The following is a 57,671-nucleotide window of genomic DNA, read 5'->3' on the forward strand; positions in this document are numbered from 1 at the left end:
AAATACCTGCTCCCACGGACCAAGCTCCAGTGCTCCTCCCGTTATGGCGATGACCACCTCTCTTCCCATGATGGAACGCTTCAGGTGTGCATCGGCATTGTCTTCGAAGCCATTGTGCCGGTATTGCGAGTGCGGGTGCTCCGGTGCCAGCCGTTCAAGCCATACCTCAAAGTCGTGATGAAGGCCGGACTCGTCGTCGTTGATGAACACACTGGCAGTGATATGCATGGCGTTGCAGAGGAGCAGCCCTTCGTGGATGCCGCTTTCCTTCAGGCACTCCTGCACATGCGAGGTTATGTTGATATATTCGCGACGATGGGTGGTCTCGAACCAGAGTTCTTTGCGGAAGTGTTTCATGCTGTTACCGCTCCGGTGGGTTATCAATCGCAGTAGGAAACATCGTACAGGGTCATTGTCCCGAGTTCGAGGGCGACAAGTTTTCCCCAGGCGGGGTTCTGTGAGTAGACGCAGCCGCCGTCCAGGGTGATGCAATCAGTGTCGAGGCTGTCCCTGATTTCGGCAAGGGGTAATGACGTATGGCCGCAGATAACCCGTCTCCTGTCGGTTCGCTTGTCATATGCCGGCTGACCTCGGCTCCAGAGCATTGCTTCGTGGTCGGCATAGGGATCTGCTGCGTTCCAGTTGATTCCGGCGTGGACCAGGACGAACCGGTCATGCTCCAGGTAGTAGGGGAGGTCGGCAATGAAGTTTCGGTAGAGGAACGGGATCTCGCAGGCATCCTCCACATTGAAGCTTGCAAGCGTCTGCGCCCCGCCGTTCAGCATCCAGAGCCGGAATGAATCCCGGTCCCGGCAGGCATTAAGCAACATCTCCTCGTGGTTGCCCCGCACTGACCTGATGAAATAGCCGGCAGAACGGAGCCGCATGAGGGTGTCCAGTACCTCCTTACTGCGCGGGCCGCGATCGATCAGGTCGCCGAGGAGATATACCCTGTCGGGCCGCCGTACCTGCAGGACCTTAAAGAGGAGATGGTGCAGAGTATGGGCGCAGCCATGTACATCCCCGATGACGAACGATCTTGTGGACATGGTTTCATTCTATCCCAGAGGGGTATCCAAGTAAACAGAGCTGTGCTAGAGTTTGTCGCAACAGGTGACCATGCTCCGCTTTCTCATTTCATTTTTCTCGCTCTACGGCCTGATGCATCTCTACCTCTATCTGCGGGTGCGGCCCCTGCTTGCTCCGGGAATGCGGCGGATTCTGGTGGGCTTGCTGTTTACCGCGATGGTGCTGGCGCCGCTACTCGTCCGGAGGCTGGATCGACTGGACCTGGAGGCATTGGCCATTGGCATTGCCTGGTGCGGCTATTGCTGGATGGGATTTGCCTTTCTCCTGGTTGTCATCCTGGGGTGCATCGACCTCCTGCGGCTCTTGGCCTGGATCTCTGCTTGTTGCGGGTTCGTGGTGCCTTCCCTGCCGGTGTTCTCGGATCGCAACAGGGCCTTGGGAGCGGTGCTGCTTGCTGCTTGCTGTACCCTGTACGGTGGCTACGAGGCGACACATATCCGCTCTGAGCATCTCACGCTCTATAGTGCGAAGCTGCCGGCCGGCAGCACAGGGATCAGGATTGTCCAGCTGTCTGATGTCCATCTCGGCCTGATGGTCGGTGAAAAGCGGCTGCGCAGCATGCTGGCGGTAGTTGCAGCGGCCCGTCCCGATATCCTGGTGGCAACCGGAGATATTGTGGATGGGCAGGTACAGAGACTGAACGGCCTGTCGCAGCAGTTTCTGGCGATTACACCTCGATACGGCAGTTTTGCGGTGATCGGTAACCACGAATACTATGCCGGCCTGCCCCAGTCCCTGGATTTCCTCCGTCGGTGCGGATTCAGGACCTTGCGTAGGGAGACGGTGAACGTGGCAGGCATGCTCACCATCGCCGGGGTGGATGATCCGGCAGGAGCCCGTTGGGCTGAGTCTGCACGGAGCGACGAGCAGGGCTTCCTTGCTGCCGACCCGGACAGACCGTATACCATCCTGCTCAAGCATCGCCCTGTCGTGGCACCGGAAAGTCGTGGCCGATTTGATCTGCAGCTGTCCGGTCATGTGCACAAGGGGCAGATATTTCCCTTCAATGCCCTCACCTATCTCTTCTTCCCGGTGCGCGCCGGGCTGAACCGGCTCTCTGACGGCTCGTCACTTTACGTCAGTCGCGGGACCGGAACCTGGGGGCCGCCGATCCGTTTTCTCGCGCCTCCCGAGGTAACGATTATCGATCTCCTCCCTGCACCCGATCTGAATCCTCCCGCTGATGTCATGTAAACTTCTTTGCTGGCACTGGTTGACCAGACAGCCCTTCTATGTTAGAACAACTCGAAACCTGGAGCGAAACGAGGGATGAGCTTGTGCTAGAGGAAATACGACAGGAACTGGATGAACTGAAGCGGGTGGGGCTCTACCGCTCCATGCGGCAGGTGCAGGGAGCGCAGGGGTGCCGGGTGGTTCTGGATGGCAAAGAGGTGGTCCTGTTCTGTTCCAACAACTACCTGGGGCTGGCCGACCATTCACTGCTCAAGGAAGCGGCCATCAGGGCGGTGGAGCGCTTCGGGACCGGCAGTGGGGCAGCCCGGCTCGTATCCGGCACCATGGAGCTGCACGGAGAACTCGAACGACGCATTGCCGCATTCAAGGGGACGGAGGCGGCACTGGTCTTCAACGCGGGGTATGCGGCCAATGTCGGGATCATTGGCGCCCTGGTCGGCAAGGGTGATGTCATCTTTTCCGATCGGCTCAACCATGCAAGTATCGTCGATGGCGCCATCCTCTCCAGGGCCAGGCTGGTGCGCTACCCCCACAACGATCTTGCTGCCCTGCGCCGCCTGCTGCAGAACACCGACTGCCAGGGGCGCCGTCTCATCGTGACCGACGGCGTCTTCAGCATGGACGGGGATCTGGCACCACTGGCCGGGATCGTGGCGCTGAAAGAGGAGTTCGGCTGCCTGCTCATGGTGGACGATGCCCATGGTTGCGGTGTCCTGGGGGAGCATGGCCGGGGAAGCGCCGAATGGTGCGGTGTCGCAGACGGCGTGGATATCCAGATGGGCACGCTGGGCAAGGCCCTGGGGAGTTTCGGTGCCTATGCCGCGGCAAAGCGGGAGATCATCGAGTATCTGGTCAACCGGGCGAGGAGCTTCATATTCTCCACATCGCTCCCCCCGGCTGTCCTGGCCGCATCCATTGCGGCCCTGGAGATCATCGAATCGGCAGAAGGCGCCCTACTGCGCACACGGCTCGGGCAGAACAGCGACCTGTTGCGCAGCACCCTGCAGGGCGCCGGCTTCGATACCATGGGGAGTGTGACCCAGATCGTGCCGGTGCGCGTCGGCGGCGCAGAGGAGACCATGGCGTTTTCCCGCATGCTCCTGGAGGAAGGGTTTTTCGTCCAGGGGATCCGCCCACCCACGGTGCCTGCTGGCAGCTGCCGGCTCCGCTGCACCCTCATGGCGACCCACAGCGCTGACGAGATCAGCCGTGCCTGTACAGCCATTGTCAGGGTCGGCAGGACGCTCGGGATCATCTGAGGTCCGATCATGCCATTCATCGAAACCGTTGACAGCGCGAGGATTTTCTACGAGGATCAGGGGGGCGGGCCGCCTCTGGTCTTTATCCATGGCTGGAGCATGTCAGGGCGTGCCTGGCGGTTTCAGGCCGAACCATTCGCCGCTGCCGGCTATCGGGTCATTGTTCCCGACCTGCGCGGACATGGGCAGTCGACAGCGCCAGGGGGGCAGGTGACGCTGCAGGGCTGCGGAGATGACCTTGCGACACTGTTCTCGGAGCTGGGTCTGTCCGGGGTGGTGCTGATCGGCTGGTCGCTGGGGGCGCTCGTGTCACTTGCCGCTTTTCCCCGGCTTCGCTCAAGCCTCGAAGGGATGGCCCTTGTTGGTGGTACTCCTCGCTTCACCGCTACTGAAGGGTATCCGCACGGGGTGGCTCCCACAGAGCCCAAGGGGATGGGGATACGTCTCAGGAGGGATTTCCAGAAAACCATGGGGGAGTTTTTCCGGGGGATGTTCGCGAGTGGTGAGCTCTCGCGGCAGCAGGAAAACCGGATAGCGCGGGAGATTGTCATGAGGGGGCGGCAGCCCGATCCGGACGTTGCCCTGTCGACCCTTGCCATTCTTGCCTCGGCAGACCTTCGCGCCGGGCTTGGCGCCATCGACCTGCCGGTAATGCTGCTGCACGGGAGTCTCGATACGGTTTGCCCTGTTGCGGCCGCCCGCTACATGGCGGAACAGATCCCCGGTGCTGGTCTGGAACTGATGGACGGCTGCGGACATGCGCCGTTCATGTCCCATCCCGAAGAGTTCAATCGCCGCCTCGGCGGTTTCCTGGAGCGGGTGCATGGCCGGCATTGACCGACAGCGGGTCCGCAGCTCTTTTCATGCCCATGCCCACGATTACGACCGTCATGCCATGGTCCAGAAGCGGGTGCTCGCGCGTTTCATCAGCCTGCTGCCGGGGAGCGACGAAGCAATCTCCAGGGTCCTGGACATCGGATCAGGTACAGGCGCCCTGCTGCAGGAGTTGTCGCACCGCTACCCGAGCGCCTCTCTGTATGGCCTCGATCTGGCTTACGGCATGGGGCTTGCGGCCCGGGAACGGATGGCCGGAAACAGCCGGGTCGACTTCCTCACTGCAGATGCCGAAGAGCTCCCCTATGCTGCGGCTTCCCTCGACCTGGTCGTTTCAACCTCCACCTTCCAGTGGTTGGAAACCTTTGAACAGGCCTTTGGCGAGATCCGACGGGTTCTCAGGCCGGGTGGCCAGTTCTGCTTTGCCCTGTTCGGGGAGAAAACGCTGCATGAGCTGCGCACCGCCTACAAGACCGCTGCCAGAGGGGTATCAGACGGTGCCGATGACAGGACCCACCGTTTCAAGGCCGTGGACGACGTGGCCGTGGCGCTGCGCGTCGTCGGGCTGGAGCCGGCCTATCTCGTCTCCGAGTTCGAAGTGGAGCTGCACCCCGATGTGGCGCATCTGCTCCGCTCCATCCGGCGGATCGGGGCCGGGAACGCGGTGAAGGCCTCGGGACGGGGGTTGGCCGAGCGACGGATCATGCTGGAGATGATGGAGATCTATCAACGGGAGTATGGGAGCGGGGAAACGATCCCGGCGACCTACGAAGTGATCTACGGCGTGGTGCGGAAGTCTTCAGGGTGATCTGCCCCGGAGCTGGCTGTCGGCACGGCCCTCGTTCGCTCAGACGGCCTGCAGGACACAGCATTTGAGGTATTCTGTCTCGGGAACCGCCAGGAGTACAGGGTGATCCGGTGCCTGGGAGTGTACCGAACGGAGCCGGAATTCCCTGCGGGCCTGGATGGCGGCGTTTCTCAGCAAGTCGGTGAAAAGCTCGCGCCCCATGTGGAACGAGCAGGAACAGGTGATGAGGAAGCCCCCCGGTCGCAACAGCTCCATGGCCCGTCGGTTGATGGTGAGATACCCCTTTTCCGCTTCCTTGAGCGCCTTCTTGCTTTTGACGAATGCAGGGGGATCAAGGACGATCACGTCGAAGAGCCTCCCTTCGCCATGCAGGCTGCGTAACCGCTCGAAGACATCCACGGCCTGAAACTCCATCCGCCCGGCAACGTTGTTGCGAGCCCCGTTTTCCCTGGCCAGGCCGATGGCCCGCTCCGAGATATCCAGGCAGGTGACGCCGGCGGCGCCGAACGCTGCCGCATGCACCCCCCAACTCCCCGAATAGCAGAAACAGTCCAGCACCTCTTTTCCCGCAACGATCCCTTTCAGCAGCAGGTGGTTTTCCTTCTGGTCGAGAAAGTGGCCGGTCTTCTGTCCGCTCAGGAGGGATACCTGAAAGGTAAGTCCATGTTCCTCGATCTCGATCCGGTCGGGGATGTCGCCCCGGAGGACCTCCACCCGGTCGTCGAGCCCCTCCAGGCTGCGGACCGCCACGTCGTTCCTGGCTACGATGCCGGCCGGCGACAGGAGTTCCCCGAGTGCGGCAACGATCAGATCGCGCCGTGCATCCATGCCGTAGGAGAGGAGTTGCAGGGAAAGATAGTCGCCGTACTTGTCGACCACCAGTCCGGGGAGGAAGTCTCCTTCGCCGTGCACCAGCCTGAAGGTGGCCATATCCGGATAGAGGGACCGGCGCAGGGCAAGGGCCTGGCGCAGCCGTTCCAGATAAAAGGTGACGGAATCGATGTCGATGCGGCTGCGGGAGAGAAGGCGGGCGGCAATCAGGGAGTGGGGGTTGTAGTAACCGGTGCCGAGAAATTTCCCCGAGGCGGCAAAAATCTCTGCCGCTGCTCCGGGCGCTCGTTCACCGCGGATATTGGCGATCTCGTTGCTGAAAATCCAGGGATGGCCGGAAAGGACGCGCCTCTCCCGTCCCGGCGAGAGTTCAATGCTCACCATGGCTGATGCGCCTCGTACAGGGTAGGCCCACTGTTCACCGTGGCCAGTGGCTGGTAAACTGAAGCCCCCTCTTCAAGAGAGGGCGAGGGATGAGCTGGAATGGTTGATCAGGTGAGGAGGATATCAACTATTTTTTTTGCGAGAGGGTTGGTTACGGCATAGAAGACCTCGACGCCGTCCCGTTTCCCCTCGATGATTCCCTTGTTCTTCAGCAGCGCAAGATGCTGGGAAACCGTTGCCTGTGGCAGGCCCAGGCATTCCCAGATATGCTTTACGTTGCATTCCTTGGAGCAGAGTCCAGCAACGATCTTCAGGCGGACCGGGTGCCCCAGTACCTTCAGGATGTCGGCCTCGGCATCAAAATTCATCTGTTTATCGAAATCCATGGGAGCTCTCCCTCCTGCTGCATCTAACCTGGACAATTGACATGTTTGTATAGTGTCTCTTTGTGCAAATGTCAATAAAAAGTCTTAACGAAAAAGATCGTTGCTGAAATGACAGGCTGCCCAGTGGCCGGGCTCCTTCTCGTCGAGCTGCGGCGTCTCGGCCCGGCAGATCTCGCGCGCGTAGCGGCAGCGGCTGCTGAAGGGGCATCCGGCGGGGATTGCCAGGGGGCTCGGAACGTCGCCGGCAAGGACGATCCGCTGTCGTTCTTTGTCGGCACCAACTCGGGGGATGGCCGATACCAGCGCCTCGGTGTAGGGGTGGAGGAAGGAGTCGAAGATGGCATCCCGCGTCCCGGCCTCAACGATCCTGCCCAGGTACATGATGGCGATCCGGTCGCTGATGTGCCGCACCACGGACAGGTCGTGGGCAATGAAGAGAAAGGCCAGCCCGTACATTTGTTTCAGGCTCATGAGAAGATTGATGATCTGGGCCTGGATGGAGAGGTCGAGGGCTGAGACCGGTTCATCGGCGATGACTACCTGCGGGCCGGCAGCCAGAGCCCTGGCAATGCCGATCCGCTGACGTTGGCCACCGGAAAACTCGTGCGGGAACCGTTGGGCGTGATCAGGGCTGAGCCCGACCTGCTGCATCAGGTCGGCGATCCGTTCCTGCAGGGCCTTGCCCCTTGCCAGGCCGTGGATCTGCAGTGGTTCGCCAATGGTCTCGCCGATCCGCATACGGGGGTTGAGGGACGAGAACGGGTCCTGGAACACGATCTGCACCCCTTTGCGAAAGGTGCGCCGATCCGCGGACGTCATGACAGAGAGGGGAGTGCCGCGATAGAGGACCTCGCCGCCGGAAGGGGGAGTGAGCCCCATAATCAGCTTGGCAAGGGTTGACTTGCCGCACCCCGATTCCCCGGCGATGCCCAGGGTTTCGCCGGCTTCCAGGCGGATACTGACGCCGGCGACAGCCGTCAGCACCTGGCGTGGTCCGAAGGAGGGGGTTGTGGTAAATCGCTTCGTGATTTCCCTGGTTTCCAGGAGTGGCATGGTCATGGAAATCTCCAGCACCTGACCAGGTGCCCCGGCTGCGGCTCGCGCAACGGCGGCGTTTCCGTGCGGCACTGCCAGTCGTGTGCCGGGCAGCGGTCACAGAAGCCGCAGCCGGCCAGATCGCCGCCCAGATCGGGGACCTGGCCGGCAATGGTTGCCAGCTCTGTTCCCGGAGGGGTGTTTTGCGGCAGCGCCCTGAGGAGCCCCTCGGTGTACGGGTGGAGCGGAGATGTAAAGAGTTCGCCCGTGGGTGCGGTTTCCACGATCTGCCCCGCATACATGATGGCTGTCCGCTGGGCGTTTTCGGCAACGACCCCCAGGTCGTGGGATATGAGGATCATGCCCATCCGGTGTGCGGAGCGAACCTCGTTGAGCAGGTCAAGGATCTGGGCCTGGATGGTGACGTCAAGAGCAGTGGTCGGTTCATCGGCAATGAGGAGCTCTGGACGACAGGCCAGGGCCATGGCGATCATGGCGCGTTGACGCATGCCTCCGGAGAGCTGGTGCGGGTACTCGCGGCAGCGCGATTCCGGAGCGGGGATGCCCACCTGGCGCAGGAGATTGATGCTTTCAGCAAGCGCATCCCGACGGGACAGGCCCCGATGGAGTTGCAACCCTTCGACAACCTGCGAACCGACGGTCAATACCGGATTCAGGGAGGTCATCGGCTCCTGAAAGATCATGGCGATCCTGGCCCCCCGGATACGCCGCATCTCCGCGTCGTCCAGCTGCAGCAGGTCGGTCCCGCCCAGCTTGATGGAGCCGCTGACAATTCTCCCCCCCGGGGGAACCAGGCGTAGCAGGGAGAGAGCCGTCATACTCTTGCCGCAGCCCGATTCGCCGACGATCGCCAGGGTTTCTCCTGCCTCGACGGTGAAGCTCACGTTGCGTACCGCCTTGACATGGCGGCCGGAGAGTTCGAAGTGGGTAGCAAGTCCTTGGACGTCGAGCAACGGGGTCACGGGGTAGTCCTGACGGTAGAATGATGCCGGCTGCAGGCATTGTCCGCATATATATCATGAGGGTGTGGGAGGTGCAAACGGTTTGCCGTCACGGAAAGTTTGACCGGCTATACGCTGCAGCAGCTGATACCGGCGGGGACAGTTTCGGCAGGCGTCTGCAGGGAATCTGCCGGCTCTTCCTCTGCCAGCGCCGAGATGAACTGTTCCACCAGCTCCGGATCGAACTGGGTTCCGGCATGATCGCGGAGCTCAGCGATGGCAATGGCAACCGGCAGGGCCTTGCGATAGGGACGGTCCGAGGTCATGGCATCGAAGGCGTCGGCGATGGCCAGGATGCGGGCCTCCAGCAAGAGCGATTCCGAGCCGTGGCACTGCGGGTAACCCTGTCCGTCGAAGCGCTCATGGTGCTGGCCGATGCAGATCCGGACATCCTGGAGAAACCCGATCGGTTCCAGGATTTTCATCCCGATGGCCGGATGTTCGCGCATCTGGATGATCTCATTGCTGGAGAGCCCCCCTTTTTTGTGGAGCAGGGTGAGGTCGATGCCGATCTTGCCGATATCGTGCAGGATCGCGGCCCGCTCGATGATGTTGAGGCGCTCGGGAGGGAGGTCGAGCTTTTTCGCCAGGAGCAGGCTGTAGTGGGTCACGCGTTCCGAGTGGCCGCGCGTGTAGCTGTCGCTGGCCTCGATGGCAGAAACAAGGGACTGGATGGTGCTGAGATAGGTTTTCTGCTGTTCGTCATAGAGCTTGGCGTTGTTAATGGCAATGCTCGCCTGCCCGGCTATGGTGGTCAGGAGTTCCAGGTCCTCGTTGGAAAAGGAGGTATTGTCCCAGCGGTTGATGACATTGATGGTGCCGATGACCTCTTCCTTGACCCGCAGCGGCACGCTGATCACAGTCTTCTTCTCGAAGCCGAGCGGGCTCTGGGCGATGAAGTGCGGATAATCGGCCATGTTGGAGATCAAAAGCGGTCTCCGGTGGGCAACCACCCATGACGAGACTTCGCAGGCATCTGCCGGCACGGTGAACTCTTCCATGGGGAGCTTCTGCTCACCCAGGAGGGTGGAAATGGAGATGGTTTGGGTCTCGGTGTCGTGGAGGGCAATGAAGCCGATCCGGGCCTGCAGCGTCTCCATGGTGGATCTGACCACCAGGTGAAAGAGGGGACCCAGCTCCATGGTCGATCCGATGGCAAGGCCCACCTTGTGGAGGGTGGAGAGCCTTGCCACGGCACGTTCCAGGGTCGAGTTCTTGTCTTCCAGTTCTCCGGCCAGATCCGCAATCTTGTAATTCGCCTCTTCGATCTCCTCGATCCGTTCCACCAATGAGCGGTTCAGCGCTTCGATCTCCCTGAGCTGCTGTTCCAGCTGCTCGTTCATGATCTGGGTTTCGTGGTGGTGCTCCAGCTTATCCTGCGCCCGCACCAGTTCCCCCTCGTTCTTCACCGCATTTTCCATGAGCAGGTGCAGCCGTTTTACCATACGGTTGTAGTGCCGCGACAGGAGGTTCATCTCTTTGCTGCTGGTAAAGGTCGGCGTATGGGCGAATTCACCCTGTTCCAGGCGCTGCATGGCGTTGATCAGGATGCTGACCGGTTTGTCCAGGTAGACTACCATCAGCAGCGAGATGGAGATTACCAGGAGCAGAATGATGATGGCAGTGGCTATGACGGTCTGCTTTCTGTTCTCCGAGACGATGCCGTGCACGTAATCCAGCGATGTCTCGATCTCCAGCAGGCCGAGGACCTTTTGGGACGATTCGTGACAACGAATGCAGGCCGGGGCATTGAGGATAGGGGAAATGCTGACGAAGACCCTGTTGTCCAGGAGGCTGGCTGATGACTGCACCCCTCGCCGGTAGGCGATCAGGGCATTGCTGAAGGCGGTGGTCCCGATTTCCGAATGGTTTGCCGAGTTGAGTACCTTGCCGGATTCGTCGATGATCCGGAGGGTCTTGATCATGTTCTTGGAGGTGATGTGGGAGAAGATCTTCCTGATCTCGTCCGAGTGGCCGGCAAGCATGGCATCGGTGATAGAGCCCTTGATGGTCTCGGTGAGCAGGGCGGTGTTCCGTTCAGCGATGCTGAAGATGATCTGGTTCTGATAATTGAGATTCAGCAGAGCTGAAATCGAAACGATCGTTGCGACGACAAGGGCGGCAATGCCGAGAATTTTGGTTTTGAGCGAAATCATGGGCTGTAGGGCAATCCTGTTTGTCAGCTGAGCGACGGGCCGGTGTCTCGAAAGCGCGGATAGATCGGGTTATTTGGCGCACCGGAATCGTGCAACGCATGGGAATCATGCGGTCATGAACGGCTGACCTCGGGCAATACTGCTGCAGACCTCTCTTCCGGCTCTCCCTGTCAGTGCCCGCAGGGGCCAGTCGGGGCTGCATGTGACACTCTTGACAATGTGAGCGCCACCCCCTATCATGACCGCCACAACATCTATAGCACATCTCGCGACATTTCTCATTAAGCAATTCGCCAGCCAATGTGTCAGGTCCCGCCGACGGCGAAAAAACATTGACTTTGCGTACGATTTTGTGATTTTATCTTAAAGTTTTGCAAAGGTTAGATGCGTGCGCCTTTTCCTGATTTTACTGCTCATGCTGCTCATTCCGGCAGTGACGACAGGGTCCTTCCCCTCGCAGCAGGAGATGATCCGGGTCGCGTTGCTCAAGGGGGGCGAAAGCGTCAGGATAGACGGTAACGGCATCCTGGCCACTGACGACGCCGGCGAGCCTCTCCGCCTCGGATTCCCCGTTGAGATCCGCAGGGGCAAGGGAGGAGTGGTGATCAACGGCCGGACGCTTCGGGGGCTCAAGATCTCCGCTCCGGTCTTTGTACAGGTGAACGGCAAGGGGTACCGCGGGGTTATCGAGGTTTCTTCTGCCGACAAAGGCCTGCTGGTCGTCAACGAGCTACCCCTGGAAGAGTACCTGGTCGGTCTGATCAACTGCGAGATATCGTCCCAGTGGCCGATGGAGGCGGTGAAGGCCCAGGCGGTCATTGCCCGTTCCTACGCGATCTTCCAGAAAGAGGCGCGCAAGAATGCCCCCTATCAGCTCGAATCGTCCGTTCTGGATCAGGTCTATGAAGGGTGCGACATCGAGGACAGCCGGGCGGCCCGCGGTGTCAAGGAGACTGCCGGCGAGGTGTTGACCAGTAATGGCGCGGTGATCCAGGCCTTCTATCATTCGAACTGCGGCGGCCATACCGAGGCCGCGGAAAATGTCTGGGGGTACGGGCTCCCCTACCTCCAGGGGGTGAGCTGCAGCTACTGCCAGACCGCCAATCCGTATCGTTGGGAGCAGCGCATTTCACTCAAAAAGATCGAGACGCAACTGAAAGGTGCCGGCTATGCCGTTGCCGGACTTCGGGACATCCGTCCGGGCGTGCGCAACAAGAGCGGGCGGCTGAACGAGGTGATCCTGTCGACGGCGCGGGGGCGCGTTGCGGTTCCTGGCGCGGGATTCCGCAAGGCGCTCGGCTATAGCGTCATCAAGAGCACCAACTTCGAGGTGCGGGTCGTTGACGATGACGCCTTGATCAGCGGCACCGGATACGGCCACGGCGTCGGTCTCTGCCAGTGGGGCGCCAAGCAGCGCGCCGCAGACGGGTTCACCTACCGGGAGATCCTGTCGTACTATTATCCGGGCACCAGGCTTGTGAACATATACGGCGAGTGAGTCCATGCACCTTGCCGAGTTCGACTATAACCTGCCGCCTGAGCTGATAGCGCAGGTGCCGGCAGAGCGCCGCGACGCTGCCCGCCTGATGACGCTGCGCAGGGCGGATGGCCTGATCGGGGAGACCGTTTTTCAGGAAATCCCCGCCCTTTTCAGGCCGGGAGACCTCCTGGTGCTGAACGATACCCGGGTGATTCCTGCCCGGCTCTTGGGGCAGAAGGAGAGCGGCGGCAAGGTCGAGGCCTTTCTGGTGCGGCGCGTAACGGGAAGCGATGAGCATTGGCACTGTCTGGTCAAGTCCTCCAAGTCTCCCCGGCCCGGCACCCGCTTCCTGTTTCCTGGAGGGGTTTCCGCCCAGGTTGAAGGGCGGGGTGAGGGGGAGTGCTGGCTTCTTTCCTTCAGCCCGGTTGCCGGGTTCGGCGCCTGGCTCGAAACGTACGGCAGGGTTCCGCTGCCCCCCTATATCAAGCGCCAACCCGGTGCTGCCGACCGTGAGCGGTACCAGACGGTCTTTGCCGCGGCAGATGGTGCGGTTGCCGCACCGACGGCCGGGCTGCATTTCACCCCGGAGCTTCTGGCCGCCGTGAAATCCCGCGGTGTGACGGTTGCGCCGCTGACTCTCCATGTCGGGCTCGGCACCTTCATGCCGATCCGCAGCGAGGATCTCCAGGAGCACCGGATGCACCGGGAGCGGTACCTGATTCCCGAGGCAACAGCTGCCCTGATTCGGGAAACGCGCCGCAGCGGCGGCCGGGTGGTTGCGCTGGGCACCACGACGACACGGGCGCTGGAACAGGCTGCGACAGAGGATGGCGAGATCGTTGCCGGTGAGGGGGAGGCTGATATATTCATCCGTCCCGGCTATCGGTTCAGGGTGGTGGATGCCCTGATCACCAATTTCCACCTCCCCTGTTCAACCTTGCTGATGCTGGTTGCCGCCTTTGCCGGCAAGGATTTTCTCTTTAACGCGTATGCCGAAGCGGTTGAGCGGAGGTTCCGTTTTTACAGTTACGGCGATGCCATGATCATCTATTGAGGCCGTGACAGGCAATGGGCGGTGCAGGGGATGAGACTGCGCCGGATGTCACGCATTGCGAGTCAACGAATTTGTCTGCAATCGATTTCAAGTTGCTGAAACAGGACGGGAAGGCCCGGCTCGGTTCTTTGACAACCCCCCACGGGATCATCGACACGCCCATCTTCATGCCGGTCGGTACCCAGGCCACGGTCAAGGCGATGACCCCCGAGGAGCTGAAGCAGGTCGACGCCCGGATCATCCTGGCCAATACCTACCATCTCTACATCCGGCCCGGCCACGAGCTGATAGCCCGGATGGGAGGGCTGCACAAGTTCATGGGGTGGGACAGGCCGCTCTTAACCGACAGCGGTGGTTTCCAGGTCTTCAGCCTGAGCGAGCTGCGCAAGATTACGGAAGACGGGGTCAGGTTCCAGTCCCATCTGGACGGTTCCTATCACACCATCTCGCCGGAAGGGGCCATTGCCATTCAGGAGGCGCTCGGGGCCGACATCATCATGTGCTTCGACGAGTGCCCCCCGTATCCTGCCGAATATCAGTATGTCAGCACCTCCATGGAGCTCACCTCCCGCTGGGCAAAACGGTGCAAGGAGGCGAAAAAGCGGCAGGACCAGGCGCTGTTCGGAATCGTGCAGGGGGGGATGTACCCGGAGCTGCGGGCACAAAGTGCCGCCGACCTCAGGGAGATCGGATTTGACGGGTATGCCTTGGGGGGGCTGTCGGTCGGCGAGGCGCCGAATCTGCGCTATGAACTGATGGAATGCTGTTCCGGCCTGCTGCCGACGGAACAGCCGCGCTACGTGATGGGTATCGGCACCCCGGAGGACCTGGTCGAAGGGGTCTACTCGGGTTATGACATGTTCGACTGCGTCATGCCGACCCGCAATGCCAGAAACGGCATGCTCTTTACCAGTTCGGGCCGGATCAACATCAAGGGTGCCGCCTATACCGAGGATAGCGGGCCCATTGATCCCGAATGCAGCTGTTATGTCTGCCGGAATTACAGTCGCGCCTATCTCCGCCATCTCTTCCGCTCCGGGGAGATCCTGGCGGCGCGACTCAATACCTGGCATAACCTGCACTACTATCTGGCGCTGATGACTGACATGCGTGCGGCCATAGCAGCCGATCGTTTCGAGGATTTCCGGCGGGAGTTTTACGCCAAGAGGCAATAAACCGGGAACAGGGGGCGGAGACAGGGGGCGGCACGGAGTCGTGCTGTCTCCTGTCCCCGGTTCCTGCTCCTTCATCCCTGATTACTTGGAGGTTACACTATGTTGGGTTTGGCTTTTGCAATGGGACAACCGCCCGGTGGCGCTTCGGCTGGGGGGGCGCAGAGCGCTTTGATGAACATGATTCCCCTTATCTTCATGTTCGCCATTTTCTACTTTCTCCTGATCCGGCCGCAGCAGAAAAAGGCAAAAGAGCATCGTGCGCTGCTGGACTCCCTGAAAAAAGGGGATCTGGTCATCACGGCCTGCGGCATGCACGGCAAGGTGACGGCCATGGAGGAGACGGTGATCCAGTTGGAAATCGCAAACGGGGTGAATGTGAAGTTCAACAAGGGCCACATCGCCAGCGTTGTCAAAAAGGATTGATGCGAAGATGATCTGCCGGATGCACGCCCTGTGGTGAGCATCCGGCAGGTCATCCCGCATGACTGAAAGGAGCACCAAACGTATGTCAAAGGGCTTCGGCTGGCGTGTCAGCCTGATCGTGCTGTTTCTGCTGCTGTCGTTTCTCTACATGGTCCCGACACTGGTCGGCACGCTGCCGTCATGGTGGAAGGGGTGGCTACCCGCTGACAAGATCCATCTCGGTCTTGACCTGCAGGGGGGGTCTCATCTGGTGATGGAGGTGGATACGGTGAAGGCGGTCGAAGGTTCACTCGACCTGATTGCCACCGATCTGGAGGATACCCTCACCGCTCAGAACCTTCGTTACAAGCGGATAGCCCGGGTGGCACCCGACAAGGTGCAGCTTACCCTGTACGACAAGGGTACTGCCGACACTGTCCAGGCCCAGGTGAAGAAGAAGTATCCGGAGATGGAACTGCTTCCCCCGTTTGACGAGGGTGGTTTTGTCAATATCCAGCTCCGGATGAACGAGAAGGTCGCCAAGGACCGCCAGGACAAGGCAGTGGCACAGGCGCTGGAGACCATCCGCAACCGGATTGACCAGTTCGGCGTTTCCGAGCCGGTAATTGCTCGCGAAGGCCTCAGCAACATCGTCGTGCAACTCCCCGGCATCAAGGACCCGAAGCGGGCCATCGAGCTGATCGGCAAGACCGCCCGGCTGGAGTTCAAGCTGGTGGACGAAAATATCAATGCTGCTGCGGCAACTCCCGGAACGGTCCCTGAGGATGAGGAGATCCTGGTGGAGAAGCGGGTCGACCAGACCACGGGTGCCGTCTCCGAGATTCCGCTGGTGGTGAAACGGAAGGCGATGATCACCGGTGATCTGCTCACCGATGCACAGGTGCGGATCGATTCCCAGTTCAACCAGCCGTATGTGGCCATCGAGTTCAATTCCACCGGAGCCAGGCTGTTCGACCAGGTCACGGCCGCCAACGTGGGCAAGCGGTTCGCCATTGTCCTCGACAACACGGTCTATTCTGCACCGGTTATCCGCGAGCGGATCTCCGGCGGCAGCGCCCAGATATCCGGTTCATTCACCGAAAAAGAGGCAGCCGACCTGGCCATTGTCCTGCGGGCCGGATCGCTCCCCGCACCGGTCAAGATCATCCAGAACGTGACGGTCGGCCCGTCCCTCGGACAGGATTCCATCAACAAAGGGCTCATGGCCGGTATGGTCGGTGTTCTTCTGGTGGTGATCTTCATGGCGATCTACTACAAGATGTCGGGCCTGGTGGCCAACATGGGGATGGTACTGAACATCATCTTCCTGATGGGAGCCCTGGCTGCGCTGGGCGCGACCCTGACCCTCCCCGGCATTGCCGCTATCGTCCTGCTCGTCGGTATGTCGGTCGACTCCAACGTACTGATCTTCGAGCGTATCCGGGAGGAGCTGCGGCTGGGCAAGACACCGTCGGCCAGCATCGATGCCGGCTATGACAAGGCCTTCCTCACCATCATGGACTCGCACGTGACCACGCTCATCACCGCGGCAGTGCTGTTCCAGTTCGGCACCGGGCCGGTAAAGGGATTTGCCGTCTCCCTGAGCCTCGGTATCATCATCAACCTTTTCACCTCCCTGGTGGCCACCAAGGTGGTCTTCGACTTCGTCCTCACCCGTTTCAGGGTCAGGAAACTGAGCCTTTAACGGAGGAATGTCATGGAAATTATCGGAAAAACAAATATAGATTTCATCGGAAAACGGAACATCGCCTTCGTGATTTCGGGTATCATGGCCCTGGTGGGGATAGTCGCCATGATTCAGATCGCCCGCGGTGCCGCCAACATGGGGATCGACTTTTCGGGCGGGACCGCGATCCAGCTCAAGTTCGCCCAGCCGCTGCATATCGATCAGGCCCGCGCTGCCCTGGCCAAGCACAACCTGAAAGAAGCAAACCTCCAGGATATCAAGGAGGGGAACAAGCTGCTGGTCAAGGTGGGCAGAACATCCCTTGAGACCGGCAAGGCAGCCGACACCATCGAGGATGTCTTCAAGAAGGAGTTCCCCACCAATACCTTTGTCGTGGAGAGTTCCACCGAGATCGGCCCGTCCATCGGCGACAAACTGCGCAAGGACACCCTCGTTGCCATTGCCATCTCCTTGCTGGGGATCATCATCTACATTGCCTGGCGCTTCGATCTCAAATTCGGCGTCGGTGCCACCCTTGCCACGCTGCATGACGTCCTAGCCATGTTTGCGGTCTTCTTCGTGCTGGGGAAAGAGTTCAACCTGCTCTTCATCACTGCCGCGCTGACCATCGCCGGGTATTCGCTCACCGACACGGTGGTGGTTTTCGACCGTATCCGTGAGAACCTGCACAAGGATCTCAAGGGATCGATGCTCAACATCTTCAACAAGAGCATCAACGAAGTGCTGTCGCGGACCATCGTCACCTCACTGACGACCTTTCTCGCTTCGGTGGCGCTGTTCCTGTTCGGAGGCGAAGTGATCCACGATTTCGCCTTCGCGCTCGTTGTCGGCGTGGTTGTCGCTACCTATTCATCCATCTTTGTTGCCAGCCCCATTGTCGCACTCTGGGAAGAAAAGGCTGCCAAAGCGAAAGCATAAAGGAGGTACGAGCATTGAGCAAAGAACAGTTGCTTGTCGCAGTTGTCGCCCTGATCGCAGGTCTCTTGATCGGTTACATGTTTTTCACCAGCAAGGCCGAACGGACGCAGATCAATGCGCCATTACCCATGGGGTCCGGTTCTCCCACCGATTACCAGGCGAGGATCGCCGAGGCGGAAAAGCTGGTCAAGCAGGACCCGCGCAACCTGCAGGCCTGGGTACAGCTGGGGAATGACTATTTCGATACCGATCAGGCCCAGAAGGCGATCACCGCCTATGGAAAGGCCCTGGAACTCGATCCCAACAATGCGAACATCCTGACCGACCAGGGCATCATGTACCGCAAGATGGGATGGTTCGACAAGGCGGTCGCCAACTTTGAAAAGGCCCAGCAGATCGATCCAAAACACCTGCAGAGCCTGTTTAACCTCGGGGTTGTCTACGCCAACGACCTGAAGCAGCCCGACAAGGCTATCGTCGCCTGGAACCGGTACCTCGCCATGGATTCCACCAGTCCGACGGCACAGCAGATCAAACAGATGGTGGAACAGTTAAAAGCCAGCCCGCACGGGATGAAGTAGACTCCAAGCCCCCGCTTCCGCGGGGGCTTTTTTCATGGCATATCATGCAGCCAATACACGAAAAACGATGGCGCCTGCGCGCGGCTGATCCTGGGGTAGTGCGGGGCCTGGTCGCACAGCACTCCCTGGATCCGCTCATTGCCAGGGTGCTGGTCAACCGGGGCATGGAGACTGCCGAGGCAGCGGGGCGTTTCCTGTCTCCCTCGCTTGCCGATCTTCCCGATCCCTTCCTGCTGCCGGATATGGACCGGGCAGTGGCGCGCCTTGCCCGTGCGCGGCAAGCGGGCGAAACCGTCTGCGTCTACGGCGATTACGACGTGGACGGCATCACGGCAGTGGCCCTCTTGATCGGGTTCTTCCGCACCGCGGGCATCTCCTGCCTGTACCATATCCCCCGCCGGCTGGAGGACGGTTACGGCCTCTCCGCTGATGGGTTGCAGGCGGTGGCAGCTCAGGGGGCCAGCGTGGTGGTGACCGTCGACTGCGGCATTTCGGCAGTGGCCGAGGCGGGACTTGCCGCCGACCTGGGGTTGGATCTGATCGTCACCGACCACCACACCCCAGGCCCGGCCCTCCCGGCAGCTTATGCGGTGATCAACCCGCTGCGTAGCGGATCAGCGTTTCCCTGCACCGTCCTGGCCGGCGTCGGTGTCGCCTTCAACCTGCTCCTGGCCCTTCGCAGCAGGCTCCGAGAGGAGGGTGCCTTTGCCGCCGGGGAAGAGCCGGACCTGCGGCACTATCTCGATCTGGTGGCGCTTGGGACGATTGCGGACATCGTGCCGCTTCTCGACGCTAACAGAGCATTGGTTCGAACGGGGCTGAAAGTCCTGACTGCGGCCGGCCGTCCGGGGATCGCCGCGCTGAAGGCGGTTGCCGGGGTCGACGGCGAAGTCTCCTGCGGAGCGGTCGGGTTCCGTCTTGCCCCGAGACTCAATGCAGCCGGCAGGCTTGAGGATGCCGCTGCCGGCGTGGAGCTGTTGCTCACCCAGGATCGTGCCGAGGCTGCCCGGCTGGCAGCCGAGCTCGATGCCAGCAATGCCGAGCGACAGGCCCTGGAGCGGGAGATCCTGCAGGATGCCCTGCACAGGATCGGGGAGAGTCCGGATCTGAAGGGGAGAAAGAGTATTGTCCTTGCTTCTGCCGATTGGCATCCCGGTGTGATCGGCATCGTTGCGTCGCGGGTGGTCGATCTCTACCATCGCCCCACCATCCTGATAGCGCTGCAGGAGGGGAGCGGACGCGGTTCCGGTCGGAGCATCCCCGGTTTTCACCTCTATCAGGCACTGCATGCTTGTGCCGATCATCTCCTCAAGTTCGGCGGGCATCGCCAGGCAGCCGGGCTCTCGATTGTCGAAGAGACCCTGGCCGGCTTTGTCGAGCGTTTCGATGCCGTGGTGAGTGGGGAACTGGCGAACGATGAACTGGTCCCGGATCTCTGGCTGGATGGGGAACTTTTGCCATCCGATCTCGAACTTGCGCTTGCAGAGCGGATCGCGGCACTTTCTCCCTTTGGCGCAGGGAATCCGGAGCCGCTCTTCCTCGTGCGCAATGCCCGGATCGTGGAGCGGCGCGTCCTCAAGGATGCTCATCTCAAACTGCGCCTTGCCGTGGGGGAGCGCATCTGCGAGGCGATCGGTTTTTCCCTTGCTGCCCGCGAACTGCCGGACCTGATCGACTGCGCGGTGGCGATGCAGGTAAACATCTGGAACGGCAGGCGCAGTCTGCAGTTGCGTATCAAGGATCTGCGCCCCGCAGAAGCGGCGTCCGCCGGGATCAGGGAAACGATGGTACACTCAGGTAATGGAGACGCAGATGGAGCGCTATGAACGTTTTGGCCAGGCTGACCGGGTCATTGCAGTCGGATTTTGGGTCAATGCCGTCCTGATGGTCATGAAGCTGTCTGCCGGGCATTATGGGCATTCCGAGGCGGTCTTTGCCGACGGTGTGGAAAGCGCCTGTGATTTCATCGCCATCCTTTTTACCATGATCGCCCTGCGTATAGGACGCCGTCCCTTTGACAGCAAACATCCTTATGGACATGGCAAGGCAGAGAGCATCGCCGCGATCTTCGTCGCTCTGGTGATCTTTGGCACCGGTGCCGGAATCCTTTTCAAGGCTGGCAAGACGATAATCGACGGGAACCTGCCGGAACCGCAACTGGTTGCGGTTCTTGCCGCATTTGCCACCATTGTCATCAAGGAATGCCTCTACCGGTTCTCGCGTACGGTTTCCCTGAAGCTGCAAAGCCCGGCAGTAGAAGCCATCGCAAAGGACCACCGCAAGGATGCCCTTACCTCGGTGGCTACACTGGTGGGTGTTGGCGGCGCCTACCTGGGCATGGGGATGCTTGACCCCCTGGCAGCTGCCCTGACGGCCTTCTTCATCTTCCATATCGGATTCGAGACCTTCAAAAGCGCGGCCCACGATCTTATGGACGGTCAGCCTTCCGAGGAGCTGATCCTGGCGATAACCCGTCTTGCCGAGGAGGTCGCCGGGGTGGAGCACGTCCATGAAATTCGCGGCAGACGCTCCGGCCAGTACCTGATCGTCGATCTGAAGCTGGACATGGACCCGGAAATGACGGTCAAACGGTCACACGACATCGCTACCGAGGTGAAGCGGCGGATTTTCGAGAGATTCACCAACGTGGGTGATGTGATGATCCATATCAACCCCCATGACGAGGAGCATGAAGACCTGATCCGGTTATGATGTCTGCCACGTTGCTGCTTGCGGATCCCTGCCAGAGCGGTACACTGATCCTGACTGCGCGGTCATTTCATGCCAAGGAGGTAACCTTTGATGCAACCGAGAAGCGAGCAAAACCTGAAAGACGCCTTTGCCGGAGAATCCCAGGCCAACCGAAAATACCTCGCCTTTGCCAAGCAGGCCGAGAAAGACGGGCTGCCTCAGGTTGCCAGGCTGTTCCGGGCTGCTGCCGAGGCGGAAACCATCCATGCCCATAATCACTTGCGGGCGCTCGGGGGCATCAGGTCGACCAAGGACAATCTGCTTGAGGCCATAGCCGGGGAGACCCATGAATTCAAGAGCATGTACCCGGCAATGATCGAAGCTGCCGAGGCGGAAGGGGAGAGTCAGGCGCTCCGTTCCTTTACCTATGCCAATGCCGTGGAAAAGGTCCATGCCGCGCTTTACCAGAAGGCTTTCGATGCTCTGGGGGCTCCAGCGGAGCATTTCGACTATTTTGTCTGTCCTGTCTGCGGACATACCGTGGGGCACGCAGCGCCTGAAACCTGTGAGATCTGCGGCGCCAAAGGCACCGTCTTCATCCGCATCAGTTGACCCTTCCCGGCCCCCCGACGGGTAGTGCCCGCCCGGGGGCCGGACTCTGTCCCGCCTTTTAGTCCTCGCCGCAACCGTCCCCTGCAGGCTTTTGTCCGGTCCTCTCTCGATCTCCTGCCTAAGGTTATTCGTAAAAGTGCATGCCTGGCGCCTTGACGTCAATTAGGGAAAAAAAATGCAGCCGTGTGCTTGCGCATGAAAGCTCTTGTGAAATAATGACTTGAAGTAGAATGAAAAATTTATTCAGACGTATAAAAACTACTAAATTATTTTCCTACGGGGGCGATAAAGAATAAAGGCGCCGGCCCAGAAAAAATGCCGTAGATCGAACATCTACGGTTTTTTTTGGATGTCGTGTGTTAGTAAGTGCTTACATTAGCCGGTCTGAATCATTCGTGAATTGTCGGTTCAAGGGGGAATGCATCATGGTGCCGGTCAACACCGCGACAACCCGCGATAAAATCCTGACTACAGGACTGAATCTCTTTTCCCGCAAGGGGTTTATCGCCACGACCACCCGCGAGATCGCCCGTGAAGCCGGTATTGCCGAAGTCACCCTGTTCAGGCACTTTCCTTCCAAAGAACAACTCCTCGAAGAAGTCATTACCCAGTTTTCCTTCATACCCGCCCTGAAAGCCCAGCTTGCCGAACTCAAGGACCAACCGTGCGAGGATGCGCTCGTCACCATAGCGGATACCCTTCTGGACACCTTGACCCTGCGCAAGGAATGGGTGTTATTGATGCAAGCGGAACTACGGAGAAATCCCGACAAGCTCCTGAAGGCCTATCACACCTTCCTTGATCGAATCTTTGCCAGCATTGCTGAATATTTTTGTTCTCAGCAGGACAAGGGAACCATGGGCAGTTTCAACCCCGAGATAGCCGCACGTGCCTTTTACGGCATGATTTTCAACTGTTTCTATACTGAAGAAGTGCTCCTCCGCAAACTCTACCGGAAAACTGACCGCCGGGTTGCTGTCCGGGAATTTGCCAGGCTGTTCGTGAGAGGGACGGCTTCCTGTTGAGACAGATTGGCTGTGGTGTGCTGAACGAAAAACGACAAGGAGGTGGTACGGTAAAGCGGCTGTCAAATTGCTTGGAATCATTGCCTGTAGGGCTTTTGCCCGGCGGTCATAGGGAAATGCCTGATGCAAAGGGGCGCGTTATCTCCGAAACGGGTGTATATGCAACTTTTGTTGACTATAAAACACGGATACCTTTTGTGTACTGTTTCGTGAGCCCGGTGGCGAAAAAGGTGATAAACCGGCCCGCTTCCTACTTTGGCATGGTTCGAAGCTACTGCAGATCGGTCTGTAATCGACTGATTAAATTTCGGAAAGGAGGTTAGTTTGATGGGGGTATACCTAAAGCGCATGCTTCTGCTTATGTCCTTCTTCTGCTGCTCCACGTCGGTGTGGGGTGCAGAGATACACGGCAGAAGCTCCACTCAGTTCATGTTTTTCCAGAATGAATTACTGGAACGTCGACAGGCAGAAGTGGCAGAGTACCTACGTATTGCCATCACTAACATCGACAAGGACGGCAAGTTCAACATCTACGGCTATGGCCGGGCAAACCAGGATTTCAATGCTGGTGAGGGGGGCGGGATGAGGTTGTACTACCTCTACGGCGACTATCGCAACCTCTTCGACAAGGTAGATTTCCGTATCGGTCGCCAGTTTGTCAATCTTGCCGCAGGGTCTGCCATCATCGATGGCGCCCAAGTGACATTGAAAAATGTCGGGCCCGTTGCCTTCACGGTCCTTGGCGGTCGGGATGTCATCTTCGGCGAAACCGGCGAACTGGGCGACGGCACTAATACCGCCCTTGGCCTTGCTGCCAATCTCGAGGGTTTCCAGAAAACGGACCTGGAACTCTCCTGGTTCCGCAAATACGACCAGGGAGATATCGCCCGGGACCAACTGGGGGCATCATTCAAGCAGTATTTGCTGAATTCTGTCAGGCTGTATGGGAATGCTCGCTACGACCTGGTGACCGAAACATTCAACGAGGTGCTGGCAGGCGTCAAATACTTCCCCACGGCCAACCTGATCTTTACCGGAGAGTGGTTCCAGAGCTATCCTACCTTCGACACGACCTCGATTTATTCGGTCTTTGCCGTCGACCGGTACCAGGAAGCCCTGTTCCGGGTAGATTACACCATCAACGACATGGTTTCGGTTAACGGTGGCTATACTCGCGAGTTTTTCGAAGAGGATGGAGTTTCCAACGTCTATCACGTCGGGGTTGGGCTGCGCCCCATCGAACCCCTGCGTCTTAACGTCGAGTATGACAATCGCCAGGGTTACAACGGCAGCCTGAGCGGCGTCATGGTCGATGCCGCCTACGATCTGAACGGCAAGTTCGAACTGGCGGGCGGTTTTACCTATGACGCCTACCAGCGCGACAGTCTTACCAATGAGGAGATCGCCCGTCGCTACTGGTTGGGAGGAAAGTACAAACTCGCCAAGAACATGGCCGTATCGGGCCGGATTCAGAACGACGTGAACGTTCATTACGAGGAAAACGTCAGCGGCCGGCTGGGGTTTGACTATGACTTCTAGAAAGGAGGGACACCTGTGAAGAAGTTTTGTTTTCTGATTTTCATCGGCGTGCTTTCCGTTCTGTATGTCCAGCAGGCGGCAGCCCAGAAGCAGTCCCACAAGGACTATGCGGATATGAAGCTGTCCGATTGCAATGACTGCCACAAAAGCGAAGGGATAGCGCCCAACCATGATGCCGACTGGGTTCGGGGGCATCGTACAGTGGCGAGTCGTGCTGGCCATAATTGCGGAGAGTGCCATAAGCAGTCGTTCTGTCTTGACTGTCATTCGGGTGGCGGCATTGATGCCAAACTCGAAACAGATGCGGCACGGTTGAATTACATTCCCAAGAGTCACCGCAGCGATTTCATCAGCATCCATCCGATCAAGGCCCAGGATAACCCGCAATCCTGCAAGCGCTGTCACGATCAGAAATACTGCAACGAATGCCACAGCCGCTTCCCGAAGGGGAGTCTGAGGATCAAGTCACATATGATGCTCGGGGCGGACGGGCAGGGATATTCGCCGGCAAATGCCTCTGAACACGCAACAGAAGCAAGGCGGAATCTGCAGTCGTGCGCATCGTGTCACCCGGAAGGGGATGTCTGCATCCAGTGCCATTCGAGCGGCAAGGTGCGTCCCCATCCGAAGAGCTGGAGAGCCGGGAACTTCCGCGAGCGGACCGACGGCAAGGTATGCCGCAAGTGCCATCTGCCGGGGACTTATTAATTTCAAGGCTATATCACGCAAGGAGGAAACAGCATGAGTAGAAAAGCATTCAAGTATTCTGCATTACTTGCATCTGTACTGTTGGCAGCGGCGCTCGGTGGCTGCGGTTCCGACAGCAGAGAATCGGGGGCGTCGCTGGACAGCGTTGCCAAGGTTGGCGATACTGCCTGTATTCAGTGCCACAGTGCCGTTACCGAAGCCCTGACGGGCGAAAGCATCGTTGCCCAGTACCAGCAGAACTCCCCCCACAACCAGGATGGCCTCGGCTGCGAGAGCTGTCACGGTGGCGGGGCCATGCACAACGGCGTCGGACCGATCCCGTATCCCGCTCCCGATGCGAACCGGTGCGCTGCCTGCCATGACGGCGTCACATCCTTTACGGTCGCCGGCGTGGCAACGGTTGCCCCGGCAACGAACGCCAACACGGAATTTGCTACCTCCAACCATGCCACCGGTACCCCGTCGCATACCACGACTGCTCTTTGTACGCGCTGCCACACCCATGAGACCGCAGTGCTCTCCAACCAGTCGGGCTATACCGGCGAACTGGCATCCGGGACTATTGGCGCCACAACCTACCCCGGCGTGCTGGATAATGCCGCCTATGGACCGCCTGTGGTAACTACGGGCTACACCGCTTTCAAGTGCGAAACCTGCCATCAGCATGGCGCAGGCTTGCGCGGCATAAAGGCCCGCGACATCGCCGGCAATATCGTGCTCTGGAACCCGAGCAAGAGCGGCAGGACCGACCAGTTCAACCTCTGTACCAGCTGCCACAACCTGTACAACTACAACCAGACCAGGGTAATCGCCTCGAACACTGCCGCCTCAGGCACGCTGAAGTACGAGCACAACACCCGTTGGAACAGGACCCTTGTCAGCACCCACAAGGAAAAGACGATGGTAAATATGTTGACGCTGCCGTTCGCCAACATGACCTCCATGAACCCTGCTGACCACAGCAATACGCTGATCACCGGTTATGCCCTCCGCCTGACCAATACTACCGATGCCAGCTACAAAGGACCGTGCTTCGACTGTCACGGCCACGAGTCCAAGACCAACACCGGCGGGTCGGCGCCTGCAGCTGCCAGTTCCACGATTCACACGGACTGGGCTCAGTCGGGCCATGCCGGTGGGCTGCTGACCGCCAAGTATACCGCAGGAGCGGGTAACCTGAGGACTGCGGCAGAGTTGGATGCGGTTACTGCCGCTTATGTCGACACCAACACCAACTCCTGGAGCCATTACAACTGGGACGACAACTCCACCCGCGGCGATTGCCAGATGTGCCATACCGCAACCGGTATCTCCAACTACCTGGTGAACCAGACCACCGACCTTACGGGGTATGTGGCAACCAGCTCGTCGTCGCCCAACACCTATAGCCACCTGGCTTCTTGGAATGCCACCGGCGGATCAAACCGGCAGAATGAGCTCCTCTACTGCTGGGGCTGCCATAAGGATGCCGGTACGGGCGCTCTGCGCAATACCAGCCAGGCCATCCTCTCCTTCACTCTGAACAGCCAGCCCATTATCATTGCCGGCACCGGCAAGTCCACTGCCTGCGTGGTCTGCCATGGCGGACGTGGCAGCGCCACAGCAGCTGCAATTGGTGGTCGTAGCTCTCGATTCAATGGGCATCATGCACCGACAGCCGGGGTACTCTACAGCGCCCAGACCCACATCGGTTATGAATATGCCGGTCTGAGCTACGCAAACCCGAGCTTCTTTGCCCACGACAAGATCGGCCTGAATGCCGATGGCGCCTGCGCATCCTGTCATATGGCTCCGGCAGTCTCTGATGGCAAGCCGAGCCATACCTTCGCATCGGTTACCTTGACCGGTACAACCATAACCGCCATCAACAACCAGGCTCTCTGCAATACCTGCCATACTCCGGGTGGTCAGTATGAAATGACACCGACAAAACTTGAGGAAGAGAAGGCCGGGTATACCCAGGCCTCCACCATCCTGAACAACTATGTGTCTAACCTTGCCGGTTATCTCAACTACCTCGGCTATGCAATCACCTCGTCCAACTACAACAACCAGGTGCCTGCACAGCCGGTATCCGACAACGACTACGGCGCATACCAGAACGGCAAACTTATCGGCGATGAGCCCTGCGCCTATGTGCACAACCGTTACTATGCCAAGCGGTTGGTCTTCGACTCCATCGACTGGATGGACAACGGTGTGCTGAACGGCACCATATCCATCGATGCGACCACCTACCCTGATGCAGCACTCTGGTTCGGCGCACCTGCCGGAACCACCGGGGCCTATACGGCATCGCGTCCTTAGTCTACGAGATGTAATGCCTCTAACCGCCGGGCTCCCTTGGGAGCCCGGCTTTTTCATTCGTGCGCCGGTTCGTAGGTCACCCGGTTAAGGGTCGTAACAACTTGATGCATTCATGAGAGCCTCTTCTCAAAAATTTGGATCGCCGGCGTCATTCATCCTTTATTCCCTGTTGGTGCACCTGGTTGTTAGCATGGGCATGGGATGGTTCGATCCGTTTGCCTTCCGTGCGCCGGTTCCGCTCCTGCCCGCGATCAGTGCCGACCTCCTGGCTGAGGTCCCTGTTGTTCCTGCGGGGAAAGCGGGGGGCATGACGGACGCCCGCCATGCCAGAGCACTGGTTGGTGCTGGATTTCGGGGCAATACGCCGAGTGCCGCTGAGTCGAAACCCGGCAGCCTCCTCGCTACTCCCGCAATACATGAGGTCGCACCGCTTCCGGAAAGTGCCCCCCATCCCGTGATGGACCCGGAACCAGAGGTTGCCTGCGATACGAAGAAGCCACCGTCCTCTCCGGAAAACCGGACCGATCCTGCTCGTCCCCCTGCCGTTGCCGGGTCTGCTGCCGTTTTGCCACAGAAGTCAATACGTCGGGGTGACGAGTTTGTGCCGCTGGCCCGTGAAAAGCTCACCTACAGGATCATTCTCTACGGCGTGCCGGTCGGCACGGCGGTGATGGACGCGACAAACCGCAACGGCGAGGTACGGATCTCGACCCGGATCACCTCCAATCCCTTCATCTCCGGCATCTATCCGGTGGATGTCTCTGTCGATACCCGGCTGATCAAGGGAAACTACCTGCTCACCAGGATCAGACAGCACGAAGGCGAGTTTACCGGTGACAGCGGTTTTACGTTGATGTTGCGGGAGAAGAACGCCTTCTGGGTTGACCGCCTGCACAATCGCTATGCCAACCATCCGCTTCCCCGGGATGACGTGATGGATCTGGTTTCTGGCTTCTACTACCTGCGCAGCCAGCCGTTGGCGGTGGGCAAGCAGGTGTTGCTGCACCTCTTTGACAGTAAAGAATATGCGGCGACGAGCGTTGATATCCTCCGGCGTGAGCAGCTCCATCTGCGTGGTTTTCGCGAGGTTGATACACTGGTGGTTCATCCGTTGCTGAAAACGGCCGGTTTTTTCCGCCGGACCGGAGATATCCTTATCTGGCTGACAGACGACCTGTACCGGGTGCCGGTCCGGATGGAGACTTCTATCGCGCTCGGTCGTGTCACTGCGGAACTTGTTTCGGCAGAAGGAGAACGGGAAGGGGGGGAGAAAATCCCTTCGTATGTCGAGGTTCGGGCTGGGGAATAACGATTATTCGCACGGAATGGCGCGGAACGAGACTGCGACGTGCATTATCCTCGTGGAGGATATCTCCGGGGATGCGGGATTGCGGGTCTTTTAACGGAAGATACCGGAGGGTGCGCTATTTCTCGCCTACATAGACCGTGGCGATGCCGAAGGTGAGGTCATGGTGGGTGACGTTGCGGAAGCCGGCAGTCGCCATCAGCCCCTTGAATGCATCGCGGGAGGGGAACTCCAGCACCGAATCGGGGAGGTACTGATAGGCGCTCTTCCGGGAAAATAGGCCGCCGATACGGGGGAGTACCGTGAGGAAGTAGAAGCGGTAGAGCCGCTCGAACAGGGGCGAGGCAGGCATGGAGAATTCGAGGATTACTGCCCTGCCTCCCGGTTTCAGGACGCGGTGCATCTCCTTGAGCCCCTGGGGGCGATCTACCACGTTGCGGATGCCAAAGGCGATGGTGATGCTGTCGAAGCGACCATCGGCAAACGGGAGAGCCTCGCAGGGGGCGATCTCGAAGCTGATCCGGCCGGCATAGGGTGATGATGCAACCTTCTGTCTGCCGATTTCCACCATCTCGCGGCTTACGTCCGCCCCGACGATGGTAATGTCGGCGCTCTTCTGCCGGGCGATTTCCAGGGCAACGTCGCCGGTGCCGGTGGCGATGTCGAGCACTTCACCCCTGGGGGTGGTTTTTATCTTGCTCACCGCAAAACGTCGCCAGCGACGATCAATCCCCAGCGACAGTACGCGGTTCAGAAAGTCGTAGCGCGGCGCGATGGCGTCGAACATGTCGCGGATCCGCTCTCCTTTTTCCGTTAGCCTGTACATCAATTTAACCTACCCTTCGAAATGGAAGCATGCTACATTTTGCTGCGGCGGCGTCATGCTCCAGTCGGCACCGCCAGACGTTATTAGCACAATCGACCCGACCGCACCAGCAAAAATATCCTCTGCTGGCGTGTTGATCCTCCGGGTGATGCTGCAACGGTAAGGAAACGGGATGCCCTACATCCGCCCCCAGGACATAATCGACATCATCATCATGACGGTCCTTGTTTACCAGCTGTACAGCTGGTTCAAGAACACCAAGGCCTTCCAGATCGTTCTCGGTCTTGGTTTTCTGGGGCTCCTCTATGTGGTGACGAGAAACCTCGGCCTCTTCATGACCAGCTGGATCCTGCAGGAACTGGGAACGGTTATCTTCATTGTCATCATCGTCATCTTCCAGACCGAGATCCGCCAGGCGCTCTATCGATTCAGTCTGCTGCGCAATTTTTTCGGCCGTCAGGAAACCACGCAGCAGGTCGATCTCATCGAGCTGGCCAATGCCGTCTTCTCTCTTGCTGCGGAGCGGACCGGTGCCATCATCGTTTTCCAGCGGAGGGAGCCGCTCGACGAATATCTCCTGAACGGTGTTCCCCTTGATGGCGTAATCAGCAGCCAGCTCATCGGCTCGATCTTCCGTGACGGTACGCCGCTGCACGATGGTGCCGTGGTCATCAGGGAAGGGCGGATCTCCCAGGCTTCCTGCCATTTGCCACTTTCCCTGAACAGTGATCTGCCACGATATCTCGGTACGCGGCACCGTGCAGGTCTCGGCCTTACCGAGCGATCCGATGCTCTGGTGGTCATAGTCTCCGAAGAGCGGGGCGAGGTTTCTCTGGCCATGTCCGGTGAACTCGAACGGGTAGAAACACCTGAGCTCTTAGCAGAACGTCTGCATGAACTCCTGGTGGCGGTAACCCCGGTCATGGAAAAGCTGTCGCTACGAGACCGCCTGCTTCGCAATTTCTGGCCCAAGTTGCTCATATTCTCTCTGGTGGTGGTCAGCTGGCTGATCATCACGGTGAAGCAGGGGGGCGTGGTCACGGTCACCGCTCCGCTCAAGTTTCACAACCTTCCTGACGAAGTAATATTGGTACGGAGCGTCCCAGAAGAGGTTGAGGTGCAGCTGAATGTCTTCTCCAGCCTGGTTTCCTCACCCAAGCAGCTCGACATCGTAGCCGACATCAATCTGGCCAAGGTCAAGGATGGCACCTGTACCCTGCCGATCCGGACCGACGATTTCCAGTTACCACTGGGGGTGATCGTGACCGGTGTCAACCCCTCGACGGTGAAAGTTACCACCGACCGGAAGATCCGGAAGCAGCTCAGGGTCAAGGTCAAGACCATCGGGCGGCTGCCCGGACGGGAAAAGCTCCGCAAAATAACAGCAGATCCGTTGACGGTAGTGGCCGAAGGACCGGCATCGGTTCTCGACCGGCTCGAAGAGGTAGAGACGGAAGCCCTTGATCTGTCGGGAATTCGCCAGAGCTCAACGCTGGAGAGACCAGTGCAGCGACCTGCACCGCTGGTCAGGATCCTTTATGATGGCCAGGTGAAAGTAGGCGTAATTACTAAGTAATGTTAACTTTAGGCGTTAAGAGGCTTGACAAGTGAGGCTAGTTGTTATATTAATGTTTGGCCTCTTGAAAATTAATAAAACAAGAAGGAGGGAGCATGCGGAACTGTCTACGAGTCATGGTACTCGGTATATGTCTGGCTGTAATTCCTTCTCTGTCATTTGCAGCGAAAACACATAAAGTCAAGCGGAACGATACCCTCTATTCCCTTGCCCGCAAATATAATGTCTCCGTTCATGATCTGAAGCGCGCGAACAACCTGGTGAGCGCCCAGGTCAAAAAAGGCGACACCCTGGTCATCCCCCTCAAACGTCCCACACGCGTCGCCGATGCCGATGCCGAAAATACCAAGCCCACTGTCTATAAAGTAAAGCGCAGCGAAACATTGGCCAGGATCGCCAAGAAGACCGGTGTGTCGGTGAAGGAGCTCAAGCGCCTCAACCACCTTGCCGGCAAACGGGTCAAGGCCGGACAGGTCCTGGCGTTGCGAGAAGAGGAGCAGCCGGTAGCGGATGCCCAACCCAAGACGTCCAAGCGGTATTCGCTGCGGTACGCAGATCTGTTCAGTGAGAAGGATTACGAACAGAGCCTGGCGGATCTCGGTGAGCCCGATCCGAGCCGGCCTGGCGAGCAGAAGCAGGACGAGGCCAAGGGGGACGGTGTCAAGCAGCTCAAGAGCGCAGCCTATGGTTTCCTCGGCACCAGGTATCGTTTTGGCGGCAACTCGCGCAATGGCCTCGACTGTTCTGCATTCGTGCAGAAGGTGTTCCGTGAACTTGATGTATCTTTGCCCCGCAGTGCCCGTGAGCAGTTCGAGGTCGGCAGCGAAGTTACTCCGGGTGACCTGCAGAAAGGCGACCTGGTTTTCTTCCGCACCTATGCATCGTTTCCGTCGCATGTGGGAATCTACCTCGGCAATAACCGGATGATTCACGCCTCCTCCCGTGACCGGCGGGTTGTCATCTCCACTCTGAATACCCAGTATTATCGCGCCCGCTTCATTGGTGCCAAGCGAATTGCCAAGATCAATCCCGATGTGTTCAAGTTCGATGACTTGCTGCTCGGCATCGAGGAAGAATCGCCGAATGACGTGGACAATAATGATACCCTGGGGATTTCGCTCAATAACTGATGTTGCCCGTCACTGTTTCCAAAATCCGGCCTTTGAAGGCCGGATTTTTTTTTGATGGCACATGCTGTCGATTACGCGACCCGCAATTTTGCCGGGAGGATCATCATGTCTCCATTACTGGTTACCGCTGCCATCATTCAGCTGAACGGGAAAATCCTCTTGACGCAACGCCGTCCCGATGCTCCCTACCCCGATTACTGGGAGTTCCCCGGCGGCAAACTGGAGCCCGACGAGGACCCGCGGGATTGTATCGTGCGCGAACTGAGGGAGGAATTGGGGATCACCATCGAGGTGCGGCATATCTTTGATGTGATCTATTACCGGTATCCGGAACGGACCGTGCTGGTCATGGCCTACAGGTGCGACTGGTGTTCCGGCGACATCGTCGACCTGGAGGTGGCTGCCCACGCCTGGGTCTCGGCCGGAGACCTGGCTGCTTACCGGCTCCTGCCGGCAGATTTGCCGCTGGCGGCACGGTTGACACGGGAAGAGGACAATGCGGATCTGGCTCGCCTATAAGGCACACGCGGAAGGGGCTGGAGATCCGTTCACATCGCTCTTGCCGGTCGGACTTATCTCCATCCAGGGCATGCTCCGGGATGCCGGGTATGATGCGCGGCTCGTCAACCTGTCTCGCCTGGGGCACGAAGAGATCGTCTCTCTGTTGAAAGCCGATCAACCTGCAATCGTCGGGTTATCCCAGTTTACCCACAATCGCCACGAGACCATCGCCTGTGCACGGCTTGTCAAAAAGCTGGTTCCCGGATGCTTCGTCGTGCTCGGCGGTCCCCATGCCACGCACCGTTGCTGGGAAATCCTGGATTCAGCCCCGGAAGTGGATGCGATTGTCGTGGGAGAAGGGGAGTCTGCCATGCTCGATCTGGTGCGTTGCGTGTCCGGCGGTTCCGAAGGCATGGAACGTCTGGCAGGCATTGCATTCCGTCAGGGCAACGCGGTGCTGACAACCCCTGAACGATCGGCCCTGGTCGATATCAATACTATTACTCTGAATCCCGCGTATCTGGACGATGCCGTGGGAGTCGATCCTCGCCGGCAGCTGGAATTCATTGTGACTTCCCGCGGCTGCCCCGGCAGGTGCCGTTTCTGTTCCTCCCCCCATTTCTGGGGGAAAAGGCTCCGCTTTCGTTCTCCCGATGCCATCATTGCCGAGATCCGCACCCTGCGGGACCGGTATGGCCTCATCTACTTCTCCATCCGGGACGACACGTTCACGGCAGACCGCCACCGGGTGCGGGAGTTTTGCCGGATGCTCCTTGAGGAGCGGCTGTTCATCCTCTGGAACTGTCAATCCAGGGTCAACGCGGTTGATCCGGAGATGCTCGGCTGGATGAAACGGGCTGGGTGCGAATGCATTCAGTTCGGTATCGAATCGGGTTCCCCGCGGATGCTTTCGGCCCTGGGGAAACAGATCACGCCCGAGCAGGTGAGAGGAGCGGCCCGGTCGGTTCGCCAGGTCGGGATGAACCTGTCGGTCTACCTGATCTCCGGCATACCCGGAGAAGAAGAAACGGACCTGCAGGAAACCATTGGACTCATAAGCGAGATCCGGCCCCATGACGGCCAGGTCTCGCCGCTGGTCTATTATCCCGGCACGGCGCTGTTCGCTGATGCCGTAAACAAAGGGCTGGTTGCCGCGGATCTGTTCGAGCGAGAGCAGGGTGATGCCTGCCTGGTGCGGCACGACCGCTTCCCTGATCGTTCTGCCCGACAGCAGCTTGCCGCGCTCTCCCGGAGCGGTGAGCAGAGCGGATATGTACGGAGCGATTTTGCGCGGCAGAAGGAGATGCTCGGGTATTGTCATGCAACGAACCTTCTGGCCGGAGAGTTTTTCGACAGAACGGGCAAGCATGGGTTGGCTGAGAGGGAATACCGCGAGATCGTCTCCCTGGAGCCGGACAATCCCTGGGGGTGGCTTGCCTTGGGAGAGTTCTACGGACAGGCGGGACGGCTGGCGCAGGCTCGGCAAGCTTTTGTGCAGCTCTGCCGGACGGTGCCGAACCATGCTCCTGGCTATAGTGCCTTGGGGGAGATCTTCAGGTTGGAGGGAAACGAACGCGAAGCGATACGGCAGTTCAGCCTCGCATCGGAACTGGACCCGTTTGACGAGGCCGCACGTGCTGCCATTGCAAACGGGTGAGACTGCACGAAGTATGGCGAGATTACGGCAGAGTGAAAAAAAAGGCGAAACCCGTTGGTTTCGCCTTTTGACATGAAGCTGTGCAGAGCCGCTTATTTCTCGGCGATCCTCAGCCCAGGTGCGAAGATGATCTTGTCGAAGGTACGGTTCAAGGTCTTGCTCTGGAAATTGACCATCGGCGGTGAATCGGGGAATTCTACAGTGTCACCGACCTTTACTTTGGTTTCCATGACGGCAACCCAGAGTTTCTGGCCTTTTTCTTCCACTTCAACATAGGTGTAACCAGCGGAGTTCATGGTGTTGACGACCTTGCCTTTGTGGCCGGCCCCGGCAGGGATCTCTATCTTCTGGATTCCAGCATGGGGGTTACCCGCGTGGGTCGCATCTTGCGGCATTTGCTGCTGCTGGCCAGGTGCACCAGCCGGTGCTGCTGCTTTGGGGGCTTCTTCCTTTTTGGTGCAGCCGAAGGCTGCCAGAGCTGCTACTGCGAGTACGACAACGAACTGTTTTTTCACCTGTAACCTCCTGTGGGGGATTATTGACCGTTTGCCAAAATATCACAGCTGGCAAATTAAGTACAATAGAAAAATCCTACTGGCCGACGATGACTTCGCCGGTATCAGTGACCAATCGGGCCGGGAGTTCGAAGATGCGGCGAAAGATTTCAAAGACCCCTTTGGTCATCGCCTTCACGGGAATTGCATTGACCGACGGATCATCCAGCTTCCCTTTTGCCTCAAAATAGGCGGTGATCAGGCTGCGGTCCTTGCCGGTCAGAATCCAGCCGACGATGGGGATCCTGCTGACGACCTTGTCGATGGTCTGCAGTGGTTTTGCCCCGATCGTGGCATTGATCTCGTTTTTGGCCAGGTTGACGGAGCCGATTGCCGTCAGGTTGATGGCATCGCTGTCCACGTACAGATCATTGGTGGAGATGATCCCGTCCTTGATGGCAAAGGAGCCGGTAATTTCGTTGAAGGGCATACCGCCGGAAACCATGTCCGGTAGTTGAAACTTGAGGAGCTGGGAGACGTTCAGGATCGAAAAGATCTTGGAGAGCGTAGCAAAACGCCGTAACGAACCTTCCTCGACCCGGAGACGGGCAGATCCCAGTGCGGTGCGCTTGATGTCGGCGCTGGTCTCGCCTTTTGCGGTCAGCTCTCCCTGCAGGAAAACGGTCCCTTTGACCTCCTGTTTCTTTATGTCCAATGCGTGCAGAAGACGTTCGGCCGATGCGTTTTCCAGCTTGTAGCTGGTCTGCAGGCGACGTTCGGTGCCCGATGTCCCCAGGTCGATCCGCGCTGTTCCGCTCAGTTTCCCCCCTGCCAGCGACGCTTCCAGGGGCTGGAGGTAGAGGATCTTGTTCTCGAGCATGACCACGCCCTTCAACTGCTCGAACGGGATATTGCGGACCGTGCCGGTATCGGCCCTGACCGTGGCCTTGAGGGTGACCTGCGGCGAAGGGCCGGGTGACGGTTTTTCCTGCTCCAGACCGGTTAACAGCAGCAGGTCCTCCACTACCAGCCGTGGCGCCAGGAGCGTGAGGTCGAGACTCGGGTTGTCAAGGTCATGTACGGTCCCTTTCACGGTCAGGATGGTGTTGTTCACCTGGCCGGAGAGCCCTGCTATCTGCAGGGAATTGTCTTTCAGGGTGATGTTGCCTGCCAGCCGGGCGATCTTGAAACCTGCCTGCGGCACCTGGAGTCCCAAGTCGGCGGGGTCCAGGAGCGGGGTGCTGAAGCTGAGCCTTATGGTCGGCTTGGTGAATCCCGCAAGGCTGCCCCTCCCCTGGATCGTGGAACTGCCCAGCTTGGCGCTCAGATGAGAACTCTCCAGGGTCGTCCCCTTGAAGGTCACGGTACCGTTGATGGCGCTGACCGTCTTGATCTTCTCCGTGGGTTTGAAGGAGAATCCGGAAAGGGAGACGGTCCCTTTCCAGCCCAGGTCTGCCGGACTGCCGCTCGGCGATTCCCCCTGCAGCGATGCCTGGATAAGGCCGGAGGTCTGGTAACGGGAGGCCTGGGGGAGCATGGCGGCAATATCTTGCGCTGCGAAGCGGTTGGTTCTGATGTTGATCCCGAGCCACTGCTTTTTGCCGTACAGATAGTCGGCACTGAGGGAAAATGCCAGGGGGGCAAGGTTGTAACGCAGCGAGGTCAGCTTCATCTCGTCTTTGCTAATCGATCCCTGGAAGCTCAAGGAATTCGCCCGGCCTGCCGGTTTCTTTATGACGTCGGGGTAACTGTATGCGGCAGCGCTCAGGTCCCATTCGCCAGAGATGCCGTAGCCGGATGTCGGTCCATTGCCGGACAGTTTCAGGGTGGAGTCACCGATGAAGGCGAGTTTCTTACCCCAGTCCCGGCCCATGAGCCAGGCAATTTCCGGCTGGTTTGGCTTCATGGTCATGGTGAAGGGATACGTGCAGGGGGGCTGGGGATTATACAGCTCGGTGATCCTACCCTCCAGAGCAAATGGGGAACTGCCGAACCGGGCGGTCATGCCGCTTAAGATGAAGTCTTCCCCCTTCATCGCCAGCCCCCCCTTGATGTCGCTGAACAGCGGAACATTGGGGCCGAAGGTCATGATCCCCCGTTCGACGCGGCCACGGATATAGAGAACCTTGTAGTTGTCGCCGACCCCCATATTGGCGATCTGGCTGACACGTCCTTCAAGGCGTCCCTCATCCAGCCGGTAGGTGCCGCCGATGATGTGCTGCTCGATGAAATCCGCCGTATCCTTGACGATGATCCCGTAAGGGACATAACCGCGGAACTCTTCCAGCCGGAATGGCGCGGTGGTGGCATTGGCGACGATCCGCGGGTCCTTGGTGTTGATGTCAAGGATGTCGCAACTTCCCTTGACCTTGAGGGTATCGACCTTGAGGTTGAGTGATTTCACCATGACCGCAGAAGGGGTCCGTTCCAGGGAATAGCTGAGGTTGACCGTCTGGGGGGTCAGGATACTGTGAAAAACCTGCGGGTAGGAAAAGCGGAGACCGTCGATCCTGACCTCGCCGGCAGTGGTGAACGAGGAGGGTGTTCCCTTGAGGTCGATATCCAGGTCGAATCGGCCAGTCACCTGTTCAAAGGGGACATACGTGCGGTAATACGGCCAGTAGAATTCCGGGTTGAGCCCTTTGGCAATGATCTTCACGTTCAGGTCGACGGCCGACCAGGGCTGGCCCTCTTTGGGCAACCGGATCGTCCCCCCGAAGGTAAGCGGGGTTTTCCGGTTGTTTTCCGCCAGATCGGTGGTCAGTTTGAACTTTGCCTTTTTCCCCCGCTTCAGATGATCCAGGTACAGGTCGGTGTTGTTCATCACCATGGTTATGGGCTGGGGAGAGATGGCCTGGTCGGTGAGGCGGATCGTGCCACCGTCCAGCCAGATATCCCGAATGCCGGGAGAGATGCTTTCTTCCTTTCGAGTTTCCAGCAGATCGCTGATGTTGAAGCTGCCGTCTTTATAGCGCACCAGGGAGACCGTCGGGCTTTTCAGGGAAATCTCCTTCAGAACGACCTTTTTTTCGAGCAGGTGCAGCAAGGAGAGTTTGAAGTCGATCCGTTCCGCAGAGAGGAAATCGCTGGAGCCATCCTTTTCCTTCACCACGACCTGCTTGAATGAAAAGGCCGGCCCCCGGCGTAGCGTGAATTCTCCAGTGCTATAGACTACCGGGCGGTTGAGGGCTTTTTGCAGTTCATCAATGATCTGGGTCTTGTAGGTGTCGAGATGAAGGAGCCGGATTGCGGCATAGGTGCCAAAGGTGCCCACAAGGGCGGCAATGGCAAGCAGGATCAGGCCGGTAACGATGAAAGTGCGGGATTTTTTCATAAATTCAGGTAATGTTTAATACGGGTGGTGTGGGCTGTGTAGAGCCTCGGTGAGGTTCGGCAGCCTGCCGGTGTCGCAGGTGGAGCCATATCCGGGGAGTGCAGCCGGATCGGAGAAGCCTGGCTTACGGTTCGTCCTGCTTGCTCTGGTGGCTTTTGATGAAATTGAACAGCTCGTCCATGACTTTGCCGCTGTCACCGGTATTGTGGGCCATGATGTTGCGGAGATGGATGAAAGAGTCGGTGCTCATCTTGATGAATTTGAGTGCGGCACCGTCCGCTCCGGAGCGGATGACCACGCCCTTGAGATTGACCGGGATCTGCGGCGTGACGCCGGTAAGGTAGATCGTGACGTCAACCTCTTCGTCCTGCGGGATAGTCTCTGCCAGCTTGACGAACATTCCCTGCAGACTGAGATTTTCCACTTCCCCCTTGTAACTTTTGTCGGTCCACTTTATGACACTCCCGACATTGAAAGGGATGCGGGAAAAATTGCGCTTTTCCATTGCTGCGCCTCCTGGAGATGGCAGGGATGATGGGTGATTCTACGGCAATTCGGTTGCATACGCAAGGGTACCTTTTGAATGAACCATATTATCGGAAAATGTCAAGCCTGACGGAGGGTTGCGGTCGCGATTCCATGGCAATCCCGGTCGGGGCGCTCTCGCGGAGGTGTGGGCCTGACCCGTAGCGCGAGGGAGTGCGGCTGGAGGAGCCGGGTGCGTTCCCGCGAAGAAGTCGCTCCTCCCCCCTTGAAATTCTTCCGACCAGCTGCTATATTTTATTAGCACTCTAGGGTACGGAGTGCTAATGTCTGATTGAAATGCCGAGAGCAGGGAGGAACCAACGATGACCATGGCATTGCCGGTTGTTGCCGATAGTCTTTCACTCTATTTTGCAGAGATCAAGAAGTTTCCCGTCCTCTCCCCGGAAGAGGAGCACGAGTTGGCGGTCCGTTTCTACCGTGACAAGGATATCGAGGCTGCCCACCGGCTGATTACCGCCAATCTCCGGTTCGTGGTGAAGATTGCCGCCGAGTATCGCGCCTATGGGATGAAGATGCTCGACCTGATCCAGGAAGGGAATGTGGGTCTGATGATGGCGGTCAGGAAGTTCAACCCCCACCGGGGGATCCGTCTCATCTCCTACGCGGTCTGGTGGATCAGGGCCTACATCCAGAACTATATCATCTCCAGCTGGAGCCTGTTGAAGATCGGGACGACCCAGGCCCAGAAGAAGCTCTTTTTCAAGCTGAGCCAGGCCAAGAACGCCATCATGGAGTTGATGGGCCATGACGACACCCGAGCCACCGCAGAGGCCTTGGATGTGAAAGAAACTGAGATCATCGAGATGGACCAGCGGATGCGAGGGGAATTCTCCCTGGATGCGGTGATCGGGGATGATGACGGCTCGACCCTCCTCGACGGGCTGGCCGACGAGCGGCTCAACCAGGAAGAAGTCCTTGCGGATCTGCAAGAGAACCGCCTCCTGCAGCGGCAGATCGGCCATGCAGTTGCAGGTCTCAACGACAAGGAGCGCTTCATCATCGAAAAACGGGTAACCGCCGATGACCCGCTGACCCTGCAGGAGATCGCCGATCATTTCGCCATCTCCCGCGAACGGGTCCGCCAGATCGAGGAAGGTGCACTCAAGAAGATCAAGAAGGTGCTGCTGCCGCTCATGGCAGAGCCCGCCGGTGCTTGAGGCGCTGCCGGCCTGCAGCTTGTGACCGAGAGGGGCGGTTGTTGAAAAACAGCCATCTCGCCGCCGTCCTCGAAAGCCTCCGTGTGCGGCGTAGCGCTGCTACGCCTCCGTGGGGCTTTCTGTGGGTGCGACGATCTGACTATTTTTAAACAACCTGGGTTTTCTACAACTTGAGGGGGGTGTATGCCCCTCTTTTTTTATTCCCGCGCGGGTGACCGGGCGGCACAACATCTCCCTTTGACAGGTGGCTCCATGCTCTCCAAGCAACAGGAAGAACGTTACGCGCGGCATCTCATGCTCGATCAGGTGGGGATTGCCGGCCAGGAACGGCTTCTCGCCGGTCGGGTATTGGTGATCGGTGCCGGCGGCCTCGGCTCGCCAGTGGCGCTCTACCTGGCCGCAGCCGGGGTCGGCACCATCGGTATCGCAGATCCCGATCAGGTGGAGCTCTCCAACCTGCAGCGGCAGATCCTGCATCATGTCACCGACCTGGGGCGGCCCAAGGTTGAGTCGGCCGGGGAGAAGCTTCTGGCCGTCAATCCGGAGCTGACGATTCGCCCCTACCGGTTGCGGGTCACTGCCGATACCCTCACCGATCTCCTCGGCGAGTATGACTTTGTGGTCGACTGCACCGACAACTTCGCTGCCAAGTTTCTCATCAACGATGCTTGTGTCACAAGCGGCACCCCATTTTCCCATGGCGGCATTCTCCGATTCGACGGCCAGACCATGACCGTTCAGCCGGGCAGTTCCGCCTGTTACCGCTGCATCTTCCCCGACATGCCCGACGAGCATACCGCAGTCGCCTGTTCCCGGGCGGGCGTCTTCGGGGTTTTGCCGGCAGTCATCGGCTCGATCCAGGCCACCGAGGTGCTCAAACACCTGCTCGGCAAGGGGGATCTGCTGTACGACCGTCTCCTGACCTACAATGCCTTGCGCATGGTTTTCCGCGAGATTCCAGTTCGTCGAAGTGCCACCTGCCCCGTGTGCGGCACGCAGCCCGGCATCCGCGACCTGTCGGGCCTTAAGGGGTAATGGGTGTGGTTGCATTTTCTCTGTCGCGTGGTATTAGGTTATTGCATCGGTAACGGCAGCAGAGGCATCGGGAAACGGCAGCGGGATTCCCACCCCTTCCTCCTTCTGCCCACTCGACTCAACTTCAAACTGCAAAGGAGATACGACAGATGACGTACACTGCCAAGGATTATGGAAAGCTGATCGGCATGCCCGGTTTCGGCGAGACGCTGCTGAAGAATCATTTCACCCTCTATCAGGGGTATGTGGCGAACACCAACAAGGTGCTTGAAGCCCTTGACGGGCTGCTCAAGGCCGACAAGGCCGCAACCCCCGAGTTTGCCGAGCTCAAGCGCCGCCTCGGCTGGGAGTTCAACGGCATGCGGTTGCACGAACTCTATTTCGAGAACCTGGGAGGGGCTGCTCCGCTCGACCAGAATGGTGCCCTGGCCAAAAAGATGGCCGACAGCTTCGGCAGCGTGGCTGCCTGGGAAAAGGATTTCCGTGCCACCGGCGCCATGCGGGGCATCGGCTGGGTGGTTCTCTACCAGGACCTGACCAACGGCAATCTGATCAATTTTTGGATCAATGAGCACGACGTGGCAAATGCCGCCGGCTGCCAGCCGATCCTGATCATGGACGTATTCGAGCATGCCTTCATGCTGGATTATGGTCTGAAGCGGGCGGATTACATCGAGTCCTTCTTCAAGAACATCGACTGGAAAGCGGCAGAGGCGCGGCTGAAGTAGCCCCGGCAACGGTGTTGCTGTAATTTCCCGAGGCGGGGCCGCTATGCCCCGCCTTTTTTGTCATACTTCTCCGTGGAGTTCCGCTGCATGGCAGACAACGATCTGAACAGGCTCACCATCGATAAACGGGCGTCCGCATTCACCCCTGGCCGGCGTCGGCGAAAGCGCTGGCTGATCATCGGACTTCTCGTCCTTCTTATGGCGGGGGCGGGCATTCGCTGGCTGCTGCTGTCGACGGTGACGGTGGAAACCGGTACGGTTACCCTCATCTATCCTTCCCAGACCTTTACCCTGCTCAATGCCAGCGGCTACGTGGTTGCCCAGCGCAAGGCGGCGGTCGCGGCAAAGACCACCGGCCAGCTGGAGTGGCTCGGGGTGCAGGAGGGGAGCAAGGTAACGGCGGGTCAGATCATCGCACGCCTGGAGAACCGTGACGTGACAGCCTCCCGCAACCAGGCCGCAGCCGGTCTGGTCACGGCCCGGGCCAACCTGGAGGAGGCCGGGGCCGAACGGCTCGATGCGGAGCGTTCGTTCAAGCGGATGCAGGAGCTGGTTGCATCGGGGATCGTTGCCCAGTCCGATTACGATGCGGCTGAGGCAAGGCTCAAGCGCGCCAGGGCGGCCGAGGCAGGGATGGCATCGGCAGTCAAGGGTGCCGGGGCTGCCCTGTCCGGGGCCGATGCCGCTCTCGACTACACCCTGATCCGCGCTCCGTTCGATGCCGTGGTGCTGACCAAGAACGCCGATGTGGGAGATATCATCACCCCGATCGGCGCGGCAGCCAATGCCAAGGCCGCAGTGGTGACCATCGCCGACCTGGGGTCGCTGCAGGTGGAGGCGGATGTTTCCGAGTCGAACCTGGCCAAGGTCAACGTGGGGCAGCCCTGCGAGGTCCAGCTGGATGCCCTCCCCGATGTCAGGTTTCGCGGCGTGCTGCAGACCATCGTCCCGACCGCAGACCGGAGCAAGGCGAGTGTGATGGTCAAGGTCAGATTCGTTGACCGGGATGCGCGGGTCCTGCCGGAGATGAGCGCCAAGGTCGCCTTTCTGGAGCGGGAGGAAACCCTGGCCGAGAAGCGGCCGAAAACGGCTGTGATCCCGGCGGCGGTTGCCGAACGAAACGGCGCCAAGCTGCTCTATGTGGTGAAGGATGGCAGAGTAAGGGGGGTGCCGGTCACCCTCGGCCCCAGGATCGGCGATCTAGTGGAGGTGACAAGCGGCGTCAAGGCGGGTGAAACGGTGGTGACCAAGCCTTTGGACCGGCTCAGGGACGGGATGAAGGTCAAGCTGGCCGAGAAGAGATAGCGCGGATTCCTGCCGTCTAGCGACGGAATCTGTCGAACCAGCGCCGTCCGGGTGTACGCGGCGGTTTGATGGAGACAGGGATCGGGTTGCCTTCGTCGTCCCTGCCGAAGAGGAACGGCTCGGCATGGCCGGCATCCAGTTCCAGAAGGCGTTTCACCCGCTTCCCCGTATCCGGGTGGGTCCGCAGCAGTGACGGCGCAGCGGTGCCCGCTCCTGGCTGGAAAAACTGCCGGGCGATCTGCTCGTTGCGTGTTTCGAGCTTGGCCAGCGCAGCGGCCAGCCCCTGGGGGTCGCCGGTCAGCCGGGCTGCCAGAAGGTCTGCATCGTATTCGCGGGTGCGGGACAGGGCAAGCTGGAGCAGGGTGCTGGCAAGGGGGGCCACTGCCATGAGGAAGATCGGAAACCAGGGGAGCGAGAACTGTCCCAGCAGATAGAGTGGCAGATTGATCAGGATGAGCAGCTGCCCGGCCATGGAGATGATGGAGGCCAGGTGGCTGGCCATGTCGGCGATCCCCATGACCCGAGTGTCGCGGCTGGCAATATGGCAGATTTCGTGGGCCATGACGCCGATCAGCTCGCGCAGGGTCAGGAGCCTGAGGACCCCGTCGCTGATGACGATGCTGCCGTTCTCTCCGTATCCGATGGAGAAGATGAGAGGCGAGTCATTGGCCATGTAGTGGAGCTGGGGGGGCTCCCGCAACCCGGCCCGGCCGGCCAGTTCCCCGGCGATGGCAAAGAGCTGCGGTGCCTGTTCCAGGGAGACGGGCTGGGCGCGATACATCTTGAGCACGATGAGCGGTGCATGGCGAGAGCCGACGGCGAGCGGTACCAGCAGCACCAAGCTCCAGATGATGCCGTAGCCGCCGGCGAAAAACCAGGCAAGGACCAGCACCAGGCCGACCATCAACAGGAGCAGGATGATCGACTGAAAAAGGTTCTGCAGCCGGTTCTTGATAAAGACTTTGCTATCCATATCTTCACGACCCTGATCGAATGACGGGACATGCCCGTTAGGCAATCTTAGCACAGAATCCCTGCTTCCGCAGTCGCACGGAAGACGATCATTTCGTGCCTTACGCGGGGAGAGGAGGGGCTCATGACCGACAGGATCCTGGTGGTTGACGATGAGGAGGCGATCCGTTCCCTGCTTGTCGATGCCCTGAGCTACGAAGGGTACGAGTGCGCCGAGGCCGACGGTGTAGAAAACGCTCTGGTGCGGCTTAACGAGCAGGAATACAGTCTGGTGATATCCGACATCATCATGTCGGGGGGGACTGGGCTGGAGCTTTTGCAGCGGATCAGGACCGGCTCTCCCGACACCTTTGTCATCATGCTCTCCGGGGTGGTCGATACGGAAACCGCCATCCACTGCATCCACCTAGGGGCAGTGGACTACCTGGTGAAGCCTTTCAGCAACGAACGTCTCAGCGTGACGGTTCGCAACGCCCTCAAGCAGCGCCGCCTGCTGCTCTCCCATCGCGCTTACGAGGAGGGGCTGAAACAGAAGGTCCGCGAGCAGACGGAGCAGATCCGGGAGGCGCTCCTGGAAAACGCCCGGGTCACCAAGGAGATGGAGATTGCCCGGGCCATCCAGGAGGCCCTGGTCCCCCGGCATTTCCCTCGGTGCGAGCGGCTCGAATTTGCCGCCACCTATCGTCCTGCCGGTTTCGTGGGGGGAGATTACTACGATTTCTTCCTGAGGGGTGACGGGCTCTTGGATGCGATCATTGCCGACGTTTCCGGCCACAATGTCGGTTCGGCCCTCCTGGTCGCCGAGATGCGAGGCGCCCTGCGGCGGCTCCATGCCTCGGGGCCGATCAGCTGCGCCGGGATCCTGAGCCTGCTCAACGAGGCGCTTCACGACGATCTGACACGGGTGGGGCTCCTGGTCAGCATGTTCTATCTCCGTTTCGACGAGCGGAGCCTGGTGCTGCACTACGCCAACGCCGGCCACAACCGCCAGCTGCTGCTTCATGGCAACGGCGTTGTGGAAGAACTGGATGCCGAGGGGATGATCCTCGGCGTCGTGCCACAGGTGGATTTCGAGGAAAAAGCGGTCGGGATCGCGCCGGGCGACCGCCTGCTCCTCTTTACCGACGGGATCAGCGAGGCGGAAAATGCGGAGGGTGAGCAGTTTGGAGCCCATCGGCTGGCAGCGGCGCTGCAGGAGAGCCGCATCGGTGACTCTCAACAGGCGCTTGCCCATCTGATCGCCTCGCTGGAGGAGTTCATCCAGGGGACGGCACTGCGCGACGATCTGGCGATGGTGGTGACGACGGTCCACTGACGAGCAGGGGGGGGGCGATGCAGGAGAGGGAGTATTCATGACCGATGAGCCGCTCGTCGAGATCGTCAACGTTGCCAAGTCCTATCGTCGCGGCAGCCAGGTCGTGCCGGTGTTGGAGGATATCACCTTCTCCATCGCTGCGGGGGAGTTCCTCGCCCTGATGGGGCCGTCCGGGTCAGGGAAAAGCACCCTGCTCAACCTGATCGCCGGCATCGACACCGTGGATTCCGGCACCATCACCATCGGCGGGGTGAACATCACCACCCTTGCCGAGACCGAGCTTGCCGCGTGGCGCGCGCTCCATGTTGGTTTTATCTTCCAGTTCTACAACCTGATGCCGGTCCTGACCGCTTTCGAGAACGTGGAGCTGCCGCTTCTGCTCACCAGGCTTTCCCGGCGCGACCGGCGAGAGCACGTCGCCACCGTGCTGGAACTGGTGGGCCTTGCCGACCGGATGGACCATTACCCCTCCCAGCTCTCGGGCGGCCAGCAGCAGCGCGTGGCCATTGCCCGGGCCATGGTGACCGACCCGACCATCCTGGTGGCCGATGAGCCGACCGGCGATCTGGACCGGGTTTCGGCAGGGGAGATCCTGTCGCTCATGGACCGGCTGGTGGCGGATTTCGGCAAGACCATCATCATGGTTACCCATGATCCGCGGGCCGCGGAGAAAGCACACCTGATCCGCCATCTGGAAAAGGGTGTATTGACGAACTCCTGACCATGTTCATCTTCAAGCTCATCATCCGCAACTGCTTTCGCCATCCCCTTCGCCTGCTGCTGACCATTGCCGGCGTGGCCGTGGCCGTCATCGCCTTCGGCCTGCTCAGGACCCTGGTGGAACTCTGGTATTTGGGGGCGGAGAGCTCGTCCTCCACCCGGCTGATCACACGCAACTCCATCTCGCTGGTCTTCTCCCTCCCGATCTCCTACAAAGAGAAAATCCGGCAGGTGCAGGGGGTGGAGAAGGTCGCCAACGCCAACTGGTTCGGCGGCGTCTATAAAACCGAGAAGAATTTTTTCCCCAACTTTGCCATTGACCCGCAGAACTATCTCGATCTCTACCCCGAGTTCGTCCTTTCCCCGGAGGAGCGGGGCGCCTTTCTCCGGGACCGGAAGGGGGCGGTTGCCGGTCGCAAGCTGGCAGCCAAGCATGGCTGGAAGGTGGGAGACCAGATCACCCTCAAGGGGACCATCTTCCCCGGACAGTGGGAGTTCGTGCTGCGCGGGATCTACCGGGGGGCGCAGCGGACCACCGACGAGAGTCAGTTCTTCTTCCACTGGAATTACCTAAACGAGACCCTGAAGCGGACCATGGCCCGTCGGGCCGAACAGACCGGCATCTTCGTCATCGGGGTGAAAAAGGCCGATCAGGCGGCCGAGGTGGCAGAGGCCGTGGATGCCCAGTTCAAAAACTCCCTGGCAGAGACCCTCACCGAGACGGAAAAGGCGTTCCAACTCAGTTTCGTCGCCATGACCGAGGCGATCGTCATTGCCATCCAGATCGTCTCCTATGTGGTGATCGTCATCATCATGGTCGTGGCCGCCAACACCATGGCCATGACCGCCCGTGAGCGGATTGCCGAGTATGCCACCCTGAAGGCGCTCGGGTTCGGGCCTCTCCATATCGGCGGGGTGATCTTCGGCGAGTCGCTGGCCATCTCGCTGGCCGGCGGCGCGCTCGGCATCGCCCTCACCTTCCCGGCGGCCGGCTGGATCGAGACGGAACTCTCCCAGTTCTTCCCGGTGTTTCACGTCACCACCGTTACCGTGCTGCTGGACCTGGCAGCGGCAACGGTGGTCGGTGGCGTGGCCGCCATCTTTCCCACCTGGCGCGGGGTAACCATCCGTGTGGCTGACGGGCTGCGGAGGATCGGCTGATGGTGATCCCCCTTTCCTACAGCTTCCGCAACCTCTGGACGCGGCGCCTTACCACGGTTCTCACTGCCTCGGGGATGGCCATGGTGGTCTTCGTCTTTGCCGCGACCCTGATGCTGGCCGAAGGGCTGCAAAAAACCCTGATTGCTACTGGGTCGCCCGATAATGTGGTGGTGATCCGGAAAGGGTCGGTCTCTGAGGTTCAGAGCGGCGTGGAGCGGAACCAGGCGTCCATCGTGGAGAGCCAGCCCGAGATCGCCATCGGCAGCAACGGCCGGCAACTGCTCGCCAAGGAGCTGGTGGTCCTGATAAATCTTCCCAAGCGCGACAGCAACAAGCCTTCCAACGTGGTGATCCGGGGCGTCGGCGAGGAGTCGCTGCTGCTGCGGCCTCAGGTCAGGCTGGTCCAAGGGCGGATGCCCCGTCCCGGCTCGGCCGAGGTGGTGGCCGGTATGAACATTGCCAAGCGGTTCAAAGGGGGCGGGCTGGGGGAGACGCTCCGTTTCGGCATGCGGACCTGGACGGTGGTGGGGATATTCGATGCCGGCGCCACCGGCTTCTCCTCGGAGATCTGGGGGGACGTGGACCAGCTGATGCAGGCTTTCCGGCGGCCGGTCTACTCGTCGGTGGTGTTCAAGCTGCGCGATACCGGGCAGTTCCAGGCGCTCAAGGAGCGGATCGAGAGTGATCCGCGGCTGACACTGGAGGCCAAGCGGGAGACCCGCTACTACGAGGACCAGTCCGAGGCCATGGCCACGTTTCTCCGGATCATGGGGCTGGCGCTGACGATCATCTTTTCCCTGGGGGCCGTGATCGGAGCGATGATCACCATGTACGCTGCCGTTGCCAACCGGATCACCGAGATCGGCACCCTGCGGGCGCTCGGGTTCACACGGACGAGCATCCTGATCGCCTTTGTCTGCGAGGCCCTCTTCCTCGGCCTCCTGGGAGGGGTTGTCGGCATGGTCTGCGCGTCGTTCATGCAGCTGATTACCATCTCCACCATGAACTGGCAGTCATTTGCCGAACTGGCCTTTTCCTTTACCCTCACCCCCTCCATCATCGGCAAGGGGTTGCTCTTCTCCCTCATAATGGGGCTGGTGGGGGGCGTGCTGCCGGCGTTCCGGGCGGCCAATATGAAGATTGTCGATGCCTTGCGGGCATCCTGAAGGAGAGGTAGATGTTCGATTTTGTCCTGAAGAGCGAAAAGATGATCTGGGTGATGATGGTGCTCTCCCTTGCCCTGTATGGTCTTGACTACCTGCTGTACGGCAGGGGAGGGGAGATCGGTTTCAGCTTCCTGGGGAACCTGGCCTTTCTCCCCATCTATGTCCTGTTCGTCACCCTGATGGTGGAGAAGGTGATCAAGCAGCGGGAGCGGGAGGCCCTCCGGCAGAAGCTGAACATGGTGATCGGGGTCTTTTTCAGCGAGGTGGGGACGCATCTCATGGGGGATGGGTTCCTGTTCGTGAAGGACCGCGACCACCTGTCCGCTGCCATGCGGATCACCCCCCTCTGGCAGGGGGAGGATTTTCGCCGTGCGGCCGACTCGCTGCTGCGGCGCGAACTGCAGATCGACAGCCGCGGCGGCGATCTCGATGCGCTGCACGACTTCCTGGTGGGACGACGGCAGTTCATGCTCGGGCTCATGGGAAACCCCAATCTTCTGGAACATGACGAATTCACCGACCTGCTTTGGGCGGTTTTCCATCTCATCGAGGAGCTGGAGGCGCGGCAGAACTTCATCGGCCTGCCGGAAGCCGATCTTGACCATCTGTCGGGCGACATCAAGCGGGCTTACGTGAACCTGCTACGACAGTGGCTGGTCTACATGCAGCACCTGAAGAACGACTACCCCTACCTCTTTTCCCTTGCGGTGCGGACCAATCCGCTCAACCCTGAGGCGCGGGTGGTGATCGGCTGACAGGGGTGTGCCGGTGTTGGCCGTGACATTGCAGCTATTTAATTCTCCGGTCAAGACGGCGAAACTGTTGCCGATAAAGAATAGGAAGCGGTAAAACATCCCCTGTGCCGGGTTTCTGCCCAGCAACACCGGATGGAAACGGGGTGTCCGGATATTCTCCGATCAGGTGCCATGGTAACCATAGTCATCATCTCAAACGATCCCCATGTCCTGCTCCTCAAGGAGCGGTTCCAGCCGCTCATCACGGCTCAGATCTGCATCTTTTCCGATTTCGAGCAGGGATTGGTGGCGGTCTTCGACAAGCGGCCGGCAACGGTGTTCATCCAGCGCGAGATCGGCGGCACTACCGCCGAGGTGATCGCCAAGCAGATCAAGGGGCTGCTCCGAGATGCCTCGCCACGGATCGTCCTGATGGGAGATCTGGATGGACAGAAGGGGGAGCGGCCTCACTGCTTTGACGACAGCTTCGATTTTGCCTCTTCGGAAGAGGAACTCTGCGCGTTTTTCGGAACCCAGTTGAAAAAGATCCCCCATCTCCGCTGGAAGGAGGGGGACGGCCCTGCCGATTGGGGAGGGGTCACTCCTGAGGTCATTCCTGTTCATCAGGAGCTCTACAGGGTTGAAGACCATGCTGTTTCGACACCGAAATCGGGCGTCGAGCCGCAGGAACGAGGTGCCGACACGCCGCCAACGGCGATGTCCCATCCCGCGGAGTCGTCTGTGGCTGCGGGGCAGGGTGGGGAACGGCCCGTCGAGCCAGTGTCTGCCGGTGTTGACGGTCAGCCCCGTGCAGCGGCTCCTCGTCCCGTTCCCCAGCCGCAACCGCCAGCCGCAGGAGAGCCTACTCTTGCAGGTGCTGCGTCACCGCCGCGACCGCGGCCGGCGCCGCAGGCCGCTGCGCGGCCTCAGGTTGCGCCAAGCAGGCCGCGCCCGGCGTCTCCTCCGCATCCTGAGATGCCGGTCGAGGAGCTTCCCCCCTTCGAGAGCCTCTTCGGGCAGGAGCCCCGGAAGCATTCCCTGCCGCTCTTCGCGGCAGCCGCTCTCCTGGGGGTGCTGATCCTGGGCGTCAGTGTCTACGGGGCGGCACGCCTTCCGGCGATACAATCGCTCTTCCGCACTGCGCCTACCCCGGCACAGCCGCAACCTGCCACCCCCGCCGTCCAGGCCGTCCAGGCCGTCGTGGACAACCGGACCACGGCGCAGTCGACGCAGAGAGCGTCCCTGCCCCGGCTTATCTCCCCAGACCGGAAGGACGTGGCGTATTCGACCACCCACCCCGGATGGGAGCGGTTCTTCTCGCCGGGGATGGAGTTCAGGGTTTTCCGGTCGGGCAGCGACATCAAGGCGATCCAGGTAATTGCTGCGGGAGAAAAGGGGATTGGCGAAGAGGTGGTTGCCGGCCTGTTGCAGGATTTGCTCGGAAGCGGCGACTATTCTGCCACCTCCAGGGCACGGAAAAAGGATTACCTGGTAGACCAGGCCACGCTTGCCAATGGCGCCGAGCTCGCACTCTACCGGAAGAGCGACGGCAGCGGTATCCGGGGGGTCGTGGTCACGCTGCCGTAACATCATTCTGCAGGTTTGTTTTGTCATGTATTGAGAAGTTCAGGAGTGATCATGTATCGATTCGGAAAGAGGCTGCTCCGTTGCCTGGCATGCGCGGCTGCGATCCTGCCGGCATGGGGCCTGCCTGCCCACGCCATTGATCCGCAGTTTGAACTCGATCCACAGGTTCTGGACAGAACCTTCCCCGCTGCCCGGCAGAGCCTAGCGGCAAAGCACGCCGCACCACCCCGCCACAAAAAGGTTGCATCGCCATCAACCCGGTACCGGGTCAGGCCGGGCGACACCCTCAACCTCATCCTGATGGGACGATACGGCTTTTCGGAACGGGAAGCCGAGGCCATGATCCCCCGCGTGAAGCAGTTGAACGGGATTACCGACATCCATGCTCTGCAGGTGGGTCGCACCATTACGATTCCAACCGCAGATCGGCAGGGGAAGGGGCATGGCCGCTCCCGCTCCTTACAGGGCGACTCCGGGAAGATGGCAACGCAGCAGTTCAGAATGGTAAAGGTTCGACGCAGCGACGGTCGCGGCGATCTCACCCCGGTGCGCCTGGTCTGGGACCGCCTGCATCCTGCGCCTGCCGACGCTCCGGAAGGGATTGAGCTCAAGGGGGAGAATTTTTCCCTTTCCCTCGATCCGGTGCGGTTCCCGGTCCTGCCTGCCGCCGATGGCGGCAAGATCCTGCTCGATCCCGGCGGCAAGCTCCCTCCGCTGGTGAAAAGCCTTGTGCAGGGCGTCGACGAAGAGGTGCGGGTGGTGAGCGACGATCCGGCCAATGTCAGGCGCTTCTATGCCTCCCTGCTTGCCGCTGCCCGTTTTTACTCCGTTGAGGAGGACTTCAGCGTCACGTTCGGCACAGATCCGCAACTGACGGTGACCAGCGATTTCCGGATCGAACGGGATGCGGAAAGCCTGATGAAACAGGACCTGGTGCTTCTCAACGTGAGCGAGGCGCGGAGCGGCATGCCGGCCAGCCTGGTCTCCTTTCTCTCCGGTCAGGGGTTCCAGGTGATGGAGCCGTACCCTGCGCCCCGGCGTGACGCACGAGGGGAAGGAAGTCGCCTCTATCAGGTGCCGGCCGTTACGGCAACGGAAATCGCCGACCGCATGCTCGATTCACTCAAGCTCACCTACACCCGCGATGCCACGGTCGAACTGTTCGGGCCGATGGACAGCGGCCTTCGTCTCGATATCCGGGCCGACCGCTTTTTCGAGTTCGGTGGCGAGCGGTTCATCATCAGCGGCTTCAACGGCGATCCGGTTTTCTATACCCTGATGCGTCTTCTGGAGACCCGCGGCTATCGGGTCGTCATACTGGAGGAGCGCGACGATTTCAGGCGGGTCGGGGAAAAACTCCTCACCCAGTTGCGCCTGCCCGGCAGTTTTGCCACGCAGCGTCTCTGGCCTGCACAGGATATTCCCTACACCGTTCAGCTTTCCGGGTTCAGCTTCCGCGATCCGTCGAGCGGGGACCGGGTTGTCCTGACCCCTGCCGAACTCGACCCGCTGGTGAGCGAACTGGTAGCCCTGAACGGCTATACGGTTTTCAGGCCGCGCTGACGCCTCTCCGGCCGGACCCCCGGTCGGCACCGAAGGGCATTACCAAGGAGAATCTGCAATGGCCCCGAAGAAGATGGGCGAAATCCTGCTGGAGAACAAGCTGATCACGGAACTCCAGCTCGAAGAGGCGCTGGAGCTGCAGAAGCTGTATCCCGGGCAGACCATCGGCCAGCTGCTCTGCAAGCTCGGCTACCTCAACGAGTCCGACCTCGCCTATGTCCTGGAGCAGGCGGGCAAGCGGCAGCGGCTGTCCGACATCCTGGTGCGCGACAAGCTCATTACCAATGAGCAGTTGGGAAACGCCCTGGCTCTATCCAAGAAGGATGACGTGCCGCTCTACCGTGCGCTCTATAAACTACGCTACCTGGAAGAGCCGCATCTGGCGCGGATCATTGCCGAGCAGTACGATCTTTCCTTTGTGCAGATCGACGTCCTGGAGATCGACCCCGATCTTGCCCGTTACATCAACGCCACCTTTGCCCAGAAGCAGAAGATCGTCCCCATCTCCCGCATCGGCACCACCCTGACCCTGGCCATGGTCTACCCGCTCAAGCTCCAGGAACTCAAGGACCTGGAGGCATCCATCCGGCACCGGATCATCCCGGTCATAGCCACGGAGAGCGATATTGCCAATGCCCAGCAGCGCCTCTACCGGCATTCGGCGCAGTCGCAGCCGGCTGCCGAGGAATTTGTCGAAGAGTTCGCGGCTGACACCATCGGCGTCCTGTTGAGCGAGAGCGGCGCCCTTGACGAGCCCGACGTTGAGGAGGAGGTCCGCAAGGTCACCGAGCGCGACAGCGTCATCGTCAAGCTGGTGAACAAGATCATCTATGACGCCTGCCAGAAAAAGGCCTCGGACATCCACATCGAACCGTATCCCGGCAAGAACGACGTGGTGGTCAGGATGCGCGTGGACGGGCGGTGTGCCGTCTACCAGCGGATTCCGTATCGCTACAAGTACGCCATCCCGTCACGGATCAAGATCATGGCCGATCTGGACATTGCCGAGCGGAGAAGGCCCCAGGACGGCAAGATCAACTTCAAGAAGTTCGGGCCGCTGGACGTGGAGCTGCGGGTCGCTACCATGCCGACTGCCGGACATCTGGAGGATGTGGTCATCCGTCTCCTCAATACCGGCACGACCGTTTCCCTGGAACAGGTCGGCTTTACCGAACGGAATGCGCGGGTTTTCAATGAGTCGATCCGCAAGCCACATGGCCTGATCCTGGTGGTGGGGCCGACCGGTTCCGGCAAGACCACCACCCTCCATTCGGCCATTGCCGGCATCAATGCACCGGAGGTCAAGATCTGGACCGCCGAGGACCCGGTGGAGATAACCCAGAAGGGGCTGCGCCAGGTGCAGGTCAACCCGAAGATCGGCCTTACCTTTGCCGCGGCGCTCCGTTCGTTTTTGCGTCTCGATCCCGACGTGATCATGGTGGGGGAGATGCGCGACCTGGAGACCGCCTCCATCGCCGTAGAGGCCTCGCTGACCGGGCATCTGGTCCTTTCCACCCTCCATACCAACTCTGCCGCGGAGACGGTGACCCGCCTGCTGGAGATGGGGCTCGATCCGTTCAGCTTTTCCGATTCGCTCCTCTGTGTGCTGGCCCAGCGACTGGTCCGCACCCTCTGTGCCGAGTGCAGGGAGATCTACACCCCCGGAGAGAGGGAGATTGCCGAGATCATCGAAGAGTTCGGCACGGAGCAGTTCGCACTGACCGGCCTCGACCCGGCCGGCCTGAAACTGGCCCGTCCCCGAGGCTGCGCCCGGTGCGGCAACAGCGGTTATGCCGGCCGTCTCGGCATACACGAGCTCTTGGAGTGCACCGACGCGCTGCAGGGGCTCATCAAGAAAAAGGTGGATACAGATCTGGTCCGTCAGCAGGCAAGCGCCGACGGAATGACCACCCTGCGGCAGGACGGCATCCTCAAGGTCTTTCAGGGGTTGACCGACATGCACGAGGTGCGGCGGGTCTGCCTCAAATGACCGGCTCCCGCTCGTGCCGTCTCAGGCGAGGCACGAGCGGGAGTGGCAGGTTAAAAACCATTTGCATTTTCCCCGCTGTTGCTTTAGAGTGGGCTCCCTCCAATCCCGAACCATCCCCCCGGCAGGTGAAATCCCAGTGGATGATCTGAAATCCTTGGAAGTGTTGCGTCAGGATATCAACGCGGTGGACGACCGCATCCTGGAACTGCTGAACCGTCGGGCCGGCCTGGTGATCGAGGTCGGCAGGCTGAAGACCAGGGAGAACCGCGATTTCCACGTGCCGAACCGCGAGCGGGAGATCTACGAGCGGCTGGCTGCCGTAAATCCGGGGCCGTTTCCCACCGAAGCCCTGCGCAGCGTTTTCCGCGAGATCATCTCTGCCTCGCTCTCCCTGGAGTCGCCGATGAAGGTGGCCTTCCTCGGTCCGAAGGCAACCTTCTCCCATCTGGCAGCCATGCAGCATTTCGGGCTCTCCGCCGAGCTGGTGCCACAAAAGGCGATCCCGGCGGTCTTCGAGGACGTGGAGAAGGGGCGGGCACTCTACGGCGTGGTGCCGGTGGAAAACTCCACCGAGGGGGTGGTTTCCCACACCCTGGACATGTTCATGGAGAGCGACCTGAAGATCAACGCCGAGGTGCTCCTGGAGGTCTCCCACTTCCTCCTCTCCCGCACCGGCCGGATCGAGGACGTCAAAAAGATCTATTCCCATCCGCAGCCCCTGGCCCAGTGCCGGCGCTGGCTTGCCGACAACCTTCCCAACGTGCCCCTCGTTGACGTGGCATCCACCACCCTGGCTGCCCAGATCGTCAGCGAGGATTATTCCGCCGCAGCCATTGCCAGCCAGTACGCCGCCTCGCTCTACGATCTCAAGGTGGTGCGGGAGCGGATCGAGGACCAGGTGAACAACGTCACCCGGTTCCTGGTGATCGGTTCGAAGGTGGCGGAGAAGTGCGGGAATGACAAGACCTCCCTGATGTTTTCGGTCAAGGACGAGCCGGGCATCCTCTACCGGATGCTGGCCCCCTTTGCCCAGCGCGGGGTCAACCTCTCCAAGATCGAGTCGCGCCCCAACAAGACCAAGGCCTGGGAGTATGTCTTCTTCCTCGACCTGGTCGGGCACATAGCCGATGCACCCGTGGCCGAGGCGGTGGAGGAGCTGAAAGGGTTCTGCCAGTTCGTCAAGATTCTCGGTTCCTATCCCAGAGCGAAATAGACGCGGAGGCTGCGGGTCCTTTCAAAGGCACCCCAGACCCTGCGACATCGGATGCCATGCCATTAATTAATCGTCTTGCCATTGTCGGAGTGGGGTTGATCGGCGGTTCGCTGGCCCGGATTCTCCGCGAAAAGAATGAAGTCGGCGAGGTCGTCGGTATCGGCCGGGGGAAGGAGAACCTGGAGCGGGCCGTTGAACTCGGCGTTATCGACCGCTATTGCCATGACCCCCGTGAAGGGGTCGCGGGGGCGGACATGGTCTTTCTGGCCACGCCGGTCTGCACCATTGCCGACCTGGTCAGGGAGATTGCGCCTGCCCTTGCGCCCGGCTGCGTCGTCACCGACGGTGGCAGCGTCAAGGGGGAGATCGTCTCTGCCTGCGAGCCGCTGATGCCGGAGGGGCGCCATTTCATCGGCGGTCATCCCATTGCCGGGACCGAGAAGTCCGGGGTCGAGGCCTCGTTTGCCGAGCTCTACCAGGGGCGGCGCTGCATCATTACCCCCACTGAGCGCTCGGATCGGCGCGCCCTGGAGACGGTGGTCCGGATGTGGGAGCTCACCGGCAGCGAGGTGGTGCTGATGGACGTGGCAAAACACGACCGGGTCGTGGCGGCCATTTCCCACCTGCCTCACATGGTGGCCTACAGCCTGGTCAATGCCGTCGGCGAATACGATGGCTGCGACGAGAACATCCTCAAGTATTCCGCCGGCGGTTTCCGGGATTTCACCCGCATCGCCTCGTCGGACCCGGTCATGTGGCGCGACATCGCCCTGATGAACCGGGACAGCGTCCTGGAGATGATGGATTTCTTTGCCGGCTACTATGCCGAGCTGCGTGAATTGGTAGCCAAAGGGGACGGGGAGGCGCTGGAGCGCTTCTTCGCCCGGTCGAAACAGTATCGTGACGGGCTGGTGGCCGGGACCTGGTCCTGACCCGGCCGCGCAAAGGGGATACCGTGCAGAGCTATACCGTACAACCGGTGCAGGCGGTCCGCGGAGAGATCGCGGTGCCGGGAGACAAGTCGATTTCCCACCGTTCCATCATGCTCGGCTCGCTGGCCAGCGGAACGACCACTGTCCGCGGTCTTTTGCGGGGCGAGGACAATCTTGCCACCCTGCGGGCCTTCCAGGCGATGGGGATCGGGACCGAGGACGACGGCGACCTCCTGGTCATCCGGGGGAAAGGGCTCCATGGGCTGACCGAGCCGACCGACGTCATCGACTGCGGCAATTCGGGAACCTCCATCCGCCTCATCTGCGGCCTGCTCGCGGCCCAGAAGTTTTTCACCGTTCTGACCGGCGACCAGTATCTGCGCCGCCGCCCCATGAAGCGGGTCATCGAGCCGCTCTCCCGGATGGGGGCACAGATCCACGGCCGTGCAGGTGGAGACAAGGCGCCGCTGGCCATCGTGGGGAAGAGGCTTACCGGCATCGACTACGCCTCGCCGGTGGCGAGCGCCCAGGTGAAGTCGGCCTTGATGCTGGCCGGGCTCTATGCCGACGGCGAGACCAGGGTGACGGAGCCGTCCCTTTCCCGCGACCATTCCGAGCGGATGTTCCGCTATTTCGGGGCCGATGTGACGACCTTTCCCGGCGGGGTAACGGTGCGCGGCGGCTGCGAGCTGGAAGGGCGCGAGATCGTTGTCCCCGGCGACATCTCCTCGGCCGCCTTCTTCATCGTGGCTGCCCTGATCGTCCCCGGTTCCGAGCTGCTGATCCGGGGGGTAGGGGTGAATCCTACCCGGACCGGCATCCTCGACATCCTCGCCGCCATGGGCGCATCCATCGAACTCGTCGACCAGCGGGAGCTCTCCGGCGAACCGGTGGCAGACCTCCTGGTGCGCTCCTCGGCTCTCAAGGGGATCGAGATCGGCGGCGACGTGGTGCCCAGGGCCATCGACGAGTTCCCGGTGATTGCGGTGGCTGCGGCACTCGCTTCGGGACGGACCGTGATCCGCGACGCCCGCGAACTGCGGGTCAAGGAGACTGACCGGATCGCCGCCATGGCGGCTAATCTGCGCAAGGCCGGTGTTCCCGTGGAAGAGACCGACGACGGCATGGTCATCGACGGCGTCGAGGCGCTCTCCGGCTGTGCTGCCGAGAGCTGCGGCGACCACCGGATCGCCATGTCCATGCTGGTTGCCGGTCTGGCAGCACGTCAGGCCATAACCGTCGACGACACCGAGTGCATCGCGACCTCGTTTCCGACCTTCCTCCCGCTTCTGGAGCAGGTGGGGATATGCCGATGAGCGGGCAAAAGCTTCGGCCCCGCGGGCTCATCGTTGCCATCGATGGCCCGTCCGGCGCCGGCAAAAGCACCATTACCCGGCACCTGGCCGCGCTGCTCGACTATGTCCATATCGACACCGGCGCCATGTACCGTGCGCTCGCCCTGGCCGTCTCTCGTTCCGGAGTGCCGGTGGATGATGATGCGCAGGTGCTGGCGGTCTGCAAACAG

Annotated in this window: 51 protein-coding genes (1 of these 51 running past the window's edge); 39 read left to right on the forward strand and 12 right to left on the reverse strand. The window is 60.1% G+C overall.

All coding sequences use genetic code 11. From position 1 onward, the window contains the following. On the reverse strand, positions 1 to 357 hold a 357-nt coding region (locus tag GJT30_16215; protein MSM41162.1), incomplete at its 3' end, for a YjbQ family protein. Positions 358 to 380: 23 nt separating this feature from the next. Next, positions 381 to 1,049 carry a serine/threonine protein phosphatase gene (locus tag GJT30_16220; protein MSM41163.1) on the reverse strand — a complete coding sequence of 223 codons (669 nt, stop codon included), beginning with the start codon at positions 1,047 to 1,049 and terminating at the stop codon, positions 381 to 383. Positions 1,050 to 1,119: 70 nt separating this feature from the next. Between GJT30_16220 and GJT30_16225 the strand changes: the two genes are divergently transcribed. From GJT30_16225 to GJT30_16240, 4 genes are read left to right on the forward strand one after another with little or no spacing between them, the layout of a single operon-like run. Beyond that, positions 1,120 to 2,283 (forward strand): metallophosphoesterase, encoded by a 1,164-nt coding sequence (locus tag GJT30_16225; protein ID MSM41164.1) that lies wholly within the window; start codon positions 1,120 to 1,122, stop codon positions 2,281 to 2,283. A gap of 38 nt (positions 2,284 to 2,321) precedes the next feature. Next, on the forward strand, positions 2,322 to 3,542 hold the full coding sequence (gene bioF, locus GJT30_16230; GenBank protein ID MSM41165.1) for an 8-amino-7-oxononanoate synthase: 1,221 nt from the start codon (positions 2,322 to 2,324) through the stop codon (positions 3,540 to 3,542). Positions 3,543 to 3,551: 9 nt separating this feature from the next. After that, positions 3,552 to 4,379, forward strand: coding sequence for an alpha/beta fold hydrolase (locus tag GJT30_16235; protein MSM41166.1), 828 nt, complete (start codon positions 3,552 to 3,554; stop codon positions 4,377 to 4,379). Then, the gene (locus GJT30_16240) at positions 4,366 to 5,184 is read left to right on the forward strand and encodes a methyltransferase domain-containing protein (protein MSM41167.1); all 819 of its coding nucleotides are present in this window, start codon (positions 4,366 to 4,368) and stop codon (positions 5,182 to 5,184) included. The genes GJT30_16235 and GJT30_16240 overlap by 14 nt, the downstream gene beginning before the upstream one ends. A gap of 39 nt (positions 5,185 to 5,223) precedes the next feature. On the opposite strand, the gene GJT30_16245 is transcribed toward GJT30_16240, so the two are convergent. From GJT30_16245 to GJT30_16265, 5 genes are all read right to left on the reverse strand, one after another. Further along, positions 5,224 to 6,399: a methyltransferase domain-containing protein gene (locus tag GJT30_16245; protein MSM41168.1), complete on the reverse strand. Its 1,176-nt coding sequence runs from the start codon at positions 6,397 to 6,399 to the stop codon at positions 5,224 to 5,226. A gap of 107 nt (positions 6,400 to 6,506) precedes the next feature. After that, on the reverse strand, positions 6,507 to 6,785 hold the full coding sequence (locus GJT30_16250; GenBank protein ID MSM41169.1) for a metalloregulator ArsR/SmtB family transcription factor: 279 nt from the start codon (positions 6,783 to 6,785) through the stop codon (positions 6,507 to 6,509). Between the two features lie 84 nt (positions 6,786 to 6,869). After that, entirely contained in the window at positions 6,870 to 7,844 is a 975-nt protein-coding gene (locus tag GJT30_16255) for an ATP-binding cassette domain-containing protein (protein MSM41170.1), read from the reverse strand. Next, positions 7,841 to 8,803 carry an ATP-binding cassette domain-containing protein gene (locus tag GJT30_16260; protein MSM41171.1) on the reverse strand — a complete coding sequence of 321 codons (963 nt, stop codon included), beginning with the start codon at positions 8,801 to 8,803 and terminating at the stop codon, positions 7,841 to 7,843. The genes GJT30_16255 and GJT30_16260 overlap by 4 nt, the downstream gene beginning before the upstream one ends. A gap of 107 nt (positions 8,804 to 8,910) precedes the next feature. After that, entirely contained in the window at positions 8,911 to 10,998 is a 2,088-nt protein-coding gene (locus GJT30_16265; GenBank protein ID MSM41172.1) for a GAF domain-containing protein, read from the reverse strand. 415 nt (positions 10,999 to 11,413) lie between these two features. Between GJT30_16265 and GJT30_16270 the strand changes: the two genes are divergently transcribed. From GJT30_16270 to GJT30_16340, 15 genes are all read left to right on the forward strand, one after another. Beyond that, a complete protein-coding gene (locus tag GJT30_16270) occupies positions 11,414 to 12,496 on the forward strand; it encodes a SpoIID/LytB domain-containing protein (GenBank protein ID MSM41173.1) in 1,083 nt (360 codons plus the stop codon). A gap of 4 nt (positions 12,497 to 12,500) precedes the next feature. Further along, complete coding sequence (gene queA, locus GJT30_16275) at positions 12,501 to 13,532, forward strand: tRNA preQ1(34) S-adenosylmethionine ribosyltransferase-isomerase QueA (GenBank protein ID MSM41174.1); 1,032 nt, start codon at positions 12,501 to 12,503, stop codon at positions 13,530 to 13,532. Positions 13,533 to 13,603: 71 nt separating this feature from the next. Beyond that, a complete protein-coding gene (tgt, locus tag GJT30_16280) occupies positions 13,604 to 14,707 on the forward strand; it encodes a tRNA guanosine(34) transglycosylase Tgt (protein MSM41175.1) in 1,104 nt (367 codons plus the stop codon). A 99-nt stretch (positions 14,708 to 14,806) separates the two neighbouring features. Further along, a complete protein-coding gene (yajC, locus tag GJT30_16285) occupies positions 14,807 to 15,130 on the forward strand; it encodes a preprotein translocase subunit YajC (GenBank protein ID MSM41176.1) in 324 nt (107 codons plus the stop codon). Between the two features lie 82 nt (positions 15,131 to 15,212). Continuing rightward, positions 15,213 to 16,814, forward strand: a complete 1,602-nt coding sequence (gene secD / locus GJT30_16290) for a protein translocase subunit SecD (protein ID MSM41177.1) — start codon at positions 15,213 to 15,215, stop codon at positions 16,812 to 16,814. Between the two features lie 12 nt (positions 16,815 to 16,826). Next, positions 16,827 to 17,735 carry a protein translocase subunit SecF gene (secF, locus tag GJT30_16295; protein MSM41178.1) on the forward strand — a complete coding sequence of 303 codons (909 nt, stop codon included), beginning with the start codon at positions 16,827 to 16,829 and terminating at the stop codon, positions 17,733 to 17,735. Positions 17,736 to 17,749: 14 nt separating this feature from the next. Beyond that, positions 17,750 to 18,316, forward strand: a complete 567-nt coding sequence (locus GJT30_16300) for a tetratricopeptide repeat protein (GenBank protein MSM41179.1) — start codon at positions 17,750 to 17,752, stop codon at positions 18,314 to 18,316. Between the two features lie 44 nt (positions 18,317 to 18,360). Next, on the forward strand, positions 18,361 to 20,142 hold the full coding sequence (gene recJ / locus GJT30_16305; GenBank protein MSM41180.1) for a single-stranded-DNA-specific exonuclease RecJ: 1,782 nt from the start codon (positions 18,361 to 18,363) through the stop codon (positions 20,140 to 20,142). Beyond that, positions 20,129 to 21,028: a cation diffusion facilitator family transporter gene (locus GJT30_16310; protein MSM41181.1), complete on the forward strand. Its 900-nt coding sequence runs from the start codon at positions 20,129 to 20,131 to the stop codon at positions 21,026 to 21,028. Before recJ ends, GJT30_16310 begins: the two co-directional genes overlap by 14 nt. A gap of 90 nt (positions 21,029 to 21,118) precedes the next feature. Next, the gene (locus GJT30_16315; protein MSM41182.1) at positions 21,119 to 21,619 is read left to right on the forward strand and encodes a rubrerythrin family protein; all 501 of its coding nucleotides are present in this window, start codon (positions 21,119 to 21,121) and stop codon (positions 21,617 to 21,619) included. A 425-nt stretch (positions 21,620 to 22,044) separates the two neighbouring features. After that, positions 22,045 to 22,644 (forward strand): TetR family transcriptional regulator, encoded by a 600-nt coding sequence (locus GJT30_16320; GenBank protein MSM41183.1) that lies wholly within the window; start codon positions 22,045 to 22,047, stop codon positions 22,642 to 22,644. A 327-nt stretch (positions 22,645 to 22,971) separates the two neighbouring features. Then, positions 22,972 to 24,183: a hypothetical protein gene (locus GJT30_16325; protein MSM41184.1), complete on the forward strand. Its 1,212-nt coding sequence runs from the start codon at positions 22,972 to 22,974 to the stop codon at positions 24,181 to 24,183. 15 nt (positions 24,184 to 24,198) lie between these two features. Continuing rightward, positions 24,199 to 24,891 carry a cytochrome C gene (locus GJT30_16330; GenBank protein MSM41185.1) on the forward strand — a complete coding sequence of 231 codons (693 nt, stop codon included), beginning with the start codon at positions 24,199 to 24,201 and terminating at the stop codon, positions 24,889 to 24,891. Positions 24,892 to 24,924: 33 nt separating this feature from the next. Beyond that, positions 24,925 to 27,198, forward strand: a complete 2,274-nt coding sequence (locus GJT30_16335) for a C-type polyheme cytochrome OmcB (GenBank protein ID MSM41186.1) — start codon at positions 24,925 to 24,927, stop codon at positions 27,196 to 27,198. Positions 27,199 to 27,388: 190 nt separating this feature from the next. Continuing rightward, positions 27,389 to 28,507 carry a DUF3108 domain-containing protein gene (locus GJT30_16340; protein ID MSM41187.1) on the forward strand — a complete coding sequence of 373 codons (1,119 nt, stop codon included), beginning with the start codon at positions 27,389 to 27,391 and terminating at the stop codon, positions 28,505 to 28,507. A 115-nt stretch (positions 28,508 to 28,622) separates the two neighbouring features. On the opposite strand, the gene ubiE is transcribed toward GJT30_16340, so the two are convergent. Next, complete coding sequence (gene ubiE / locus GJT30_16345; GenBank protein ID MSM41188.1) at positions 28,623 to 29,330, reverse strand: bifunctional demethylmenaquinone methyltransferase/2-methoxy-6-polyprenyl-1,4-benzoquinol methylase UbiE; 708 nt, start codon at positions 29,328 to 29,330, stop codon at positions 28,623 to 28,625. Between the two features lie 172 nt (positions 29,331 to 29,502). Here ubiE and GJT30_16350 point away from each other — a divergent pair, with 172 nt between their 5' ends. The 4 genes from GJT30_16350 (at position 29,503) to GJT30_16365 (ending at position 34,194) form a co-directional block, all read left to right on the forward strand. Continuing rightward, positions 29,503 to 30,906 carry a TIGR00159 family protein gene (locus GJT30_16350; protein MSM41189.1) on the forward strand — a complete coding sequence of 468 codons (1,404 nt, stop codon included), beginning with the start codon at positions 29,503 to 29,505 and terminating at the stop codon, positions 30,904 to 30,906. Between the two features lie 95 nt (positions 30,907 to 31,001). Next, positions 31,002 to 32,036, forward strand: a complete 1,035-nt coding sequence (locus GJT30_16355) for a LysM peptidoglycan-binding domain-containing protein (protein ID MSM41190.1) — start codon at positions 31,002 to 31,004, stop codon at positions 32,034 to 32,036. Between the two features lie 105 nt (positions 32,037 to 32,141). Beyond that, positions 32,142 to 32,555 (forward strand): NUDIX domain-containing protein, encoded by a 414-nt coding sequence (locus GJT30_16360; protein ID MSM41191.1) that lies wholly within the window; start codon positions 32,142 to 32,144, stop codon positions 32,553 to 32,555. Further along, positions 32,533 to 34,194 (forward strand): radical SAM protein, encoded by a 1,662-nt coding sequence (locus GJT30_16365; GenBank protein MSM41192.1) that lies wholly within the window; start codon positions 32,533 to 32,535, stop codon positions 34,192 to 34,194. The genes GJT30_16360 and GJT30_16365 overlap by 23 nt, the downstream gene beginning before the upstream one ends. 92 nt (positions 34,195 to 34,286) lie before the next feature. Here the strand turns inward: GJT30_16365 and GJT30_16370 are convergent, their stop codons facing one another. The 3 genes from GJT30_16370 to GJT30_16380 all read right to left on the reverse strand — a co-directional run bounded on the left by GJT30_16370 (position 34,287) and on the right by GJT30_16380 (position 38,527). Continuing rightward, on the reverse strand, positions 34,287 to 34,709 hold the full coding sequence (locus GJT30_16370) for a hypothetical protein (protein MSM41193.1): 423 nt from the start codon (positions 34,707 to 34,709) through the stop codon (positions 34,287 to 34,289). A gap of 76 nt (positions 34,710 to 34,785) precedes the next feature. Then, positions 34,786 to 38,022, reverse strand: a complete 3,237-nt coding sequence (locus GJT30_16375; protein ID MSM41194.1) for an AsmA family protein — start codon at positions 38,020 to 38,022, stop codon at positions 34,786 to 34,788. Positions 38,023 to 38,146: 124 nt separating this feature from the next. After that, positions 38,147 to 38,527 carry a PilZ domain-containing protein gene (locus tag GJT30_16380; protein MSM41195.1) on the reverse strand — a complete coding sequence of 127 codons (381 nt, stop codon included), beginning with the start codon at positions 38,525 to 38,527 and terminating at the stop codon, positions 38,147 to 38,149. 343 nt (positions 38,528 to 38,870) lie between these two features. Between GJT30_16380 and rpoH the strand changes: the two genes are divergently transcribed. The 4 genes from rpoH (at position 38,871) to GJT30_16400 (ending at position 42,793) form a co-directional block, all read left to right on the forward strand. Next, entirely contained in the window at positions 38,871 to 39,725 is an 855-nt protein-coding gene (rpoH, locus tag GJT30_16385) for an RNA polymerase sigma factor RpoH (GenBank protein MSM41196.1), read from the forward strand. Between the two features lie 252 nt (positions 39,726 to 39,977). Further along, positions 39,978 to 40,760 carry an adenylyltransferase gene (locus GJT30_16390; GenBank protein ID MSM41197.1) on the forward strand — a complete coding sequence of 261 codons (783 nt, stop codon included), beginning with the start codon at positions 39,978 to 39,980 and terminating at the stop codon, positions 40,758 to 40,760. A 149-nt stretch (positions 40,761 to 40,909) separates the two neighbouring features. Then, positions 40,910 to 41,488 carry a superoxide dismutase gene (locus tag GJT30_16395; GenBank protein MSM41198.1) on the forward strand — a complete coding sequence of 193 codons (579 nt, stop codon included), beginning with the start codon at positions 40,910 to 40,912 and terminating at the stop codon, positions 41,486 to 41,488. A gap of 87 nt (positions 41,489 to 41,575) precedes the next feature. After that, positions 41,576 to 42,793, forward strand: a complete 1,218-nt coding sequence (locus GJT30_16400) for an efflux RND transporter periplasmic adaptor subunit (GenBank protein ID MSM41199.1) — start codon at positions 41,576 to 41,578, stop codon at positions 42,791 to 42,793. A gap of 16 nt (positions 42,794 to 42,809) precedes the next feature. Here the strand turns inward: GJT30_16400 and GJT30_16405 are convergent, their stop codons facing one another. Next, positions 42,810 to 43,766 carry a M48 family metalloprotease gene (locus GJT30_16405; GenBank protein MSM41200.1) on the reverse strand — a complete coding sequence of 319 codons (957 nt, stop codon included), beginning with the start codon at positions 43,764 to 43,766 and terminating at the stop codon, positions 42,810 to 42,812. A 123-nt stretch (positions 43,767 to 43,889) separates the two neighbouring features. On the opposite strand from GJT30_16405, the gene GJT30_16410 reads away from it, so the two are divergent. The 12 genes from GJT30_16410 to GJT30_16465 all read left to right on the forward strand — a co-directional run. Continuing rightward, positions 43,890 to 45,080 (forward strand): SpoIIE family protein phosphatase, encoded by a 1,191-nt coding sequence (locus GJT30_16410; GenBank protein MSM41201.1) that lies wholly within the window; start codon positions 43,890 to 43,892, stop codon positions 45,078 to 45,080. A 37-nt stretch (positions 45,081 to 45,117) separates the two neighbouring features. After that, positions 45,118 to 45,801 (forward strand): ATP-binding cassette domain-containing protein, encoded by a 684-nt coding sequence (locus GJT30_16415; protein MSM41202.1) that lies wholly within the window; start codon positions 45,118 to 45,120, stop codon positions 45,799 to 45,801. 2 nt (positions 45,802 to 45,803) lie between these two features. Then, positions 45,804 to 46,961, forward strand: coding sequence for an FtsX-like permease family protein (locus GJT30_16420; protein MSM41203.1), 1,158 nt, complete (start codon positions 45,804 to 45,806; stop codon positions 46,959 to 46,961). Next, the gene (locus GJT30_16425; protein MSM41204.1) at positions 46,961 to 48,127 is read left to right on the forward strand and encodes an FtsX-like permease family protein; all 1,167 of its coding nucleotides are present in this window, start codon (positions 46,961 to 46,963) and stop codon (positions 48,125 to 48,127) included. The genes GJT30_16420 and GJT30_16425 overlap by 1 nt, the downstream gene beginning before the upstream one ends. Before the next feature lie 11 nt (positions 48,128 to 48,138). Then, positions 48,139 to 48,882, forward strand: coding sequence for a hypothetical protein (locus GJT30_16430; protein ID MSM41205.1), 744 nt, complete (start codon positions 48,139 to 48,141; stop codon positions 48,880 to 48,882). Between the two features lie 171 nt (positions 48,883 to 49,053). Continuing rightward, the gene (locus GJT30_16435; GenBank protein MSM41206.1) at positions 49,054 to 50,448 is read left to right on the forward strand and encodes a hypothetical protein; all 1,395 of its coding nucleotides are present in this window, start codon (positions 49,054 to 49,056) and stop codon (positions 50,446 to 50,448) included. A gap of 51 nt (positions 50,449 to 50,499) precedes the next feature. Next, on the forward strand, positions 50,500 to 52,011 hold the full coding sequence (locus tag GJT30_16440) for a peptidoglycan-binding protein LysM (GenBank protein ID MSM41207.1): 1,512 nt from the start codon (positions 50,500 to 50,502) through the stop codon (positions 52,009 to 52,011). Between the two features lie 58 nt (positions 52,012 to 52,069). Continuing rightward, a complete protein-coding gene (locus GJT30_16445) occupies positions 52,070 to 54,001 on the forward strand; it encodes a pilus assembly protein PilB (protein MSM41208.1) in 1,932 nt (643 codons plus the stop codon). A 136-nt stretch (positions 54,002 to 54,137) separates the two neighbouring features. Continuing rightward, positions 54,138 to 55,214 (forward strand): prephenate dehydratase, encoded by a 1,077-nt coding sequence (gene pheA / locus GJT30_16450; GenBank protein MSM41209.1) that lies wholly within the window; start codon positions 54,138 to 54,140, stop codon positions 55,212 to 55,214. 56 nt (positions 55,215 to 55,270) lie between these two features. Next, a complete protein-coding gene (locus tag GJT30_16455; protein ID MSM41210.1) occupies positions 55,271 to 56,146 on the forward strand; it encodes a prephenate dehydrogenase/arogenate dehydrogenase family protein in 876 nt (291 codons plus the stop codon). Between the two features lie 23 nt (positions 56,147 to 56,169). Further along, the gene (gene aroA, locus GJT30_16460) at positions 56,170 to 57,462 is read left to right on the forward strand and encodes a 3-phosphoshikimate 1-carboxyvinyltransferase (GenBank protein ID MSM41211.1); all 1,293 of its coding nucleotides are present in this window, start codon (positions 56,170 to 56,172) and stop codon (positions 57,460 to 57,462) included. Next, positions 57,453 to 57,671, forward strand: partial view of a (d)CMP kinase gene (locus GJT30_16465; protein ID MSM41212.1) — the 5' end (the start) only. It continues 501 nt past the right edge of the window; only the first 219 of its 720 coding nucleotides appear in the window; its start codon is at positions 57,453 to 57,455; its stop codon lies beyond the right edge, outside the window. Before aroA ends, GJT30_16465 begins: the two co-directional genes overlap by 10 nt.

Source organism: Geobacter sp., from assembly GCA_009684525.1.
GTDB lineage: Bacteria > Desulfobacterota > Desulfuromonadia > Geobacterales > DSM-12255 > Geoanaerobacter.

Excerpts from the sequence above, each read along its gene's own strand:
- GJT30_16220 (MSM41163.1), bottom strand. The coding sequence starts at position 1,049 with ATGTCCACAAGATCGTTCGTCATCGGGGATGTACATGGCTGCGCCCAT.
- GJT30_16225 (MSM41164.1), top strand. The coding sequence starts at position 1,120 with ATGCTCCGCTTTCTCATTTCATTTTTCTCGCTCTACGGCCTGATGCAT.
- bioF (MSM41165.1), top strand. The coding sequence starts at position 2,322 with ATGTTAGAACAACTCGAAACCTGGAGCGAAACGAGGGATGAGCTTGTG.
- GJT30_16235 (MSM41166.1), top strand. The coding sequence starts at position 3,552 with ATGCCATTCATCGAAACCGTTGACAGCGCGAGGATTTTCTACGAGGAT.
- GJT30_16240 (MSM41167.1), top strand. The coding sequence starts at position 4,366 with ATGGCCGGCATTGACCGACAGCGGGTCCGCAGCTCTTTTCATGCCCAT.
- GJT30_16245 (MSM41168.1), bottom strand. The coding sequence starts at position 6,399 with ATGGTGAGCATTGAACTCTCGCCGGGACGGGAGAGGCGCGTCCTTTCC.
- GJT30_16250 (MSM41169.1), bottom strand. The coding sequence starts at position 6,785 with ATGGATTTCGATAAACAGATGAATTTTGATGCCGAGGCCGACATCCTG.
- GJT30_16255 (MSM41170.1), bottom strand. The coding sequence starts at position 7,844 with ATGACCATGCCACTCCTGGAAACCAGGGAAATCACGAAGCGATTTACC.
- GJT30_16265 (MSM41172.1), bottom strand. The coding sequence starts at position 10,998 with ATGATTTCGCTCAAAACCAAAATTCTCGGCATTGCCGCCCTTGTCGTC.
- GJT30_16270 (MSM41173.1), top strand. The coding sequence starts at position 11,414 with ATGCTGCTCATTCCGGCAGTGACGACAGGGTCCTTCCCCTCGCAGCAG.
- queA (MSM41174.1), top strand. The coding sequence starts at position 12,501 with ATGCACCTTGCCGAGTTCGACTATAACCTGCCGCCTGAGCTGATAGCG.
- yajC (MSM41176.1), top strand. The coding sequence starts at position 14,807 with ATGTTGGGTTTGGCTTTTGCAATGGGACAACCGCCCGGTGGCGCTTCG.
- secD (MSM41177.1), top strand. The coding sequence starts at position 15,213 with ATGTCAAAGGGCTTCGGCTGGCGTGTCAGCCTGATCGTGCTGTTTCTG.
- secF (MSM41178.1), top strand. The coding sequence starts at position 16,827 with ATGGAAATTATCGGAAAAACAAATATAGATTTCATCGGAAAACGGAAC.
- recJ (MSM41180.1), top strand. The coding sequence starts at position 18,361 with ATGCAGCCAATACACGAAAAACGATGGCGCCTGCGCGCGGCTGATCCT.
- GJT30_16310 (MSM41181.1), top strand. The coding sequence starts at position 20,129 with ATGGAGCGCTATGAACGTTTTGGCCAGGCTGACCGGGTCATTGCAGTC.
- GJT30_16315 (MSM41182.1), top strand. The coding sequence starts at position 21,119 with ATGCAACCGAGAAGCGAGCAAAACCTGAAAGACGCCTTTGCCGGAGAA.
- GJT30_16320 (MSM41183.1), top strand. The coding sequence starts at position 22,045 with ATGGTGCCGGTCAACACCGCGACAACCCGCGATAAAATCCTGACTACA.
- GJT30_16325 (MSM41184.1), top strand. The coding sequence starts at position 22,972 with ATGGGGGTATACCTAAAGCGCATGCTTCTGCTTATGTCCTTCTTCTGC.
- GJT30_16335 (MSM41186.1), top strand. The coding sequence starts at position 24,925 with ATGAGTAGAAAAGCATTCAAGTATTCTGCATTACTTGCATCTGTACTG.
- GJT30_16340 (MSM41187.1), top strand. The coding sequence starts at position 27,389 with ATGGGCATGGGATGGTTCGATCCGTTTGCCTTCCGTGCGCCGGTTCCG.
- ubiE (MSM41188.1), bottom strand. The coding sequence starts at position 29,330 with ATGTACAGGCTAACGGAAAAAGGAGAGCGGATCCGCGACATGTTCGAC.
- GJT30_16350 (MSM41189.1), top strand. The coding sequence starts at position 29,503 with ATGCCCTACATCCGCCCCCAGGACATAATCGACATCATCATCATGACG.
- GJT30_16355 (MSM41190.1), top strand. The coding sequence starts at position 31,002 with ATGCGGAACTGTCTACGAGTCATGGTACTCGGTATATGTCTGGCTGTA.
- GJT30_16360 (MSM41191.1), top strand. The coding sequence starts at position 32,142 with ATGTCTCCATTACTGGTTACCGCTGCCATCATTCAGCTGAACGGGAAA.
- GJT30_16365 (MSM41192.1), top strand. The coding sequence starts at position 32,533 with ATGCGGATCTGGCTCGCCTATAAGGCACACGCGGAAGGGGCTGGAGAT.
- GJT30_16375 (MSM41194.1), bottom strand. The coding sequence starts at position 38,022 with ATGAAAAAATCCCGCACTTTCATCGTTACCGGCCTGATCCTGCTTGCC.
- GJT30_16380 (MSM41195.1), bottom strand. The coding sequence starts at position 38,527 with ATGGAAAAGCGCAATTTTTCCCGCATCCCTTTCAATGTCGGGAGTGTC.
- rpoH (MSM41196.1), top strand. The coding sequence starts at position 38,871 with ATGACCATGGCATTGCCGGTTGTTGCCGATAGTCTTTCACTCTATTTT.
- GJT30_16390 (MSM41197.1), top strand. The coding sequence starts at position 39,978 with ATGCTCTCCAAGCAACAGGAAGAACGTTACGCGCGGCATCTCATGCTC.
- GJT30_16395 (MSM41198.1), top strand. The coding sequence starts at position 40,910 with ATGACGTACACTGCCAAGGATTATGGAAAGCTGATCGGCATGCCCGGT.
- GJT30_16400 (MSM41199.1), top strand. The coding sequence starts at position 41,576 with ATGGCAGACAACGATCTGAACAGGCTCACCATCGATAAACGGGCGTCC.
- GJT30_16405 (MSM41200.1), bottom strand. The coding sequence starts at position 43,766 with ATGGATAGCAAAGTCTTTATCAAGAACCGGCTGCAGAACCTTTTTCAG.
- GJT30_16410 (MSM41201.1), top strand. The coding sequence starts at position 43,890 with ATGACCGACAGGATCCTGGTGGTTGACGATGAGGAGGCGATCCGTTCC.
- GJT30_16415 (MSM41202.1), top strand. The coding sequence starts at position 45,118 with ATGACCGATGAGCCGCTCGTCGAGATCGTCAACGTTGCCAAGTCCTAT.
- GJT30_16420 (MSM41203.1), top strand. The coding sequence starts at position 45,804 with ATGTTCATCTTCAAGCTCATCATCCGCAACTGCTTTCGCCATCCCCTT.
- GJT30_16425 (MSM41204.1), top strand. The coding sequence starts at position 46,961 with ATGGTGATCCCCCTTTCCTACAGCTTCCGCAACCTCTGGACGCGGCGC.
- GJT30_16430 (MSM41205.1), top strand. The coding sequence starts at position 48,139 with ATGTTCGATTTTGTCCTGAAGAGCGAAAAGATGATCTGGGTGATGATG.
- GJT30_16435 (MSM41206.1), top strand. The coding sequence starts at position 49,054 with ATGGTAACCATAGTCATCATCTCAAACGATCCCCATGTCCTGCTCCTC.
- GJT30_16440 (MSM41207.1), top strand. The coding sequence starts at position 50,500 with ATGTATCGATTCGGAAAGAGGCTGCTCCGTTGCCTGGCATGCGCGGCT.
- GJT30_16445 (MSM41208.1), top strand. The coding sequence starts at position 52,070 with ATGGCCCCGAAGAAGATGGGCGAAATCCTGCTGGAGAACAAGCTGATC.
- GJT30_16455 (MSM41210.1), top strand. The coding sequence starts at position 55,271 with ATGCCATTAATTAATCGTCTTGCCATTGTCGGAGTGGGGTTGATCGGC.